Genomic DNA, 57671 nt, shown 5'->3' with positions numbered 1-57671 from the left:
CGGGACCGTGGTGTCCTCGTTCTGAAGGCCGTCGCGCGCGCCGACCTCGTGGATCCGCACCTGCGCGGGAAGACCCTGGGCCGGTACGACCATGGGGAGGCCGAGTTCGGGGGTGCTCATGCCGTCGCCTCCTCTGCCAAAGGCTCCGTCAAAGGTTCGGTCAAAGGCTCCGCCAAGGGCTCGGCCGGCGTGATGACCGCCAAGACCTGGTCCATGGCGACCGTCGTGCCCGGCGTGACGTCCAGCTCGCTCACGGTTCCGGCGTGCGGCGCGGAGATGACGTGCTCCATCTTCATCGCCTCGACTACCAACAGGCTCTGCCCGGCGACCACTTCATCGCCGACGGCGACCTTCACCACGGTCACCGTCCCGGGCATGGGAGCGGTGAGCGACTCGGCACCGGCGTGTGCGGCGCCGGTGAGGGACGCGGCCACGGGGTCGTGGTCGCGGACCTGCCAGGCGTCGCCGTCACGGCCCAGCCAGTCGCCGGCGCGGTGGAAGGTGTGGCGTACGCCGTCCAGGACCACCGACACCTGGTCGGGGGTGACGGTGTGCGTGCCGCGCGGAACGTACTCCACGGGGTCGAGCACGCGCAGATGGAATCCCACCGGCTTGGGTTCGCCCCCCAGCCGCCAGCCGCTCGGTACCGAGAAGGGGTCGGTCCAGCCGCTCGTGCGAGGCGTGAGGGCGTCGAGGCGTACGGCAGCCGCCGCCGCGTACACCTCCTCCGGCACCTCCGACGGGATCAGCGAATCCGCCTCCCGCTCCACCAGTCCCGTGTCCAGCTCACCGGCCACCACCGCGGGGTGGGCGAGCAGCCGCCGCAGGAACCCCGCGTTCGTCTGCACCCCCAGCGTCACCGTCTCCGCCAGCGCCGCCCGGAGCTTGCGGAGCGCGGTCGCGCGATCCGGCCCGTACGCGATGACCTTGGACAGCATCGGGTCGTAGAGGGAACCGACCTCGCTGCCCTCGCTCAGCCCCGAGTCGGTGCGTACGCCGTCGCCCTGAGGTTCGTGCAGCGCCAGCACCGTGCCGCCGGAGGGGAGGAATCCGCGCGCGGGGTCCTCGGCACACACCCGGGCCTCCACCGCGTGCCCCGTGAGCTTGATGTCCGCCTGCCCGTACGGCAGTTGCTCGCCCGCCGCCACCCGCAGCTGCCACTCCACCAGGTCGAGGCCCGTGACCAGTTCGGTGACCGGGTGTTCCACCTGGAGGCGGGTGTTCATCTCCATGAAGAAGTACGAGGACGGGTCGCTGCCCGGCACGATGAACTCCACCGTGCCCGCGCCCTCGTAGCCGCACGACCGGGCCGCCTGGACCGCGGCCTCGCCCATCGCGGCGCGGGTCCCTGCGTCGAGGAACACGCTCGGCGCCTCTTCGATGATCTTCTGGTGGCGGCGCTGGAGGGAGCACTCGCGCTCGCCGAGGTGGACCACGTGCCCGTGGGCGTCCGCCAGGACCTGGATCTCGATGTGCCGGGGGCGGTCGATCCACCGCTCGACGAGGAGGGTGTCGTCGCCGAAGGAGGCGCGGGCCTCGCGCCGGGCGGCGGCGATCTCGTCGGCCAGTGTCGAGGAGTCCCGCACCAGCCGCATGCCCTTGCCGCCCCCGCCCGCGCTGGGCTTCAGCAGTACCGGCATTCCGATCTCCCGGGCGGCGTCGGCCAGTTCCGCGTCCGTGAGCCCGCTGCCGGACGAGCCCGGGACCACCGGGACACCGGCCGCCTGCACGGTCTCCTTGGCGCGGATCTTGTCGCCCATCAGCGCGATCGCGTCCGAGGGCGGCCCGATGAAGACCAGCCCGGCATTCGCGCAGGCCTGCGCGAAGGAGGCGTTCTCCGCGAGGAACCCGTACCCGGGGTGCACCGCCTGCGCTCCCGTCCGCGCGGCGGCATCGAGGAGCCGGTCGGCCGACAGATAGCTCTCGGCGGCCGGCGCCGGACCGATCCGTACCGCCGTGTCCGCCTCGCGCACATGCCGGGCGTCGGCGTCGGCGTCGGAGAAGACAGCCACCGAGCGCACGCCGAGCGAGCGGAGCGTGCGGATGACCCGGACGGCGATCTCTCCCCGGTTGGCCACAAGTACCGTGTCGAACATCAGGTCCCTCACATCCGGAAAACGCCGAACTGGGGTTCACCCAGGGGCGCGTTGGCGCAAGCGGTCAAGGCAAGCCCCAGCACCTGCCGGGTCTCCATCGGGTCGATCACGCCGTCGTCCCAGAGGCGGGCCGTCGCGTAGTAGGCGCTGCCCTGGCGCTCGTACTGCTCGCGGATCGGGTCCTTGAAGGCCTCTTCGTCCTCGGCGGGCCAGGACTCCCCGCGCCCCTCCAACTGGTCGCGCTTGACGGTCGCGAGGACGGAGGCGGCCTGTTCGCCGCCCATCACGGAGATCTTGGCGTTGGGCCACATCCACAGGAAGCGCGGCGAGTACGCCCGGCCGCACATCGAGTAGTTCCCCGCTCCGTACGACCCGCCCACCACCACGGTCAGCTTCGGCACGCGGGTGCAGGCGACGGCCGTGACCATCTTGGCGCCGTGCTTGGCGATGCCCCCGGCCTCGTACTGCCGTCCCACCATGAACCCCGAGATGTTCTGCAGGAACACCAGGGGGATGCCCCGCTGGTCGCAGAGCTCGATGAAGTGGGCGCCCTTCTGGGCCGATTCGGAGAACAGGATGCCGTTGTTGGCGACGATCCCGACCGGGTGGCCGTGGATGTGTGCGAAGCCGGTGACCAGGGTCTGCCCGAACTCCGCCTTGAACTCGGCGAAACGCGAACCGTCGACCACGCGCGCGATGACCTCGCGTACGTCATAGGGAGTGCGGGAGTCGACCGGCACCGCGCCGTACAGCCCGTACGGGTCCACCTTCGGCTCGACCGACGCCGCGACCGCCCAGGGCAGGGGCCCGCGCGCGGGGAGGGTGGCGGCGATGTTCCGGACGATCCGCAGCGCGTGCGCGTCGTCCTCCGCGAGATGGTCGGTGACACCCGACACACGCGCGTGGACCTCGCCGCCGCCCAGTTCCTCGGCGGTGACGACCTCGCCGGTGGCGGCCTTCACCAGGGGAGGGCCGCCGAGGAAGATCGTGCCCTGATTGCGCACGATCACGGCCTCGTCGCTCATCGCGGGCACGTATGCGCCACCGGCCGTGCAGGAGCCGAGGACGGCGGCGATCTGCGGGATCCCGGCACCGCTCATCCGCGCCTGGTTGTAGAAGATCCGCCCGAAGTGCTCGCGGTCGGGGAAGACCTCGTCCTGCATGGGCAGGAAGGCTCCTCCGGAGTCGACGAGGTAGATGCAGGGGAGGCGGTTCTCGAGCGCCACCTCCTGGGCGCGCAGGTGCTTCTTGACCGTCATCGGGTAGTACGTGCCGCCCTTGACGGTCGCGTCATTGGCGACGACCACGCACTCGCGGCCGCTCACCCGGCCGATCCCGGCGATCACTCCGGCGGCCGGGGCCTGCCCGTCGTACAGCCCCTCCGCGGCCAGCGGGGCCAGCTCCAGGAAGGGTGATCCCGGGTCCAGGAGTGCGTCCACGCGGTCGCGCGGAAGCAGCTTTCCGCGCGCGGTGTGCCGGTTCCGCGCACGCTCGCCGCCACCCAGCCGGGCCGCGGCCAGCTTCTGCCGCAACTCCTCGCCCAGCGCGCGATGGGCCGCCTCATTGGCTCGCCAGGCCTCCGACGCGGGGTCCCCCGCGCTCGTCAGCTCCGGTGCCTCGTGGTGCATTGCGCGGACCCCTCAGCTTGTTAATGAGCGTTAACGCGTTTCCTCCAGGTTAACGACCGCTAACCTCTCTGTCTAGAATTACTTTCATGGCCACGAGAACCGACGCCCCCACCCGTCGCGAGCAGATCCTCAAGGAGGCCGCCCGGCTGTTCGCCGAGCGCGGCTTCCACGGTGTGGGAGTGGATGAGATAGGCGCCGCGGTCGGCATCAGCGGCCCCGGTCTGTACCGGCACTTCCCCGGCAAGGACGCGATGCTCGCCGAGCTGCTCGTAGGGATCAGTGGGCAGCTGCTGACCGGCGCCAAGGGGCGCCTCGCCGAGGCCGACGGGAACCCGTCGGAGCGGGTCCTCGACTCGCTCATCGAGGGGCACATCGACTTCGCCCTCGACGACCGCCCCCTGATCACCCTGCACGACCGCGAGCTGGACCGCCTCCGCGACAGTGACCGCAAGCTCGTACGACAGCTTCAGCGGCAGTACGTCGAGCTGTGGGTGGAGGTCGTACGCGCGGTCTATCCGTCCCTCTCGGAGCCCACCGCCCGCTCGGCCGTGCACTCGGTCTTCGGCCTGCTCAACTCCACCCCGCACCTGGGACGCCCGGGATCACTGCCGGGCCGTGCCGCCACCGCCGCGCTCCTGCACCGGATGGCGCGGGGTGCCTTCGAGGCGGCGGGGGCGTGACGAGCGTCTCGGGGCCGTTGGTCTGGACGACGGTCGCGACTGCCCGGTAACATGTGGCTGAGCAAGCGCTTAGCCATAGGGCCGCAACCATCAATTGAGCAACCCCTACGGCGAGCGCAACCACATACGCGAGAGCGGCGGCGGTTCAGCCGCGAAGAAGGGGTGTCGGCAGGTGCGCCGTACTGTGTTCAACGAGGACCACGAGGCGTTCCGGGAGACCCTTCGGGCCTTCATCGAGGCCGAGGTCGTCCCCGTCTATGACGAGTGGTTCGCCGCGGGCCAGGCGCCGCGCGACTTCTACTACAAGCTTGCCGAGCTCGGCGTCTTCGGCATCCGCGTGGACGAGGAGTACGGCGGCGCGGGCATCGACTCGTACAAGTTCGAGGCCGTGATGTCCGAGGAGACCGCGCGCGCGGGTGTCTCCTTCGGCGGCTCCGGTGTGCACGTGCTGCTGGGCCTGCCGTACATCAAGGCGCTCGCCACCGACGAGCAGAAGAAGCGCTTCCTGCCGAAGTTCGTCTCCGGCGAGGAGATGTGGGCCCTGGCGATGACCGAGCCGGGCACCGGTTCCGACCTCGCGGGCATGAAGACCACCGCGAAGCTCTCCGAGGACGGCACGCACTACGTCCTCAACGGCGCCAAGACCTTCATCACCGGTGGTGTGCACGCCGACAAGGTCATCGTCTGCGCCCGCACCTCCGCGCCCACGGCCGAGGACCGCCGCTTCGGCATCTCGCTCTTCGCCGTGGACACCAAGTCCGAGGGCTACTCGGTCGGCCGCAAGCTGGACAAGCTCGGCCTGAAGACCTCCGACACCGCCGAGCTGGCGTTCGTCGACGTGAAGGTGCCGCTGGAGGACCTGCTCGGCGAGGAGAACAAGGGCTTCTACTACCTCGGCGGCAACCTGCCCTCCGAGCGCTGGGGCATCGCGTTCGGCGCGTATGCGCAGGCCGCGGCGGCCGTCCGGTTCGCCAAGCAGTACGTCCAGGAGCGCGTCGTCTTCGGCAAGACGGTCGCCCACTTCCAGAACACCAAGTTCGAGCTGGCCGCCTGTCAGGCCGAGGTGGACGCCGCGCAGGCCGTCGCCGACCGCGCCCTGGAGGCCCTCGACGCGGGCGAGCTGTCCCCGGCCGAGGCCGCGAGCGCCAAGCTGTTCTGCACCGAGGTCGCACACCGTGTCATCGACCGCTGCCTTCAGCTGCACGGCGGCTACGGCTTCATGAACGAGTACCCGATCGCCCGCCTGTACGCGGACAACCGCGTGAACAGGATCTACGGCGGCACCAGCGAGATCATGAAGTCGATCATCGCCAAGGACATGGGCCTGTAGTCAAAGGCGTGGGCCTGTAGTCAAGGACACGGGCCTGTAGTCAAGGACACGGGCTTGTAAGGTTCCCGAAATTACTGGCCAGTAGAAATGGCTCCATGAGTCAGGCACTTCAGTCTCTCCTCGATCTGCTCGACCTCGAGCAGATCGAGGAGAACATCTTCCGCGGCCAGTCCCGGTCCTCCGTCGTCCCACGGGTCTTCGGCGGACAGGTCGCCGCACAGGCGCTCGTCGCCGCGGGACGGACGGTCCCCGACGACCGGTTCGCCCACTCGCTCCACTCGTACTTCCTGCGCATGGGCGACGCCGGCGCGCCCATCGTCTACACCGTGGACCGCATCGGCGACGGCCGGTCCTTCACCACCCGCCGGGTGGTCGCGATCCAGCACGGGCAGCCGATCTTCCACCTCTCCGCCTCCTTCCAGAAGCACGAGGAAGGCTTCGACCACCAGACGCCGATGCCGCCCGCGCCCGACCCCGCCACGCTGCCCACGGCCGAGGAACGGCTCACCTCGTACGAGAACCTCGACCCCGAGGTCGTGGCCAGGATCCTGGAAACGCGCGCCGAGGTCGATCTGCGCTACGTCGACGACCCGCCCTACGGCAGGTACGGGCAGCCGCGTGAACCGCGCTCGCAGGTGTGGTTCCGCGCCAACGGCAAGCTCGCCGACGACCCGCTGCTGCACGTCTGCCTCGCCACCTACGTCTCCGACATGACGCTCCTCGACTCCATCCTGCTCGCCCACGGACGCGGCGGCTGGGCCGTCGGCGACGTCGTCGGCGCCTCCCTCGACCACGCGATGTGGTTCCACCGGCCGTTCCGCGCCGACGAGTGGCTGCTGTACGACCAGGAGTCGCCGTCCGCGTCAGGCGGGCGGGGCCTCGGTCAGGCCCGCATTTACACGCAAGAAGGACAACTGGCGATAACGGTGATCCAGGAGGGCGTGGTCCGCGTCCCACGGTGAGCAACCCCCGGGTAAGACTGGGAGACATGGCTGAGGTTTCTGAGCAGGACAGCGGCGGCGGCGAGAGCACCTCCACGGTGCTCGTCGCCGCCGCCGCCAATCTGGGGATCGCGCTCGCCAAGGCCGTCGCCGGGGTGATCAGCGGGTCCAGCGCGATGCTGTCGGAGGCGGCGCACTCGGTGGCGGACACGGTCACCGAGGTGATGCTGCTGGTCGCGCTGAAGCGCAGCGAGAAACCGGCGGACGAGGAACACCCACTCGGCTACGGCCCCGAGCGCTACATCTGGGCGCTCCTCGCGGCCGTCGCGACCTTCGTCGGCGGTGCGGTGTTCTCGCTCTACGACGGTATCCACACCCTCGTCGCGGGCGAGGAACTCGGCGACCCGCTCATCTCGTACATCGTGCTCGCCGTCGCCTTCCTCCTGGAGGGCTACTCCCTGCGCACCGGTGTCCGCCAGACGCGCGGCGAGGCGAAGCGCGTCGGGACCTCCTTCAAGCTCTACCTCCGGCACACCCCCGACACCGCGGTGAAGGCCGTCGTCATGGAGGACACGGCCGCCCTGGCGGGCCTGCTGCTCGCAGCGGGCGGTCTGCTCGGCGGGCAGCTCACCGGCTCCGGGGTCTGGGACGGCCTCGCGTCCCTGTGCATCGGCGTACTCCTGCTGTACGTCGCCTGGGTGCTCGGCCGCTCCAACGCGGAGCTGCTCATCGGGCGTCCGCTGCCCAAGCAGATGCGGGAGCGGATCCGGGCCGAACTGCTCGCGATGGAACACGTGGAAGCCGTACTGGAGTTGACGACTCTCGTGCAGGGGCCGCACGAGGCGCTGGTCGCCGCGAAGGTCGACTTCCGGGACGCGTCGACCGCCGCCCAGATCGAGTGGGCCTGCGAGCAGGCGGAGCAGCGGCTGCGGGAGGTGTTCCCCGGGGTGAGCCGGCTGTACCTGGATCCGACGCCGGGGTACGCGCAGCGGCGCGAGGAGGGGCTCAACCCGTGGCCGTGACGGGCGGTACGCGTGGCCGTACCTGTTGCCGTGGCGGGCGGTACCCGTGGTCCGGTTCTCGCCAACGGGACCTGTGAGCGGGGCTCGGCGGGCGGCAGGATGGGACGCCGAGGCGCGAGGGGGAGGCATGACGGTGACCGGGCGCCGACATCCGCAGCTGGGCGAAGAAGAACAAGGTCGAGCCGTGCTTCACCCCGACCTACGCCCCGTGGGCGAATCCGATCGAGGCGCACTGCGGACCACAGAGGCCGTTCACCATCGCCAACTCCCACCACCCCAACCACGCCGTGCAGACCCGGGCACACCTTGGGAGAAAGCTACGGGCCGCTGTCGATCCGGCCACGTCCCGTTCGACGTCCTGATGTGGGGCACTTCGCCACACGAGGATGCGACAGGACCTGACGAGGAAAACACGTGGATCAGCTACTGAAAGGCATGAACTTCAACGTCTCAAGTGACGGAATCGGTGCCGGTGAGCACCAGAGCCTCGAGAGCCCGTTCGGCCACGCCAATCCCGAGAGGCTGTTCGCCTGGGCCGGCGCCACGGCAAGCTGGCCCATGCGCACCGAGCCCGGAGGCAGCCGCGGCCTCGACGACTACTTCACGCGGGACTTCGCACGCGACATCGGCGCCGAGATCATGGGCCGCAACAAGTTCGGCCCCCAGCGCGGGCCCTGGCACGACCATGACTGGCGCGGCTGGTGGGGTGACGAGCCCCCGTTTCACACCCCGGTGTTCGTCATGACCCACCACGAACGTCCCTCGCTCACGCTCTCCGACACCACATTCCACTTCGTCGACGGCGACCCGATGACAGTCCTCGAACGGGCGCGGGAGGCGGCACAGGGCAAGGACGTCCGACTCGGCGGCGGAGTCACCACCATCCGGCAGTTCCTCGACGCCGACCTCGTCGACACCATGCACGTGGCGGTCGCGCCGGTGAAGCTCGGGTCTGGCCTTCGCCTCTGGGAGTCACCCGATGACCTGCTCGACCGGTTCGATCTCGAGGTCGTGGCCAGCACGAGCGGCGTTGCGCACCACCTGTTCTGGCGGAGGTGACACGAGGCACAGACCCGGCGAACCTACGCGGTCACAGCACTAGCGGGACGGGCGCCGTCGTCGATCGCCGGGATCTGGCTGGACCGGGTCAGGCCAGGCCCGCCGCGTTCAGCAGGTACGCCGTCATCGGGTCGTAGTACCGGGGGCTGATGACGTGGTCGTCCAGCGGGATCGTCACCTGGAGGGTGCCTTCGGACTCGGCGAGGAACAGGGCGGGGTCGTTGCAGTCGGCGTACCCGATGGAGTCGATGCCCTGCTGGCCCGCGAAGCCGGCCCAGCCGTGGTCGGCGAAGACCAGGTCGGGCAGCGGCCGGCCCTCGCGCTCCAGACCGCCCAGGATCGAGCGCATCGGCTCACCCGAATGGGTGTGCCAGAGGGTGGCGCCGTGCTCAAGGACCGCGACGTCCGCGAACTGCATCACGTACCCCTCGTCCGTCTGCAGCCCGTCCGGGATGACCACGATCTCGCAGCCGGCGGCGCGCAGGGCGGCGGCGGTCGCGCGGTGCACGTCGAGCAGGCCGCCCGGGTGCCCGGTCGCGAAGAGCACGCTCTGGGTGCCGTCGGCCGCCTTGCGCAGTCGCGCCGCCGCACGGTCCAGCGCGTCGACCGTCAGCTCCGGGTCGATGGTGTCCTGGCCGTACCGGTACTCCGGGTCGTCGTTCACGCCGCAGCGTTCCGCCATCACCGCGAGCACGTCCTGCTCGTCGGTCCAGCGGTCGCCGAGCTCAAGGCCGAGCCACCAGTTGCGCTCGCCGTTCGCCAGCTTGCGGTAGTGAGAGAGGTTGTTCTCGCGGGGCGTGGCTACGTCGCCCGCGATGCGCGTCTTGACGAGGTGGTCGACGAGCTCTTGGCGGCTGGGGATCCCGGGTATCGGCATAGGTCCATTGTGCCGTCGCTCCCGGTGTGCGACCCGGATGTCCCGAACCCTGGGATACGGGTCACTTGGGCGTACGAGGGTGAGTGGACCCCGGATGCCCTGTTGCCGCCGGCCTGTGCGGGCCCGCGACGCCGCTCCGCGGCGTGCCTTCCCCGCCCGCTCCGCGGCAAGACACTCCCGTCCGCTCCGCGCCCGCCGCTCCGCCGCTCCGCGGCTCCGCGGCAATTTTCCCACCCACCACCCGACTCGGTCACCTGAAAGGCTTGCCTCCGCGCCCCTCACCCCGCCCGCAACGCGAACCACAACTCCATCCGGACATCCGGATCATCGAGGTCCGCCCCCAGCAACCCCGCACAACGCGCGATGCGTTGGCGGACCGTATTGCGGTGGACGGACAGAGCCACCGCCGTACGGTCCCAACTGCCGTGCAGGGAGAGCCAGGTGCGGAGGGTCTCGATGAGGGCGGAGTTCGCGGCGATGGGCGCGAGGAGAGCGCGGGCGTGGGCCTCGGCATCCGGCGGGGGGACGAGGTCGGCGAGCGCGGAACGCTCACCGTGGCGGACCAGCGCCGTACGGGTGGCCCGGGCGCGGGCCAGCGCGCGGGCGGCCTGCGCGTCGGCCGCCGCCCACTCGTGCGGGCCGGCGGGCGCGCTGACCCCGCAGGTCCAGCCCGCCTGCGGGGCGGGCTCACCGTCGCCGGGCACAAGGACGCGTACGACGTCACCGCCCGCGTCGACCAGCGCGGAGCCCAGCGCCGCCCCGAGCGCGGACGCGGCGACGGCGTCCGGAGCGGAACCGTCCCCGGCGGGCCGCGCGTGTACGACGACCCAGCGCTCCCCGCCGCCCAGCAACGGCGCGACCGCCTCCGGCGAGGCACCCAGCAGCAACCGCACGAGCGCCGCCGACCGCGCCGCCCCGCTCCCGCTCTGCTGCTCCCCGGTGAGGAGGGAGAGCAGCACGGCCGCCACGGAGGCAATGGTGTGATCCCCGGGCTCACGCCGCGACGCCCCGACCCCGACCCCAAGTACGAAGCCCTGCCCGGCCCCGAGGGCGTAGGCGGCGAGGTGCGTGCCACCTACGGTGTCGGTGGCGGAGGAGGGGGCGGGGCCGGTGGGCCCGCCCTGGGTCCCCCCGGGCCGCACGACCCGGGCCAACTCGGCGAGGGCGTGCTCGGCGGGGGTCTGTCCAGCCGACGTCTCTTGTCCAGCCGACGTCTCTTGGACGGCCGGCGCCGCTTGCGCGGCCGGGTTCCGGACGGCCAGGGTCTGCCCGGCTGACGTCCGTGCGACCGGAGCCTGCGCGCTCGGCGCTTGCCCGGCCGAGGCCTCTGCTGCGGGAGTCTGCCCGCCCGAGGCCTGCCCTTCCGGAGCTTGCCTGCTCGGCGCCTGGGTGCCCGGAGCTTGCCTGCCCGGTGCCTGCCCTTCCGGAGCTTGCCTGTTCGGCGCCTGGGTGCCCGGAGCTTGCCTGCCCGGTGCCTGCCTGGTCGGCGTCTGCCCGACCACACCCCGCCCAGCAGCCCCCTCCGCCCCCGCCACCCTGCCCGCCCGCGCCAGCTCCGCCCCCTCCGGCCCGTACAGCACGGCCCAGCCGCCCACTCGCTGGGCGAGCTGTCGTAGCACCGCCGGTACCGGATCCGGGCGGGCGGCGGCCGCGGCGAGGCTCTGCTGGGCCTCTGTGACGCGGCGCAACTCCGTGTGGCGGGCCTGGGCCATGAGTTGCCAGACCGCGCGGGCCACGCCCGAGAAGGTGGTGCGGGGCGGGACCTCGATGAGGGGGAGGCCGTAGGTGTCGCAGGCCGCGACCAGGGCGCGCGGGACCGTGTCGTGGACCGGGGCCACACCGAAGCCGAGGGCTGCGCCACCCGCGGCGACGATGCGGGCGACGTAGTCGTCGAAGTAGGTGCCGGAGCCCGCAGCCTCCGGGATGTGGACGCCGGCGGTGAGGAGCAGTTCGCCGCCCAGCAGATACGGGTACGGGTCCGCCATCTCCGACGTGTGCGCCCAGTGGATCACCGTGTCCGGGTCGGAAGGCCCGGCGATCTGGTGCAGGCCGAGGTCCTCCCTGGCCAGCAACGCGGAGAGCGGCACCGGCGGGGTCGGCGGTACGGGCGGGACAAGTGAGACAGGTGAGGTGGATGCGTCCGGCATGAGTGGACGTTCCCTCCATCCAGATCAGCGGCAATGGATGAAACGTACACTTCAGTGTCTCTTTCCGGCCACCTAGTGTCGTGACCGCCGGCAGCCGCGGGTACGGGCGGATGTCCCCGCGACCAGCACCGGCCAAAGCTCCCCACACATCACCTGCACGACACGCCACCGAGCGCGCGGAGGAGACCCCATGGCCGTCGACTACACAGTGATCGTCGTCTATCTGGCCGGCATGCTGGCGATGGGCTGGTGGGGCATGCGCCGCGCCAAGTCGAAGAGCGACTTCCTCGTCGCGGGGCGGCGCCTCGGTCCTGCCATGTACTCCGGGACCATGGCGGCGATCGTCCTCGGCGGCGCGTCCACCATCGGCGGGGTCGGCCTCGGCTACCAGTACGGGCTCTCCGGCGCCTGGATGGTCTTCACCATCGGGCTCGGACTCCTCGCGCTGTCCGTCTTCTTCTCCGCCCGCATCGCCCGCCTGAAGGTCTACACCGTCTCCGAGATGCTCGACCTCCGCTACGGCGGCCGCGCCGGAGTCATCTCCGGTGTCGTGATGTGGGCGTACACCCTCATGCTCGCCGTCACCTCGACCATCGCGTACGCCACGATCTTCGACGTCCTCTTCGACATGAACCGGACGCTCGCGATCGTCCTCGGCGGCTCGATCGTCGTGGCGTACTCGACGCTCGGCGGCATGTGGTCGATCACGCTCACCGACATGGTGCAGTTCGTGGTCAAGACCATCGGTGTGCTGCTCCTGCTGCTCCCCATCGCCGTCGTGAAAGCTGGTGGGTTCAGCGAGATGAAGGCGAAGCTGCCGACCGAGTACTTCGACCCGCTGGGCATCGGCGGCGAGACGATCTTCACGTACGTGCTGATCTACACGTTCGGCATGCTGATCGGGCAGGACATCTGGCAGCGCGTGTTCACCGCGCGCAGCGACACCACGGCGAAGTGGGGCGGCACGGTCGCCGGTACGTACTGCCTGGTCTACGCCGTCGCGGGCGCCGTCATCGGTACGGCGGCCAAGGTCATGTACCCGACGCTGCCCAGCGCCGACGCCGCCTTCGCGACCATCGTGAAGGACGAACTCCCGGTCGGGGTACGGGGTTTGGTGCTCGCGGCCGCCCTCGCCGCCGTGATGTCGACCTCCTCCGGCGCGCTCATCGCCTGCGCCACCGTCGCCAACAACGACATCTGGTCGCGACTGCGGAGAGCCGCCCCGGGCAAGGACGACAAGGACGGCAAGGACGGCGAAGAGCGCGACGAGGTCAGGGGCAACCGCGCCTTCATCCTGATCATGGGCATCGCGGTGATCGGTACGGCGATCGCGCTCAACAACGTCGTCGAGGCGCTGACCGTCGCGTACAACCTGCTGGTCGCTGGACTCCTCGTCCCGATCCTCGGCGGACTGCTGTGGAAGCGCGGCACCGCACAGGGCGCGCTCGCCGCCGTCGTGGTCGGCGGCGGCGCGGTCATCGGCCTGATGGCGACGTACGGCATCCTCGCGAACGAGCCCATCTACTACGGGCTGCTCTCCTCGCTCGCCGTGTACGTGATCGTCTCGCTGGCCACGCCCGCGACCGACGCCGCCGTACTGGCCGCTTGGCGGGAGCGCCTCGCGGGCCGGGCCGCCGAACCCTTGTCCGAGCCGGTTCCGGCTCACCAGTAGAGTCGTACTGGAGGTACTTAGCCGTACTTAGCCGTACTTAGCAGTAGTTGGTTTTACTTAGTTGTACATACGCGACGTTGCGTAGGAAAGAAGGCATGTCATCATGAGCGGCAACGAGACGCCCCGCGGCCCCGTCGACTCGTCCCGCGTTCCGCGGTACGCGGGCCCCGCGACCTTCGCCCGGCTGCCGCGCCTCGACGAGGTCGGCACCGCCGATGTCGCCGTGGTCGGGGTGCCGTTCGACTCGGGCGTCTCGTACCGGCCGGGCGCCCGCTTCGGCGGCAACGCGATCCGCGAGGCGTCCCGGCTGCTGCGCCCCTACAACCCCGCCCAGGACGCCTCCCCCTTCGCCCTCGCGCAGGTCGCGGACGCCGGTGACATCGCGGCGAACCCGTTCAACATCAACGAGGCCGTGGAGAGTGTCGAGGCGGCGGCCGACGAACTGCTCGGCACCGGCGCCCGGTTGATGACGCTGGGCGGCGACCACACCATCGCGCTGCCGCTGCTCCGCTCCGTCGCCAAGAAGCACGGCCCCGTCGCGCTGCTCCACTTCGACGCGCATCTCGATACCTGGGACACGTACTTCGGCGCTGAGTACACGCACGGCACGCCGTTCCGCCGGGCGGTGGAGGAGGGCATCCTCGACACCGAGGCGCTCTCGCACGTCGGCACCCGCGGCCCGCTGTACGGCAAGCAGGACCTCACCGACGACGAGAAGATGGGCTTCGGCATCGTCACCTCCGCGGACATCTACCGGCGCGGCGCCGACGAGGTCGCCGACCAGCTGCGCCAGCGCATCGGCGACCGCCCCCTCTACATCTCCATCGACATCGACTGCCTCGACCCGGCGCACGCGCCCGGCACCGGGACGCCGGAGGCGGGCGGCATGACCTCCCGCGAACTCCTGGAGATCCTGCGCGGGCTGTCGTCCTGCAACCTGGTCTCGGCGGACGTGGTGGAGGTGGCGCCCGCGTACGATCACGCCGAGATCACCGCGGTGGCCGCGTCCCACACGGCGTACGAACTCACCACGATCATGTCCCGCCAGATCGCGCAGGCTCGTAAGGACGGTGACCGGACCGTGCAGGCTCGTAAGGACGGCGACCGGATCGCCCAGGCTCGTAAGGACGGCGAAGCGAAGTGACCCACGACCACGACCTGGTGCTCCGGCCCACGGCCGCCCAGACCTCGGCCGCGCTGAACCCGCCCCCCGGGCGCAACGGCGGGGACCTGGTCGTGGAGACCCTCACCGGTCTCGGCGCGACAACCGTCTTCGGCCTGCCCGGCCAGCACGCGCTGGGCATGTTCGACGCCCTGCGCCGCTCGTCCCTCCAGTACGTGGGCCTGCGCGTCGAGAACAACGCGGGGTTCGCGGCGGACGCGTACGGCCGTATCACCGGCGAGGCGGCCCCGCTGCTGCTGTCGACCGGTCCGGGCGCGCTGACCTCGCTGGCCGCGCTCCAGGAAGCGGCCGCGGCTTCCTCTCCCGTCCTCGCCATCAGCAGCCAGATCCCAACCGCCGGGCTCGGTGGCGGACGCCACGGCTATCTGCACGAACTCCCGGACCAGCAGGCGTCGTTCAGGGGAGTGGTGAAGTCCGTCCACACGGTCCGCAGCCAGTCCCAGATCCCGTCGGCGATCGCGGCGGCGTGGGAGTCGGCCCTGACGGTTCCGCACGGCCCGGTGTGGGTGGAGATCCCGCAGGACGTCCTCCTCGCCGAGACGGCCCTGCCGGTGGTGACGGCGATGGACGCGACCCCCGAGGACGTCGTCCCGCGCCCCGAACTCACCGCACTGGCGGCCCACTTGCTGTCGCACGCCGCCCGCCCCGCGATCATCGCGGGCGGCGGCGTCGTACGAGCGGACGCGTCCGGCAAGCTCCGCCGGCTCGCCGAGAAGTTGAACGCCCCCGTCGTCACCACCTTCGGCGGCAAGGGCGCCTTCCCCTGGGAACACCCGCTCTCCCTCCAGTCCTGGCTGGAGGACCGCCACACGACGGACTTCCTTGAGGACGCGGACGTCCTGCTGGTGGTGGGCTCGGGCCTGGGTGAACTGTCGTCGAACTACCACACGTTCAAGCCCCGGGGCCGGGTCATCCAGATCGAGGCGGACCTCGGCAAACTGGAGTCCAACCACCCGGCGCTGGGCATCCACGCGGACGCACGGCTCGCGTTGTCGGCGCTGTTGGAGACGGTGTCCGACCGGGAGGACGACACGGCGGCGGAGCGGGTGCGTACGGTGCTCGCCCGTGTCGGGGAGCGCATCGCGGCCCAGGAACTCACTCTGGAACAGGACGTGTTGGCGGCCGTCCGCCGGGCGCTTCCGGCCGGCTCCCCGTCCTTCTGGGACATGACGATCCTCGCCTACTGGGCCTGGTCCGCCTTCGACCCGCGCGGCGCGAACGCCATGCACTCCGCCCAGGGCGCGGGCGGCCTCGGCTACGGATTCCCCGCGGCACTGGGTGCGGCGACCGCCGACCCGACCCGCCCGGTCCTCGCGGTCTCGGGCGACGGCGGCGCGTTGTATTCGATCGCCGAACTGGCCACGGCCAAGCAGTACGACCTGAACGTCACCTGGCTGATCGTCGACGACGGCGGCTACGGCATCCTCCGCGAGTACATGGCGGATGCCTTCGGCCAGTCCACGGCGACGGAGCTGACCCGCCCGGACTACGTGGCCCTCGCCGAGTCCTTCGGGGTGCCGGGCGTGCGCACGACCCCCGAGACGCTGGAGACGGACCTGTCGAAGGCCCTGGCGACGCCCGGCCCTTCGGTGGTGCTGCTCCCGGCGGTACTGCGGATGTTCGCGCCGACGCACCTGGACTGACCGCCACGACACCCCGGGGTCACCTGGCTCATCTGTCTCACCGGGGCAGCGCCAGCTCCGCCCAGGTCGCCTTTCCGGTGCCGTGCTGCCGGGGGCAGAAGCCCCAGCGTTCGGCCAAGGCCTGGATCAGGGTGAGCCCTCGGCCGCCTTCGTCTCCGGGGGTCGCATGCCGGGGAAGGGGCCGGCGGTCGTCCGCGTCGGCGACCTCCACGCGCAGGAGTCCGTCGTACGTCGCCAGGCGCAGGCCGAGCTCGCGGCCGGGCGGGGTGCACGCGTGCTTGAGGGAGTTGGTGATCAGCTCCGAGAGCAACAGCTCGGCCGTTTCGGCCACTTCGCCGACGATCTGCCAGTCGGTGAGCTGGGTGCGGAGCAGCTGCCGGGCGTGCGGAGCGCTGCGCGGGGTGCTGGGGAGCTGCCAGGTGGTGTCGGTGACAGCGGTGTCGGTGACAGTGGTGTTGGTGGCGGCGGCTTCGGGCATGGGGTCCCCTCCTGGCCGAGCAGGTTACGGAGGTTGAACTCCCCGCCGGATACGGGGAGTTCAACCGGTCAGTCCGTGGCTACCAGATCGCCTCGACCCACTCGGGGTGGTCGATGAACGGGTTGCGGTTGTGCTGGTAGTTGTCGTAGATGAGCTGGTTGCGCTTCTCCTCGAAGGCGCTGGGCGGGTCCGCCTCGTTCCACGCCTTGAGGACGGAGAGCTTGCCCATGTAGGGGTTGCTGCCGTTGTTCACCAGCTGGTTGGGCTCGAGGTTGGCCCAGCCGTCGTCACCTTCGTAGCGGACGGTCATGTAGAGGATCATGCGGGCCACATCGCCCTTGTCCGCGGCGCGCGGCTCGAACGAGTCGGAGTCGGTGAGGCTGCCGCCCCCGCCGGTGACCGAGCTGCCACCGTTGTCGAAGTCCTTGTTGCCGCGGATGCTGTTGACCTGGACGTCCGCGGGACGCAGGTGGTGCAGGTCCGTGCCGGGGCCGGTCGCCTCGCCGAAGTCACCGTGGGACTTGGCCCAGGTGTGCTCGCGGTTCCAGTCGCCCACGTCGCCGCCGTTGAGGGACTTGGCGCGGGAGACGCCGCTGTACAGCAGGATCACGTTGTTGCTGTTGTTCGGGTCCTGGTCGGTGACCTTGAGCGCGTTCCAGACCGCGTCGTACGAGATCTTGGTCTGGGGGGCGATGATCGTGTGCAGCGAGGACTTCAGGCTCGTGCCGGTCTTGCCGATCGCGTTCTTGTAGTACGTGGTGTCGTACGCGTTGGTTGTGGCGGCGGCGGGGGTCGCGGCCACGGTCGGGAGGGTGAGGCCGACGAGCACGGCGGACGTGGCCACCGCAAGCGCCTTCCATCTGCCTATCTGCGCAACGGACATGGGGGGTGCCCTTTCCCGTAATCGGCACGCTTCCGATCGCGATGCTCGGCTGAACGAGGCTGCGATCTACGCGTGTTGACTTTTTCGGTAAACGGGAGCGTGGCATGTCTTGGGGGTCGACCGTGTAACCAGTGAGAGGCGTTTGTGTGACGTTCCGGAATAGAGAGCAACCCCTGACCGTGGGAACGGTCAGGGGTTGCTTCAGTCGAGGGTTTACCCCAACTGGCCGAGGGTTTCCCCTAGTTGACGTCTGACGGGTCGAGCCGGTACAGCGACTGGGTGTTCTGGGTTCCGGTCGCTGTCTCGGAAGCGGAGGACGAGGCGGTGCTGCTGTACTCGCTCGCCTTCACCGCCGTACCGTTCTTCTCCACCCAGGCCGTCACCTCCGCGCTGAGGCTGTCGGTTCCGCCCTGTCCGCCGCCCAGGCCGCCGCCGAGCTGGACGTAGTGCAACTCGCCCTTCTTCACCAGCTCCTTGAGCTTGGCGAGCGTCATCGCCTGGTCGGTGCCGGTGAAGCCCCACATGGAGATCACGGGCTGCTCGGTGCTCACGATGAGCTGTGAGGCGGCCTGCGAACCGGACACCGCGAGCAGCCACTTGGCGCCGTCACGGTTCTTCTCCAGGTAGCTGATCAGTGCGGTGTCCGAGCCTTGGCTCTCGCGACCGCCCATGGCGCCGCCCATGCCGCCACCCATGGCGCCGCGCTGGCCACCGGCCGCACCGCCACCCGCGGCACCGGCCGCGCCGGTCCCGCCCGCGCCGTTCGGAGGCGTACCAGTACCGCCGCCCGGTCGCGCACCGCCCTGCTGGCCCCCGGGCATCCCGCCGCCCGGTGCGCCGCTGGGCATGCCGCTCGGCGGCGTACCGGTGCCACCGGCCTGACCGCCGCGGCCCCCGGCCTGACCTCCGGCCTGGCCTCCGGCCACGGCGGCACCGCCGCCCGGACGGCCGCCCCCGCCACCGAAACCGCCGCCGCCCGTCGAAGGCCCGGCCGTCGGGTTGGTACCGCCCATGCCGCCGCCCGTGCCCGAAGGCACCGACGCGGCGTACGCGGCGGGGCCGGCGATCGACGCCACGATCGCCGCGACCACGGAGGCCGTGAGCAGCCGTGCCCGGTGGCCGGAGCGGAAGACGAGCAGACCCACGATCGCCAGCACCATGACCACCGTGATCGCCGGCCACAGCCAGGTGTTCCAGTCGGTGGTCCGGCGCAGCAGTACGACGGCCCAGATCGCGGTGACCGCGAGGCCGGCGGGCAGCACCCACGCCCACTTCTTGTCGGTGCGGAAGGCGCGCAGCAGTAGCGCTCCGCCGCCTCCGCACAGTGCCGCGATGCCGGGCGCGAGCGCGGTCGTGTAGTACGGGTGCATGGTGCCCTCGGCCATGCTGAAGGTGAGGAAGTGGAGCGCGGTCCAGCCGCCCCACAGCACCAGCGCGGCGCGCGTCAGGTCCGTGCGCGGTGCGCGGCCGCACAGCACCAGGCCGCCGACCAGCGCGATGCCCGCGAAGGGCAGCAGCCAGGAGATCTGGCCGCCCAGGACGTCGTTGAACATCCGGCCGATGCCGGCGGTCCCGGCGAAGGTACCGCCGCCACCTCCGCCGCCACCCGCGCCGTTGCCGTCGCCGCCGAATACGCGGCCGAAGCCGTTGTAGCCCATGATCAGGTTCCAGGCGCTGCCGTCCGTCGAGCCGCCGATGTACGGCCGGTCGGAGGCGGGCACCAGGGAGACGGCTGCCGCCCACCAGAGGCTGGAGACGGCCAGCGCCACGGCGGCCAGCGCCAGGTTCACGGCCTTCTTCTTCCAGCCGAGCTTCGACGCGTACAGGTACACGGCGAAGACGGCCGGCAGGGCGATGTACCCCTGCAGCATCTTCGTGTTGAAGGCGAGTCCGAAGCAGACCGCCGAGCCGAGCAGCGGCAGCAGCCTGTCGTCCCGCGTCGCGCGCAGCGCCAGCGCCGCGCCCGCCACCATGAGGAAGACGAGCAGTGTGTCGGGGTTGTTGTCGCGGTTGATGGCCACCGTGATCGGGGTCAGCGCGAGGACCAGTGCGGCCACGAGGGCCGCTCCGTGCCCGAAGACGCGCTTCACGGAGGAGTGCAGGATCCAGATGGTGCCGAGCGCGGACGCGATCAGGGGCGCCATCATCTGCCATGTGCCGAAGCCGAAGACGCGGCAGGACAGGCCCATGACCATCAGTACGACGGGCGGCTTGTCGACGGTGAGGAAGTTGCCCGCGTCCAGCGAGCCGAAGAACCAGGCCTTCCAGCTCTGCGTGCCGCTGAACACGGCGGCACTGTAGAAGCTGTTCAGGCCGGACGAGGACAGACTCCAGGAGTACAGGATCCCTGCCAGCAGCAGGACCGCGATCAGTGCGGGGAGTGACCAGCGCGGCGCCTTGTCCGGTGGCCCGGGGGGTACGGGCGGCGTCGGAGTGGGCGAGTCGGGGGCGGCCACAGGGGCGTGGGGGTGTGGGTCGGTGGCAGATGTCACGGGTGGATCCTCCGCGACCGGGGTGGGCGACAGCTGTGCTGAACCTGGGGCTTCGCTGTGGGTGGGTGAAGGAGGGCCCATGAATGCGTATGAATGTGCAAAGGCACCGGTGGACACGGTGGCCCCGCCGTGGGGATCAAGACACCCGGGGCTGAGTTCGAGGAGCACTTGAGGCAACGCGTCGGTGTGGCCGTCCGCCGACCGATGTCGCCGGCCTCACACCTCCAAATCAACGGTGACCGGCGCGATGTCGCCGACCTCACACCCCCAAATCAACGGCGACCGGCGCGATGTCGTCGACCTCACACCTTCGAGGCAACTGTCGTACAACCATTCGCCCCATCCTGTGAGTCAAGAGATGTGAGCGTGCCGGGGGCGCGCTCATATCGCTTCTAGGGGATGGGAAGCCTTCATGACTCACCGAATATCGCGGCGTACCCGTGTGCTCGGCGCGGGCATCGGCGCCGGGATGCTCATACCGTTCGTGGCCGCCGCCACGCCCGCCGCCGCGGCGACGGCACCGCAGGTCAGCTGTACCTCTGCGAAGGCGGCCCTGGCCACCAAGCTGAAGAAGGACATCACCGCGGCGCTCGTGAACCGTACGGGGACCATCGCGGTCGGGCTGTACGACCGTACGACGAAGACGACCTGCACCCTGCGGAACAGCACCGCGTACGACTCGGCCAGCGTCGTCAAGGTCACCGTCCTGGCCACGCTGCTCTGGGACGCCAAGAAGCACAACCGCTATCTCACGCAGCGCGAGTCCGACCTCGCCAAGGCGATGATCACCAAGTCGGACAACACCGCGACCAGCACCCTGTGGAAGCAGCTCGGCCTGACGAAGATCAAGGGCTTCCTCACCGCCGCCGGGATGACCCAGACCAAGCCGGGCGCGAACGGCTACTGGGGCCTGACCCAGATCACCGTGCGCGACGAGCAGAAGCTGCTCGCGCTCAGCACCGCGAAGAACTCGGTGCTGAGCGACAACGCCCGCGCGTACATCCTCAAGCTGATGGGCCAGGTCATCTCGTCACAGCGCTGGGGTACGCCGGCGGGGGCGCCCGCCGGTGTCGCCGTGCACGTCAAGAACGGCTGGCTGTCGCGGGCCACGCACGGCTGGCGGGTGCACAGCGTCGGCACCTTCAAGGGCGGCGGCCACGACTACACGATCACGGTCCTGACGCACGGCAACAGCACCATGCAGTACGGCATCAACACCATCCAGGCCGTGGCCAAGGTCATCCACAAGGATCTGGCGGCGAGCTGAAGCCCAAGCCCCTGACGCCTAAGACGCCGACCCCTAGGACGCAGGCACCACCTGCGGATACAGCACGCCGGGGTCGGCGGACAGCGCTGCCTTGAGGGCGGCCGTCGCGTCGTCCGCGATGACCTCGATGCGGCCCGCCTCGATGCCGTCAAGAGCGGCGCGTACGACATCGGCGGGATCGTTCTTCTCGATGTCGAAGTCGGCCATCATGTCGGTGTCCGTGCTGGCCAGGTGCAGGCCAGTGACGAGGGTTCCCTGGGCGGCGAGTTCGAGGCGGACGCCGTTGGTGAGGCTCCACTCGGCCGCCTTCGCCGCTCCATAGGCGTTGGCACCGTCGTATGCCAGCCACGACATCGCCGACAGGACGTTCAGGATCGCGCCGCCCTCGTTCGCGGCCAGGACCGGAGCGAACGCCCGGACCACATCGAGCGTGCCGAAGAAGTGGGTGTCCATCTCCAGCCGGATCTTGTCCAGGTCTCCGGCGATGAGGTTCTGGGAGGTGAAGACGCCGGCGTTGTTGATCAGGAAGGTGACGTCGGGGGCGGCGGCTGCCGCGGCGGCGACCGACTTCGGGTCGGTGATGTCGAGCCTCAGCACCTCCACACCGGGGATGTCGACGAGCTCGGGCCGGCGTGCGGTCGCGTACACCTTGGCCGCGCCCCGCTCCAGCAGCTGCTGGGCGAAGTGCCGGCCGATGCCGCGGTTGGCGCCGGTGACGAGGGCGACGGAGCCTGCGATCTTCATGGGTGTCCTCCTGGATGGACCCGGGTGGGTCCCTGCGCCGCTACGCTAAAACCTGACGTTGACGTCAGAGGCAAGGGCTGTGATCCGGAACACCAAGGAAGAAACGGTCCGGGACTCAGAGACGACGGGGCTCAGAGACGACGGGACTCAGAGACGACGGGACTCAGAGACGACGGGACTCAGGGAAGAGGGAATACGGCATGCGCATCGGCGAAGTGGCCACCAGGGCGGGTGTGAGCGTGCGAGCCCTGCGCTACTACGAGGAGCAGCACCTGCTCACCTCCGAGCGCAGCCCCAGCGGGCAGCGCCACTACTCGGAGGACGCCGTCGAGCGCATACAGCTGATCCAGCAGTTGTACGCCGCCGGGCTTGCGAGCCGGACGATCGCGGACCTGATGCCGTGTGTGTTCACCCGTGAGGTGACGCCGGAGCTGCTCGACCGGCTCGTGGCCGAACGCGGCCGCATCGACGAGCAGGTCAGGGGTCTGACGAAGACCCGGAACCGGCTCGACGAGATCATCGGCATGGCCACCACGGCGCATAGCCAGGGCCGACTGTGCCCCAAGGAAGCCCGCGGCTGAAAGCCTCCTCCGGCTCCCAACTCCCCGGAATTCACGGCCAGTACGCCTGCCCTGAACTGGCCGCCGCCTACCGTGGCGCCATGCGCCTGCGAACCGTACTCGCCACCGTCACCGCCGGCCTGGCGGCGGCCACCACTCTGACCGCGGCCGGGCCCGTCACCGCGGCCCAGGTCACCGTCGCCCCAGTCGGCGCGACCAACGCCTGCTCGCCCTCCGTCTCCATCGCCGGCTTCTCCGACGCGCTCGACAAGACGACGTACGAGGGCACCTTCGTCGGCAACTTCTCCGCGCTCGCCGTTGACCGAAACGGTCAGATCGCCGCCGTCTCCGACCGGTCCTCGCTCTTCACCCTCGACGCGAAGACCCTGGCGCCCACCAGCGTCGTCCCGCTCGCCGACGAGAACGGCGCCGCGCTCGACTCCGAGGGCCTGGTCGTCGACCTCCCCCACTCTCGGCTTCGCTCGACCGGGGGGACCCCCATCGGCACGCGGCTGATCTCCTCCGAGACCGAGCCCTCCGTACGCCGTTACTCCCGCGACGGTCAGATCCTGGGCCGCCTCCCCGTACCGGACTCGCTCAAGGTCGCCCCCGCGGGCCGCGCCACCAGCAACCAGACCTTCGAGGGCCTGACCCTGCTGCCCGGCGGGCGCACGCTGCTCGCCGCGATGGAGGGCTCGCTGTCCGGCGACACCACGGGCATCGTCCGCTTCCAGACCTGGGACCGGAAGGCTGCCGGCAAGACCTTCCAGCTCGCCGCCCAGTACGGCTACCGCACCGACACCGGTCTCGGCGTCTCTGAGGTCACCGCCACTCCCGACGGCCGCCTTCTCGTCCTGGAGCGTGGCTTCACCGCGGGAGTCGGCAACACCGTCCGTCTCTATCTGGCGGACCCGCGGCACGCCACGGACACCGGCGACGAGGCGACGCTCACCGGGCAGGACGGCGTACGACTGGTCAGGAAGACCCTCCTCGCCGACCTGGTGAACTGTCCTTCACTGGGCGCCACGGCCAAGCAGCCGCAGCCCAACCCGCTCCTCGACAACATCGAGGGGCTGACGACCACCGGCTCCACCAAAGGCCGCCTGAACCTCCTCCTGGTCAGCGACGACAACCAGAACGCGGCGCAGATCACCCGCTTCTACTTCCTCCGGGTCCGCCTGCCCTAGAAGCGGCCGTAGCGCTCCCGCAGAGGCCGTCGTAGAGCTCTGATTGTTACGGAGGGATGAAATCCGCTTCGTCGAGCGTTGGTGCCTCCGGCGGACTGAGATCTACGGAAGGCACCCGCGTGGCAACGCAAGGGGGATGGGCACGGCGACTCGCCGGGTACGCATGGCGGCACCCGAGGGAAGTCGTGCTCGCGCTCGGTTCCTCCTTGGCGGGTATGGCCGTACTGGCGCTCGTCCCGCTGATCACCAAGGTGATCATCGACGACGTGGTCGGGAACCACACCCGGGACATGGCCCCCTGGGCGGGCGCGCTGATCGGCGCCGCCTCCCTCGTGTACGTCCTCACCTACATCCGCCGCTACTACGGCGGTCGCCTCGCCCTCGACGTCCAGCACGACCTCCGTACCGCGATGTACGCGACGATCACCCGGCTCGACGGGCGCCGCCAGGACGAGCTGTCCACCGGGCAGATCGTCGGGCGCGCCACCAGCGACCTTCAGCTCATCCAGGGTCTTCTCTTCATGTTGCCGATGACCATCGGCAACGTACTTCTCTTCCTGATCTCACTCGGGATCATGGCCTGGCTGTCCTTCCCGCTCACCCTCGTCGCGCTCGCCGTCGCGCCCGCCCTGTGGGTCGTCGCCAAGCGGAGCCGCTCCAGGCTGCATCCGGCCACCTGGTACTCGCAGGCCCAGGCGGCCGCCGTCGCGGGTGTGGTCGACGGCGCCGTCAGCGGCGTACGGGTGGTGAAGGGCTTCGGGCAGGAGGAGCAGGAGACCGGGAAGCTCCGCGAGGTCGGGCGCAGGCTCTTCGCGGGGCGGCTGCGGACGATCCGGCTGAACTCCAAGTACACCCCGGCCCTCCAGGCCGTCCCCGCCCTCGGTCAGGTCGCGATGCTCGCGCTTGGCGGCTGGCTCGCGGTGCGCGGGCAGGTCACGCTCGGCACGTTCGTCGCGTTCTCCTCGTACCTCTCGCAGCTGGTCGGACCCGTGCGGATGCTCGCCGTGGTGCTGACCGTCGGGCAGCAGGCCCGTGCCGGCGCCGAGCGCGTGCTCGAACTCATCGACACCGAGCCGTCGATCAAGGACGGGACGAAGTCCCTTCCCGCCGACGCGCCCGCGACCGTCGAGTTCGACGACGTGTCGTTCGGATACGAGGAGGGGCGGCCGGTTCTCGACGGGCTGAGCTTCGAGATCCGCCCGGGCGAGACCCTCGCCGTCGTCGGCTCCTCCGGCTCCGGCAAGTCGACCGTCTCGCTGCTGCTGCCGCGTTTCTACGACGTGACGCACGGCGCCGTTCTCGTCGGCGGCCACGATGTGCGTGAGCTGACCACCCAGTCGCTGCGGGCCGCGATCGGGCTCGTGCCCGAGGACTCCTTCCTCTTCTCCGACACCGTCCGCGCCAACATCGCGTACGGCCGCCCGGACGCGAGCGACGAGGAGATCGAGTCGGCCTCCCGTGCCGCCCAGGCGGACCGCTTCATCGCCGAGCTGCCGAACGGCTACGACACCAAGGTCGGCGAACACGGCCTCACCCTCTCCGGCGGCCAGCGCCAGCGCGTCGCGCTCGCCCGCGCCATCCTCACCGACCCACGTCTGCTCGTCCTCGACGACGCCACCTCCGCCGTGGACGCCCGGGTGGAGCACGAGATCCATGAGGCGCTCAGCCAGGTGATGGAGGGCCGCACCACCCTCCTCATCGCGCACCGCCGCTCCACCCTCAACCTTGCCGACCGCATCGCCGTACTCGCCGACGGCCGGCTGGCCGACATCGGCACGCACGACGAACTCCAGCGGCGCTCCCCGCTGTACCGGCGGCTGTTGACGGACCCGGACGAGCTGGGCGGCGTCTCCCCGGGACACGCCCTGCCCGTGGAGCCACGGGAGGACACCTCCGTACGCGACGAACTGGACGCCGAGTTCGATGCCGAGCGCGGGGTCACCCCCCGCCTGTGGACCGGCGACCGCGAGCCCAAGGACAACGCGCTCACCGGGATGCCGGCCACCCCCGAACTCCTCACCCAGGTCGAGGCGTTGCCCCCGGCCACCGACACCCCCGGCATCGACGAGGCACGGGCGGTCGCGCCCGAGGAGTCGTACGGACTGCGCAGACTGCTGCGCGGATTCGGACGTCCCCTCCTGCTGAGCCTCGGGCTCGTCGCCGTCGACGCCGGCATGAGCCTGCTGCTGCCCGTGCTGATCCGGCACGGTATCGACCAGGGTGTCTCCGAGGTCGCGCTCGGCGCGGTGTGGGCGGCGTCCGGTCTCGCGCTGGTCACGGTGCTCGTCCAGTGGACGGCGCAGATCGGCGAGACGCGGTTGACCGGGCGGACCGGGGAGCGGGTCCTGTACTCGCTCCGCCTGAAGATCTTCGCGCAGCTGCAACGCCTCGGACTCGATTACTACGAACGGGAGTTGACCGGGCGGATCATGACCCGGATGACGACGGACGTGGACGCGCTGTCCACGTTCCTCCAGACCGGACTTGTCACCGCCTTCGTCTCCGTTGTCACCTTCTTCGGCATCCTGGTCGCGCTCCTCGTGATCGACGTACAGCTGGCGCTGGTCGTCTTCGTGGCGCTGCCACCGCTGATCGTCGGCACGTTCTTCTTCCGCCGGGCGAGTGTGAAGGCGTACGAACTCGCCCGCGAGCGGGTGTCGTTGGTCAACGCCGACCTTCAGGAGTCGGTCTCCGGGCTGCGGATCCTCCAGGCGTTCCGGCGCGAGGGATCGGGCGTGCGGCGGTTCACGGAGGGCAGTGACAGCTACCGCCAGGCGCGCAGGCGCGGGCAGTGGCTGATCTCCGTGTACTTCCCCTTCGTACAGCTGCTGTCGTCGGTGGCCGGGGCGGCGGTGCTCGTCGTGGGCGCGCAGCGCGTCGACGCCGGGACGCTCACGACCGGCGCGCTGGTGGCTTACCTCCTCTACATCGACCTGTTCTTCGCGCCTGTGCAGCAGCTCTCGCAGGTCTTCGACGGCTACCAGCAGGCGACCGTGTCGCTGGGCAGGATCCAGGAGTTGCTCCGGGAGCCGACCTCGACGAAGGCCGCGGACAAGCCTCAGCAGGTGCTCTCCCTGCGGGGTGAAATCGCCTTCGAGGACGTCGACTTCGCGTACGGGGACGACGAAGAGGCCCTCAGCGACGTGTCGTTGACCATCCCCGCCGGGCAGACCGTCGCCTTCGTCGGCGAGACCGGCGCGGGCAAGTCGACGCTCGTGAAACTGGTCGCGCGCTTCTACGACCCGACCGGCGGGCGAGTGATCGTCGACGGCACGGATCTGAGATCACTGGACCTGACCTCCTACCGGCACCGGCTCGGCGTCGTCCCTCAGGAGGCGTACCTCTTCCAGGGGACGGTCCGTGACGCCATCGCGTACGGGCGTTCCGACGCGACCGACGCCCAGGTGGAGGCCGCCGCCCGCGCGGTCGGCGCGCACGACATGATCGCCACGCTCGACGGCGGCTACCTCCACGAGGTCGCCGAGCGCGGCCGCAACCTGTCCGCCGGCCAGCGCCAGCTGATCGCGCTGGCCCGCGCCGAACTCGTCGACCCGGACATCCTGCTCCTCGACGAGGCCACCGCCGCCCTTGACCTGGCGTCGGAGGCACTGGTCAACCAGGCCACCGACCGGATCGCCGGCCGCCGTACGACCCTCGTCGTCGCCCACCGCCTGACCACGGCCGCGCGCGCGGACCGGGTCGTGCTCATGGATCATGGGCGGGTCTCCGAGGACGGCACCCACGAGGAGCTGCTCGCGCTGGGCGGCCAGTACGCCGAGTTGTGGCGGACCTTCGTCGGGGCGCCCGAGCCGGGGGCGCCTGAGCCGGGGGCGCCCGTCGGTCGCCCGGCCTGACCACCTCGCGCAACCATTCGATACGCGCTGTGCGTCCGTACCCCAGTACGCACATGGGCTTGCGGTACGGGAGGGACGACAGTGGTGGACAGTGCCGCGGTACGCCGACGGATGGCGCTCGGTGTGGCCGTGCTGACCGCGGCCGGGCTGCTCGCACTGGTGAGCCCCGGCAGCGCGGCGGCCGCGGCCTCGTCCTGCGCGGGACGCAAGGTCCGTACGCTGCCCTTCTCGACCGGATCCGTGCACGTCTACCAGCGCAGCGGCTACGTCTGTGCCATGACTTTCCCCAAGACGCCGGGGTCCCGCAAGAAGATGTCCGTCAGCGTGCAGGCGCGCGGTGGCCGGCCGGTGGTCGACGACGGGCACTTCTCGCACCGCGCGGGTCCGGTGACGGTCCACGCGGGGCGGCGCTGCGTGTGGATCAAGGGCGCTGTCGGCGGGGGTTCGGTGAGTTCGGGCTGGATCCTCTGCTGAACGATCCGGATGTTCTGCTCAGCGCTCCGTTTGCTCCACTCGGCGCTCCGGATCGCTCAGCGGAATGATCTCGATTCTCGGCTGATTCACCGCATACCCACAGGGTTTGCGCAATTGCCCCTGGTGTCACGCGAGTTGCTCCGCTAGGTTCCGGCGGACATCTGCGTTACTCCAGGGGAGGGTGCATGCGCAAGGCGCTCAGATGGCTGCTGGCGCTCACGGTGCTCATAGGCACGTTGAGCACGGCCGGAGCGGCCACCGCCGCTCAGCCGGAGGCCACCACCGGCACCACAAGTACGGCAAGTGCCGCTAGTGCGGACATACTGGACCGGCTTCTCGCGATACCCGGGATGAGCCTCATCCAGGAGAAGCCGTACACCGGCTACCGCTTCTTCGTACTCAACTACACCCAGCCGATCGACCACCGGCACCCGTCCAAGGGCACGTTCCAGCAGCGCATCACCGTGCTGCACAAGGACACCGCGCGCCCGACGGTCTTCTACACCGGCGGCTACTCCGTCTCCACGAACCCCAGCCGCCGCGAGCCCACCCAGATCGTGGACGGCAACCAGGTCTCGATGGAGTACCGCTTCTTCACTCCGTCCCGGCCCGACCCGGCCGACTGGTCCAAGCTCGACATCTGGCAGGCGGCCAGCGACCAGCACCGCATCTTCCAGGCCCTCAAGCCCATCTACAACAAGAAGTGGGTCTCCACGGGCGGCTCGAAGGGCGGCATGACCGCCACGTACTACGAGCGCTTCTACCCGCGCGACATGGACGGCGTCGTCGCGTACGTCGCGCCCAACGACGTGGTGAACAAAGAGGACTCGGCGTACGACACCTTCTTCGCCAACGTCGGCACCAAGGAGTGCCGCGACAGGCTGAACGCCGTGCAGCGCGAGGCGCTCGTACGCCGTGAGCCGCTGGAGAAGACGTACGCGGCCTACGCCGCCGAGAACGGGTACACCTTCACCACGGTCGGCAGCCTCGACAAGGCGTACGAGGCGGTCGTCCTCGACTACGTGTGGGGCTTTTGGCAGTACAGCCTGCTGGCCGACTGCGACACGATCCCGGCCGACGCGGTGAACGCCACGGACGAGGAGATCTGGACCTCCATCGACACGATCTCCGGGTTCTCCTTCTACACGGACCAGGGCCTGGAGCCGTACACGCCGTACTACTACCAGGCGGGTACGCAGCTGGGTGCTCCCACCATCACGTTCCCGTACATCGAGAAGAGCCTGATCCGCTACGGCTACCAGCCGCCGCGGAACTTCGTGCCGCGGGACATCTCGATGAAGTTCCAGCCGTCGGCGATGCGTGACGTGGACACCTGGGTCAAGAACAACGCCAACCACATGCTGTACGTCTACGGTCAGAACGACCCGTGGGGCGCCGAGCGCTTCCGCCTCGGCAAGGGCGCGCACGACAGTTACGTCTTCACGGCGCCCGGCCTGAACCACGGCGCCAACGTCGCCGGCCTCGTCGCCGACGAGAAGGCCCTCGCCACGGCCCGCATCCTGCAGTGGGCGGGCGTCGCCTCGGCCACGGTCCAGGCGGACCCGTCGGCGGCCAAGCCGCTGGCCAAGTTCGATACGAAGCTGGATGTTCGCGACGTCGAGCGCGAGCCCACGCTGCGGCCATAACTCTCCTGCTGCGCCCGCCCGTTCACTGCACCGGGCGGGCGCAGCCCACCGACTTGGTGCCGCCGAGCTGGACGTACAGCTCGGTGGAGGCCGGGCACTGGGAGCGGTCCTCGACCGCCGACATCACCTTGTACTCCGGGGGTTTCTTGCCCTTGCCGTCGCACGCGGTCTCGCGTACCTGGCCGCTGCCGGAGCTGTAGACGCAGTCGCCGACGACGGTGCGGGGGCCTCCGCCACCGCCCGGGTCACCGGGGTGTGGGGGTTCGAGCTTGCGCATGCAGGCGTAGCCCTGCGGGATCGCGCCGTCGCCGTCCTCGTCGGAGGCGGGCCGCATCTCGCTGATGTGCAGGACGAAGTCCGTGTTCGCGGGGCAGGAGGGGCCGTCCGCCACCTTGCCGTCGTAGCGGGCGACGACCCGCGCCGCCGCCCGTTCGCTGGTGCAGAGCACCTCGGTGAAACTGGTCGTCCCGAAGGAGCTGCACTCGTCGACGGCGAGGAACACGGCGCCGTAGCCCGCGGGCGTTGTCGACGCCGTACCCCCCAAGGGTCCGGACGCGGACGGCTCGGACGGCCCGGACGAGGTCGACAGCGCGTCACAGCCGGTGAGTCCCGACACCGCCAGCACGCACGCCAGCGCACACGTCAGCACCCTGGCCCGCAATGTGCCCAGCACGGCACTCGCAGTCCGCATGGTTCGCATGGCAATCCCCCCGATACCTTCGCCCAGCGTGACCCGCGACAGCGGGCCACGCCAGGCGTACGGGGTGCTTTGCGTCACTTGGGGGTGGTGCGCCGGGTGTGCGGCGTACGCGGCATACGTCGGATGACCCGCTCGTACGACGTCCGCTGTCCGACCGATACCCCGACTAGTACCTCAACCCGTACCCGATGGGATACAGCTCCCGCGCCGGATCGTCCACCCGCTGCACCGGCACCGGCAGCTCGCCCCGCGGTTCCGCGCGGCCCGCGATCACCCTTGCCGCCGCGCGCAGTTCGACGTCGGTCCAGGAGTACGCCGCCAAGTAGGCCGGAACATCGGGGAGTTGGGCCACGTCGTACGGGTTGCGGATGGCGACCGCGATCACCGGGACGCCCGTGGCGAGGAGTTGGCTGACCAGGGTCTTCTGGGAGCTGGCCGCCGTCACGTTGTACGTCCCGACGACCACCGCGTCCGCGTCGCCGGCCGCCGCGACGGCGCGGGCGATCGTCGCGGCCGAGGGCGCTGTGCCGGTGGACAGTGCCGTCGCCGAGAAGCCGAGTTCGGTGAGGGCGGTGGCGAGGACGGTGGTGGGCGGTCCGTCGCTGAGGGACGGGGAGGCCGGGTCGGCGCCCACGACCAGCACCTTGGGGGAGCGCCGCCGGGAGAGCGGAAGCAGGTCCTCCTTGTTGACGAGCAGGGTGGTCGTTCGCTCGGCGATCCGGTCGGCGGACCTGAGGTGCGCCGTCGTGCCGACGGACCGGTCTACGCCGGCGTCGGTGACGTACGGGTCCTTGAGCAGGCCCAGCTTCGACTTGAGACGCAGGACGCGCAGGATCGACTCGTCGAGGCGCGCCTCGGTCAGCTCGCCGCCCCGTACGGCCGTGAGGACGGCGTTCCAGGCGATGTCGAGGGAGGGCGGGTTGAGGAGCTGGTCGACACCGGCCTTGAGGGCCAGTACGGGGACGCGGTCGTCGCCGTACTTCGTGCGGACGCCCTCCATGCCGAGCGAGTCGGTCACCACGAGCCCGTCGTAGCCGAGTTCCCCGCGCAGGATGCCGGTGAGGATGGTCGGCGAGAGGGTGGCCGGGTCACCGGAGTCGTCCAGTGCCGGGACCATGATGTGCGCGGTCATGATCGAGTCGATGCCGGCGCGGATGGCCGCCCGGAAAGGCGTGGCGTCGAGGGTCTCCCACAGCTCCCGGCTGTGCGTGATGACCGGGAAGCCGTAGTGGCTGTCGACCGCGGTGTCCCCGTGCCCCGGGAAGTGCTTGGCCGTGGCCGCGACACCGGCGCCCTGATACCCCTTCACCTGCGCGGTGACCAGCTCCGCCACGGCGTCCGGGTCGGCGCCGAAGGAACGTACGCCGATGACCGGGTTGGCCGGGTTGACGTTCACGTCGGCGACCGGGGCGTAGTCCTGGCGGATGCCGAGCGCGTGCAGTTCGACGCCGGCGATACGGCCGGCCGTGCGGGCGTCGTCCCGCGACCCGCCCGCGCCCAGGGCCATCGCGCCCGGGAGCAGCGTCGCGGGCTTGCCCACCCGTGCCACTATCCCGTGCTCCTGGTCGGTGGAGATGAGGACGGGCAGCCCGCGGGGCTGTGCCAGGGAAGCCCGCTGGATCCCGTTCGACAGGCCCGCGATCTGGTGCGGATCACGCGTGTTGTGCGCCCACGCGAAGTAGATGATCCCGCCGACGCGGTACTTGGCGATCAGCGCGGCCGCCGTCCTGACGCCGATCTCCTTGAGGTTGGCATCGATGTCGGCCTGGTCGGGCGCGGTCGCCGAGTGCCCGTACACCCGCATCACGAAGAGCTGGCCGACCTTCTCCTCCAGCGTCATACGGGAGATGAGGGCGCGCAGTTCGGTGTCGTCGTGTGGGCCGGCGTACGCGCTGGTGCCGCCGGCGAGGGCGGCGGTGACGCCCGCCGTGGCGGCCAGAACCGTACGTCTGGACGGTCGTGCCGTGCTTCCCGTGCTGGAGTCGCGCACGTGGCGCTCCTTCCCTCATGAAGGAAACTTCCGAGGAGTCACGAATATCCGGGAAGTTTCTTCCAGTCAAGGGTGCGCGCACTGACGCGCGGCGGGTCGCGGCGGGGTCGCGGTGGGGCCGCCACCGGCGCTGTTGGAGGGGGGCGCGCCGGTGACGGCATGCTGCCGGCCGCAGGCGGCGGAGAGGGAAAGTCAGCTTTCGCAGCCAGCAGCGAGGCCGACACCGCTCTACGGAGACTCATCCGGCAGCTTGCCGATTGGACGAAGGGGAGGGGGTCCGGGTTCCCGGAATGCGGGGATGGCCGGAAGTTGGGGAAGGGGGTTCGGGTGGGGGAGAGGGGGCGCTGTAACCGTCGTCTTGGCTGTGGGCGTGCGTGCCGCTGTAACCGTCGTCTTGGCTGTGGGCGTGCGTGCCGCTGTAACCGTCGTCTTGGCTGTGGGCCGCGTCCCGCTCTAGCCGTCCTAGCTGTGGGCATGCGTGCCGCTGAGGGCGGCGCCCGTCCCAAAGGAGCGGCACCCCGTACAGCGCCGGGCTGCGCACCCACCCCGACCCCAGCCCCCACACCGGGCACCCGGCAAGCACCCCCGACCTCAGCCCCCGACGCCGGGCACCCGGCCCCGGTAAACAGACCCTCAGCGAGACGCGTGCTCCGACGCAGACGGCCAGTGTGCCTGCAACGTCCGCACCATCTCCGCGATAGCGGGTCGCCGAGCCGCCCCCGTACGCCACAGCGCGTACAGCCGCCGTACGGGCACGGGATCGAGCGAGACTTGGACGACCCCGTCGGGAAGCGGCCCCCGCCCGAGCCGGGGGATGAGCGTGACCCCCAGCCCCGCCGCGACCAGCGCGACCAGCGTCGGGTTCTCTTCCGCCTGATGGGCGATGTCCGGCTCGCACCCCGCCGCCCGCAGCGTCCGTACGAGCCAGTCGTGGCACACCCGCCCCGGCGGTTGACAGATCCACCGCTCACCCTTGAGATCCTCCCGCCGCACGGTCGCCCGCCCGGCGAACGGATGCCCGGCAGGCACCAGCAGATCGCAGGGGTCGTCCCCGATCACCGCCTGCTCCACCCCTTCGGGGGCGGGCAACCGGGCGATGTCCCAGTCGTGGGCCACGGCCACGTCCACCGCACCCTTGGCGACCAGATCGACGGACAGATGCGGATCCATCTCGGTCAGTCGGGTATCCAGCGCGGGATGCCGCCGCGCGAGATCCGCGAGTACGCCGGGCATCAGCCCCCGCGCCGCCGACGCGAACGCCGCCACGCCGAGCCGTCCGGCCGGCAGCCCCCGCCGCTCCTCCAGCTCGATCTCCGCCCGCTCCACAATCGCCAGCAACTCCCTTGCGGTGGCGGCAAGTTGCTCGGCCTGCTCGGTGAGCCGTACGCCACGCCCCTGACGTTCGAGGAGTACGGTCCTGGTCTCCCGCTCCAGTTTCGCGATCTGCTGGGACACGGCCGAGGGCGTGTACCCGAGCGCGGCAGCGGCGGCGCCGACGGTGCCGTGGACGGAGACGGCGTGCAGGGCGCGCAGCCGTTGGAGATCGAGCACGGGGCCTCCCGGGTGGCGGTGACGTAGCCGCATCACAGACGACGTACCCACATCACATAAGCATCGCTACATCCAACCATGCAGAAATCGGTGCTGGTGCTACATGGTGTGGAGGTCCGATGCTCGACCCATGCGACCCACCCACATTTCCCTCGCCGTCCTTGTCGCCGCCGTCTGGGGCCTGAACTTCACGGTCATCGAGGTCGGCCTCGACCACTTCCCGCCCCTGCTCTTCTCGGCACTGCGCTTCCTGGTGGCCGCACTGCCCGCGGTCTTCTTCGTGGGCCGCCCGAAGGTGGCGTGGAAGTGGATCGTGGCGGTGGGTCTGGTGCTGGGGGTCGCGAAGTTCGGGCTTCTCTTCATCGGCATGGACGCGGGCATGCCGGCCGGCCTGTCCTCCCTCGTAATCCAGATCCAGGCGGTGTTCACGGCCCTGTTCGCCATCGCGTTCCTCGGTGAACGCCTCACCCGAGTAAGGCTGTTGGGCATGGCGGTGGCCCTGTGCGGGGTGGGCCTGGCGGCCGTGGACGAGGGCGCGGCCGGCCCCGTCGGCGCCTTCGCCCTGGTCATCGTGGCCGCGGCCTGCTGGGGCGTGTCCAACGTCCTCACCCGCAAGGCGTCCCCGCCGGATCCGCTGAACTTCATGGTGTGGGTCAGCACCGTTCCCGTACTGCCGCTGCTCGGCCTCTCCCTCCTCACCGAGGGCCCCTCCCGCGACCTCGACGCGCTGCGCGCCCTGGACTGGCAGGGCGCGGGTGTCGTGGTCTACGTCGCCTGGATCACGACGGTCTTCGGCTTCGGCGCGTGGGGCTGGCTGCTGCACCGCCACCCGGCCTCCACGGTGGCGCCGTTCTCCCTCCTGGTCCCGGTCTTCGGGATGTCCTCCGCGGCGCTCTTCCTGGGCGAGTCGATCAGCCCGCTGCGGTGGGGAGCGGCGGCGCTGCTGGTGGGCGGGGTGGGGCTGACGTCGGTGGTGAGGCGGCCAGAGGCAGGTGGAGAGTCCGGGGCGGGTGGACCGTCCGGGGCGGGGGGAGCGACGACGCAGGCGACAGGGGCTTCCCCTTCTCGTGCGCGAATCGACGTGCCGTCGTGACCACGCTTATGGGGTGCTCCCACCTGTTCCCACTGGTCCGGGTTACTTCAGCCGGAACGGCGCCGACATCGCCGTCAGCATGCTGTGTTCGGCGTCGTCGTCGGACAGTTCCCACATGAAGGTGCCCAGCAACCCGCTCTGCTTGGCGTAACGGGCCCTGATGCCGATCGACGTGGGATCCTCGTAGCTCACGAACCTCCGCTCGGCGGCGTTGTACAGCCACGGGGACTGCGCCTGCGGACTCCAGTACCGCTGCCAGGCCGGGTCGTCGAGCAGCGGCTCGACCGAGTGCCAGCCGCTGACCCAGAACGTGGACTCGTACGCCTGGTACAGACCGTGATTCTCGCCCTCCTCGTTCACCACGAAGCCGCGGCCGTAGAACGGAGTGCCCAGCACCAGACGGTTGGCGGGGACGCCGTGCAGCCGGTAGTAGGCCACCGCGGCGGTCACGTTGTTCCAGGTCTTGTCCGGCTGTGCCATCGGGTCGGCGGACACCGGCCGCATCGGGGCGTTGAAGGTGGAGACGGGTGAGAATCCGGTGCCCATGTCGTAGGTCATGAGATTGATGAAGTCCAGGATCCGGGCCAGCTTGCCGAGTTCGAAGCTCTTCGCCGGGTCGTACGCTCCGTCGGTCTGCAGCCGTCCAGTAGGAAGCGCGGCCGTCACCTCGTACCGCTTGCCGTGCTCCTGGCCCAACTTGTCGATCTGGGTGCGGAACTCCTGCGTCAGCAGGGTCATGTTCCTGCGGTCCTCGGGCCGGTCGGTGATCTCCGTCGGGCCGCCGTAGACCGGGAACTCCCAGTCGAGGTCGACTCCGTCGAAGCTGCCCCGGTAGGTGGAGAAGAACAGATCCAGACAGGAACTCACGAACGTCTGCCGGGAAGCGGCGGTGAGCGCGGCGTCGGAGAACCCGGCCGCACCCCAGCCGCCGATGGAGATCAGCGTGCGGAGCTGGGGGTGTTCACGCTTCAGCTGTGCCAGCTCCGCGAAATCCTGCGCGGCTGACGGTTGAATTGTGCACTTTCCCTGGTCGATCGTCGAGAATGCGTAGAATAGATGGGTTATTCGGTCGGCGGGGATCTGCGATACGGGATACGACTCGCTGTTCCATCCCGCGTAGTACGCGCCGATTACCGGACGTTGTTTCGCGGGCGCTGCGGTGGGTGCTGGCGCCGGTGCTGTGGCGGCGGCTGCATCGGCTCCCACCAGGCACGCCGCCAACGCCACGCATGCCAGCAATAAGGCCCGCATTCGGCGGAATCGCAACATTCGTTACCTCCGTGAGGAGTTGATGGTTGATAGCGATCACGGTAGCGGGCCGAGCGGACGGGCAGGTCTTTTCACGCCGGGAAGGCTGATAAACCGGGAGCGTGCGAGTGTCTGTCGCATTGAGTTCGCCTCCCGATTCAGGTATTCACATACCTGTCGGTGCGGAAATGAGCCTTTTCAGGCCGCTCCTGAAACCGGCCTTGAGCCGGCCGTCGCGGAGGGGGCGACGCGTCAGTGCGGGATGCCGTCGATGAGTTCGCGGGCGCCCTGGCGCAGCAGGGCTACGGCGACGGAGGTGCCCAGGGTCGCGGGATCGAGGCGGCCCGCCCACTCGTGGGCGTTGAGCACGGTCTTGCCGTCCGGGGTGAACACGCAGGCCCGCAGGGACAGTTCGCCGCCGCGCTCGGACTTCGCGTAGCCGGCGATCGGTGAGTTGCAGTGGCCCTGGAGGACGTGCAGGAACATGCGCTCGGCGGTGGCCTCGCGGTGGGTGGCCGGATCGCCGAGGCCGCTGACTGTGTCGATCACGGCCGTGTCGCCCTCGCGGCACTGGAGGGCCAGAATGCCCGCGCCGATCGGCGGCATCAGCGTCTCCGGCGACAGGATCTCGGTGATCACATCCACCCGCCCGATGCGCTCCAGGCCGGACACCGCGAGCAGCAGCGCGTCGGCCTCGCCGGCCGCCAGCTTCTCCAGGCGCCGGTTGGCGTTCCCCCGGAACGGTACGCAGTCCAGGTGCGGATGGGAGGCGGCGAGCTGTGCGACGCGGCGCACGGAGGAGGTGCCGATCCGGGTACCCGGCGGCAGCTCGTCGAGGGTGAGCCCGACCGGGTGGATCAGGGCGTCACGGATGTCGTCCCGAGCGAGGAAGGCGGCGAACATCGTCCCGGCCGGCAGCGGCCGGTCCGCCGGGATGTCCTTGACGCAGTGCACCGCGAGATCCGCCTCGCCCGCCAGCAGCGCGGCGTCGACCTCCTTGGTGAACGCCCCCTTGCCCTCGACCTGCGCGAGATCACCCATCCACTTGTCCCCGGTCGTCTTCACAGGGACGACCTCGGTACGGATACCGGGGTGCAGCACGGCCAACTCGGCGCGGACACGCTCCACTTGGGCCAGCGCCATGGGCGAGTCGCGGGAGACGATACGGAGGGTTTCCGGAGCGGACATGACGTTCACGATAGCGGCCCGACGAGGGGACCGACGCCCGCGTAGGGTCGTACGCCATGATCCTCTGGCTGAACGGCACCTTCGGCGCGGGCAAGACCACCACCGCGAAGGAACTCACCTCCCGCCTACCGGAGTCCAGGCTTTTCGACCCCGAACAGGTGGGCTACATGCTCTGGCACGTCCTGGGGAAGCCGCGGGACTTCCAGGACTTCCCGCCGTGGCGCGGGCTGGTGGTGGAGACGGCGCGGCAGGTCCTGGACCACGTGGGCGGAACGCTCGTCGTCCCGCAGACGGTCCTCAACGAGCGGTACTGGCACGAGATCCGCACGGGCCTCGCCAAGGCGGGCATCCCGGTACGCCACTACCTCCTCCACACCGACCACGACACCCTCGTCCACCGCATCGAGACCGACACCGATCCCGAGAGCGTCGGCGCCCGACAGTGGCGCCTCGACCACCTCGCCGACTACCGACGCGCCCTGCCGTGGCTCCGCGAGGAGGCGGAGACCGTCGACACGACCGGCATCCCGCCCTCGAAGGTGGCGGAGCTCGTCATGGCCGGCCTGGGGAACGAGTGAGCCGGTGCCGCTGAGCCCGGGTGACCGAGTATTTCGTTCGACGGCTTCCGGCGCCTGCGGAATACTTCGCCGGGCTTCCATGGGCTGTCGCGCAGTTGAGAAGGGGTGTCGGGCGTTGGGTTTCACGCTGGAGGGGCCGGTTCTTGAAGGCGCGCTCGTACGACTGGAGCCGCTGGACCGACGTCACGCCGCCGACCTCGCGGTGGCGGCGGAGGAGAACCGTGGCTCGTACGCGTTCACTTGGGTGCCGAGGGCCGACGAGGTCGGCGCGTACATCGACGCGCAGCTCGGCCGCGCCGCGACAGGGAAGCTCGCGCCGTACGCGCAGGTCGACCGTGCCTCCGGGCGGGCGGTCGGCGCGACATCGTTCTGGGAGCCGCGGTGCTGGCGGACGGACGATCAACTCGACGCCGTCGAGGTCGGGTTCACCTGGCTGGCGTCCGCCGCGCAGGGGACAGGGCTGAACACCGAGGCCAAGTTCCTTCTCTTTCGGCATGCCTTCGAGGAGTGGGGCGTGGCGCGGGTCGACCTGAAGACGGACGCGCGCAACAGCCGTTCCCGCGCGGCGATCGAGCGTACGGGCGCGCGCTTCGAGGGCGTGCTGCGGAACTGGTCCCGCTCCTGGGCGCCGGGCGAGGACGGCCTGTTGCGCGACTCCGCGATCTACTCGATTACGGCGGCGGAGTGGCCCGAGTGCAGGAAGCGGTTGGAGGAGCGGCTGGCGGGGATCCCGGGGGCGCGCGGTACGCAACGCGGCTGACGCGGAAGCCACTTCGGGTTGTTCAGGGCCTCTCCCCTTGTAAGGCCTTGTCGGCCCGTGTACTCATCCGACCAACTCCGCAGCCGTAGCGCGCAGTTGTTCCTGTACGGCGGTCAGTACAGGGTCGGACTCCGAGCCCGTGCGTACGGCCATGAAGACATTGCGGGTCGGTGGGGTGCCGTCGGTGGTCAGCAGGGTGAGGCGGCGGTGGGCGTACAGGGGCTGGACCATGCGGGGGATCAGGGCTACTCCCTGGCCCGCCTCGACGAGGGCGGCGAGTGCGCCCCAGTCGTTGACGGCGTGCCGGATGTCGGGAGTGAAACCGGCCGCCGCGCAGACCGTGCGGGCGACCGCTCCGCAGCAGCTGTCGGCGTCGCCGACGATCCAGGGGTCGGTGGCGAGGTCGCGGAGGGCGACCCGCTCGCGGTCGGCGAGGCGGTGGCCGGACGGTACGGCGAGGTCCAGGACGTCGGTCAGCAGGTCGGTGCGGGCGTAGCGGCGGTCGGTGTGCGGGGGCGTCGCCGGGAAGTCCACGGCGATGGCGACGTCGACCTGGCCGGCGTCGAGGGCGGTGAACAGGTCGGGTGGCTGGGCCTCGACGACGTCGATCCGGACGTGGGGCAGCCGCTCGGCGAGGCCGGCGAGCGCGCCGGGCAGGAGGCCGAGGATGCCGCTGGAGAGGGCGCCGACGGTGACGGACGCCCGCCCGCCGCCCTCGCCGTACGCGGCCAAGTCAGCGCGCGCCCGCTCCAGTTGGGCGGCGATGAGATCGGCGTGCGCCAGCAGTACCCGGGCCTGCCCGGTCAGCCGTACGCCCCGGCCGTCGCGCTCGGTCAGCGGGGCGCCCACCTCGCGGGCGAGGGCGGCGATCTGCTGGGAGACCGCCGACGGCGTGAGGTGCAGGGCTTCCGCGGCCCGGGCGAGGCTGCCGCGCCGCTGGAGTTCGCGCAGGACGGTCAGCCGACGGAGGTCAACAGTGAAGGTCTCGCTTACCTGTTCCACCCCGAAAGATTAACTGGACCGTGGGGCGGGTGATCGGAAACCATCACCCCATGACCTCCCGGAGCTTCCTCATCCTGCACGGCTGGCAGAACCATCGGCCGTCCGACCACTGGCAGCACTGGCTGGCCGACCAACTGACCGACCTGGGGCACCTCGTCGTGTACCCCCAGCTGCCCGACCCCGATGACCCGGACCTGGACGTGTGGCTGGCGGAGTTGTCCCGGCACCTCGAAGGTCTGCCGCGCGGCGTCGAGCGCGTGGTGATCGCCCACAGCCTGTCCGTTCTGCTGTGGCTGCACGCGGTCGCCCGCGATGCCAAGGGGCTCGACGTCGACCGAGTCCTGTTCGTGGGGCCGCCGTCGGCGTCCACACTCCTGGGGATCCCGGAGGTCGCGGCGTTCGCCCCGCCCGCCTTCCCGCTCACCCTGCCGGGGCCGACCCGACTGGTCGCGGGCGACGACGACCCGTACTGCGCCGGGGGCGCCCTCGCTGCCTACGGCGACCCCCTGGGCATCCCCACCGAACTCATCCCGGGTGCGGGCCACCTCGACCTGGACGCCGGGTACGGCTCCTGGCCGGCGGTACTGGACTGGTGCCTCGACGAGTCCGGCTCCGGCTCCAGCTCTGTGAAGTTCATTGCCCGTCCGGCGTAGGGCCGCGTCCTCGGGCGGCGCATTGCGGTCGCATCGGGTCGAGATCCTCCCCCCATGCGTCCAGCACCGGGCCGTGCCCTGCGCTCCTGGCCGCTGCCTCGACGCGGGCGAAGAGGCTTCGCTGTAGGGGAACGTCGCCTGTTCTTGAGATGCGGTCCGCGGCGTCGAGCAGCAGGTCGGTGTCCCAGCCGGGCAGCGGGTATCGGGCGAGCTCCCACTCCAGGTACCGGCAACCCGCCGAGCGCCGGGCCCGTGGGCCCCGGCCGCGGCCGGCGAAATCACCCTGGATTGCGCCCGGCTACGCCGACCCGTTCAGCAGTCGTGCGAGGTGTTCCCGGCCCGGGCCGAGCAAGCCCGGGAACGGCGCCGCCTTCTCGTACCACCGCTTCTCGTACTCCCAGCACAGCCAGCCGTCCCAGCCCTCGCGGGAGAGCAGTTCCACGCACTCGGTGAGCGGGAGTACCCCCGCTCCGAGTGGCAGCGGGGTCGTGTCCTCGGCGGACGCGATGTCCTTGACCTGGACGTAGCCGAGGTGCGGGGCCAGCGCCGCGTACGTCGACGACGGCTGCTCGCCGCCCAGCCAGGTGTGCATGACGTCCCACAGTGAGCCCACCTGCCGGTGGCCGACCGGGCCGAGGACACGGATCGCGGCCGCGCCGGTGCGGTGCGAGTCGTGCGTCTCCAGCAGGATGCGTACGCCCACCTCGGCGGCGTACTCCGCCGCCGTGCCCAGGCGTCGAGCCGCCGTCGCGTCCGCCTCCTCGGGGCTCTGGTCGGCGCCCCCCGGGAAGACGCGGACGAAGGGTGCGCCCAAGTCCCTTGCCAGGTCCAGGAGTTCTCGGATCTCCGCGAGTACGGCGGTGTCGTCGCCCGGCGCGGCGACGCGTGCGTATCCCGCCAGGCCGAGGATCTCGATGCCGGACGCCTTGAACTCCGCGGCCACGTCCGCCCGTTCCGCCGGTCCGATACCGGGGTGTACGGGCTCCTCCGGATGCGCGCGCAGTTCGACGCCGTGGTAGCCGTGCTCGACGGCCAGGCGTACGACTTCGGGGACCGGGAGTGCGGGGACGCCGAGGGTGGAAAAGGCCAGCTTCATGAGGTGGACTTTACTCGTCACTCAGCGTTGCCGCGCAGGTCCAGACGCCAGTCCTGGCCGACCAGATCCGCGCCGAAGGAGCGGTGCGGTTTCTCGGAGACGAGGACGAAACCGTGGCGCTGGTAGACGCGGCGGGCCGAGGCCAGGACGTCGTTGGTCCAAAGGACGAGATCGTGGTAGCCGACGCCGCGTGCGAAGTCGGCGACGGCCGTGACCAGTTGGTCGCCGATGCCCAGGCCGCGCGCGTCCGGTTCGACGAGGAGGAGGCGGAGGCGGGCCGTCGCGGGGGCGTCGTCCCGTACGCACATCACGCAGCCCACCGGCCGGCCGTCGAGCTCGGCGATCCACACCCGCTCCAGGTGCGGATCGTGGTCCTCGGCGAAGTCGGCGACGATCCTTGCCACCAGGCCCTCGTAGTCGGTGTTCCAGCCGAGCTCGGCCGTGTACAGCGCGGCGTTGCGCTGCACGATCCAGCCGAGGTCGCCGGGGGCGGGCTCGCGCAGCACGACGTCCTCGTGACGGGGAGCCCGGCCCTGTCCCGGGACCTGTCCCCGGTCCTGTGCCGGGCCCCGTTCCCGGCCTTGCCCCCGGTCCCGTCCGTCGCCCAGGAGCGTCCGCACCGTGCGCATCGCCTCCGCGAGCCGTGGCCGGTCGGCGGGGGCCACCGTGGCGAGCAGCGCACCGACGCTCTCCCGTGCCCGCTCGTCCAGCAGGCCGGCCACCTCCCGGCCACGCGCGGTGAGCGTGACGCGACGGCGCCGCGGGTCCTTCTCGGACGGCGCGCGCTCGACCAGTCCGTCCTGCTCGAACTTGTTCAGGATGCGGCTCAAGTACCCCGCGTCCAGGGAGAGTTCGCGGCGTAGGTCGGCGGCGTCCGTACGAGGGGAGTGGGCGAGTTCGTACAGGACGCGGGACTCGGTGAGCGTGTAGGGGGCGTAGAGGTGGCGGCCGTAGTCGAGGGCGCCGATGACGTTCGTATAGAAGCGGTTGAAGGAGCGGATGTCCTGGACGGTCATGGTCGGTCCCGGGTGGTCGGCTCTTTTGTTGACTCAGTCAGAGGTTCTGTGAGTACGAGGGTAAGCCGCGTCCGGGCGTGTGTTCCGGACGGCCTCGTGCAGGGGCTGCCGGTCGTCGTCAGCCGTGCGTCCAGCGTCTGCGGTCCGTCGTCCGTCGGTGCGGTGCGGTGCGGTGCGGTGCGGTGCGGTGCGATGCGGTGCGGTGCGCGGTGGGTGGGTCGGGGGCGTGCCGGTACGTCCCGCCCGTCGCCGCCGGATCAGACGTTGGGCAGGAAGCGAGGGGTCCGGTGACGCGAACGTACGCGACGGGCATGTGGACGTACCGGCACGGCCCCTTCCGTGCGTATGCGGCTGCCGGCGCGTGGGGGCTCGTGCAGCTCCTGGGTTCGGGGCCCGTGCAGCTCCCGAGTTCGGGGCTCGTGCAGGTTCTACGCCCGAGCCCCGTGAGCCTCTACGGCCGCGGCGCTCCCGTCGAGCCCCGCACCATCAACTCCCCCCGCACCGTGGCGATCCCCCCGGGCGGCGGCTCCTCCCGGCCCATCGCGATCCGGCCGGCGCGTGCCCCCGCCTCGGTCAGTGGCAGTCGTACCGTCGTCAGCGCGGGTACCGCGTCGATGCTGAACGGCAGGTCGTCGAAGCCCGCGACGGACACGTCGTCCGGAATCCGTAGTCCCGAGTCCCGCAGTGCGGCGCACGCACCGAGTGCCACGGTGTCGTTCGCGGCGACGATGGCGGTCAACGAGGGTTCGTGGCGCAGGAGTTCGAGTGTCGCCTCGTAGCCGGAGCGGCGGTCGTACCGGCCGTGCACGATGCGCAGTGGGTCGTCTTTGATCCCGCGTGCGGCGAGCGCGTCCCGGTGGCCTTCGAGGCGGTGCCGGGTCGTCGTCCGCTCCTCGGGGCCGGCGATGTAGCCGAGCTTCCGGTGCCCGAGGCCGATCAGATGCTCGGTGAGTTCCTGGCCGCCGCCGCGGTTGTCGAAGGTGAGGGCGATCGCCTCGGCGGCTTCCGGTGAGGGCGGCCGTCCGCAGAGGACGACCTTGGTTCCGGCCTCCGTCAGCCTGCGCAGCTTCGCGGCGACGGCGCCGGCGTGTGCGGCGTCCTCGATCGCGCCGCCGGTGAGGACGACGGCGGCGGCGCGTTGGCGCTGAAGGAGCGTGAGGTAGGTCAGTTCACGCTCCGGGGAGCCGCCCGTGTTGCACACGACCCCCAGCCGTTCCCCGCCCGCGCGCCCCCCGGGCCCCCCGATCTCCGACTGGATCGCGGCCGCCATGATTCCGAAGAAGGGGTCGGCGATGTCGTTGACGAGGATCCCCACGAGGTCGGACGTCGCCGCGGCCAGCGAACTCGCGGGGCCGTTCAGTACGTAGTCCAGCTCGTTCACCGCACGCAGTACCCGCTCGCGCGTGGTCGCCGCGACGGGATAGTTCCCGTTCAGCACCCGGGACACGGTCGCGGGCGAGACCTGCGCACGTGCCGCCACGTCCGCCAGGGTCACGGTCATCTCGTCGTCCTCCGGTCGCGCCACTTGTTGTGGTTCTTGTTGTGGTTGTTGTTGTGGTTCTCGTCGTGGTTGTCGTTACGGGGTGCGGCCACGCGGTTCCCAGGGGGCGGTCCACGGCTCCTGGGAACCGCGTGTTCGGACGGCCCCTATATGCGGGTACATCCGACCCTGACCACACCCCCCGCGTCCACCCGTCCGACCGATCGAACATCCCGTCCCTCTGTTGGTCTTGTCCAATGGGCTCGACAGAGGCTAGCTTCTCCCTTAGTAGAAAGCGCTTGCTGATGCGCTCACCAGTTCCTCAGTGGGGCGTACGGGGCGCGGAACCCGCGTACGAAGGGAATGACGTGACACGCAAGACGGTGCGTATCGCCATGAACGGCGTGACGGGGCGTATGGGCTACCGCCAGCACCTTGTCCGCTCCATCCTCGCCCTGCGTGAACAGGGCGGCCTCGACCTGGGCGACGGCACCGTGCTGTGGCCCGAACCCGTCCTCGTCGGCCGTCGCGAGCACGCCCTGAAAGCGCTTGCCGAGCGGCACGGCCTTGAGGAGTGGTCCACGGACCTGGACGCCGTCCTGGCCGACCCCACCATCGACCTCTACTTCGACGCACAGGTCACCTCCGCCCGCGAGGAGGCGCTCAAGGCGGCGATCGTGGCGGGCAAGCACATCTACACCGAGAAGCCGACCGCGACCGGCCTCGGCGGCGCTCTGGAACTGGCCCGTCTCGCTCGTGACAAGGGCATCAAGCACGGCGTCGTCCAGGACAAGCTCTTCCTCCCCGGCCTGCTCAAGCTCAAGCGCCTCATCGACGGCGGCTTCTTCGGCCGGATCCTGTCCATCCGCGGGGAGTTCGGCTACTGGGTCTTCGAGGGCGACTGGCAGTCCGCCCAGCGGCCCTCCTGGAACTACCGCGCGGAGGACGGCGGCGGCATCGTCGTCGACATGTTCCCGCACTGGGAGTACGTGCTGCACGAGCTCTTCGGGCGGGTCACCTCCGTCCAGGCCATCGCCACCACCCACATCCCGCAGCGCTGGGACGAGCAGAACAAGCCGTACGACGCCACGGCCGACGACTCCGCGTACGGCATCTTCGAGCTGGCGGGCGGTGCGATCGCGCAGATCAACTCGTCGTGGGCCGTGCGGGTCAACCGCGACGAGCTGGTCGAGTTCCAGGTCGACGGGACGGAGGGATCGGCTGTGGCCGGCTTGCGCAACTGCCGCGTCCAGCACCGGAGTTCGACGCCCAAGCCGGTCTGGAACCCTGACATCCCGGCCACCTACTCCTTCCGCGACCAGTGGCAGGAGGTCCCCGACAACGCCGAGTTCGACAACGGCTTCAAGGCCCAGTGGGAACTGTTCCTCCGGCACGTGTACGCGGACGCGCCCTACCACTGGGACCTCCTCGCCGGCGCCCGCGGTGTCCAGCTCGCCGAACTCGGCCTGAAGTCCTCGGCCGAGGGCCGCCGTCTCGACGTACCGGAGATTTCGCTGTGAGGGCCATTCAACTGCCGGGGGTGGGTGGCGAGTTGCGTACGTATACACCGCGCTCCGAATCCCTCGTCCACGCCTCCGGTGCGCCCTTCGCCTCCCGTACGGTCTTCTCGGCGGCGCATGTCGTCGCCGATCCGTACGCGGATGTGTCCCCCGACTCGCCCGCGGCCGTCGACTGGGACGCGACCCTCGCCTTCCGCCGCCATCTGTGGGCCCACGGGCTCGGTGTCGCCGAGGCGATGGACACCGCACAGCGGGGGATGGGGCTCGACTGGGCCGGCGCGGCGGAACTCATCCGCCGGTCGGCCGCCGAGGCCAAGGCGGTCGGCGGACGGATCGCCTGCGGCGTCGGCACGGACCAGCTCACGAGGGGCTCGCTGGAGGAGATCCGGAAGGCTTACGAGGAGCAGCTGGCCCTCGTCGAGGAGTCGGGCGCCCAGGCGATCCTGATGGCCTCGCGTGCGCTGGCGGCGGCCGCCGCCGGACCCGAGGACTACCTGGAGGTGTACGGGCATCTGCTCCGGCAGTCGTCCGAACCCGTGGTCCTGCACTGGCTGGGGCCGATGTTCGACCCGGCGCTGGAGGGCTACTGGGGGTCGAGCGACCTGGACGCCGCCACGGATGTGTTCTTGCAGGTCATCGCGGCCCACCCGGACAAGGTGGACGGCATCAAGGTCTCGTTGCTGGACGCCGGGCGCGAGATCGACATCCGACGCCGTCTCCCGCAGGGCGTGCGCTGCTACACCGGCGACGATTTCAACTATCCCGAACTGATCGCGGGCGACGAACAGGGCTTCAGCCACGCGCTGTTGGGCATCTTCGACCCGTTGGGGCCCCTGGCGGCGGACGCCGTACGGGTCCTGGACACGGGCGATGTGAAGGGCTTCCGGGAGCTTCTCGACCCGACCGTCGAGTTGTCCCGCCATCTCTTCCAGACCCCGACCCGCTTCTACAAGACGGGAGTTGTCTTCCTGGCGTGGCTCGCCGGCCACCAGTCCCACTTCACGATGGTCGGCGGTCTGCAGTCGGCGCGCTCGCTCCCGCACTTCGCCCGCGCCTACGAACTGGCCGACGGCCTCGGCCTGTTCCCGAATCCGGAGCTGGCCGAGACGAGAATGAGGACGATGCTTTCCCTGTACGGAGTGGCTCAGTGAAAGTGAACCTGTCGCGATTCTCCATCAACCAGATGACGGTGAAGCAGCTGTCGATGCCCGAACTGGTCGATGCCTGTTTGGCGTTGGGCGTCCCCGGTGTCGGCCTCTGGCGTGAGCCGGTTCATGCCTACGGGCTCGACGCGACCGCCAAGCTGGTCCGAGGCGCGGGTCTGGCGGTGACGACCCTGTGCCGGGGTGGCTTCTTCACGGCGATCGATCCGGCCGAGCGGGCCGCCGCCCTGGCGGACAACCGTTCGGCGATCGACGAGGCGGCCACGCTCGGCACGGACACACTGGTCCTGGTCTCCGGCGGGCTGCCGACCGGAGACAAGGACCTGCACGGCGCCCGGGAGCGCATCGCGGAGGCGCTGGGGGAGTTGGGCCCGTACGCGGCGCAGCGGGGCGTACGCCTGGCCATCGAGCCGCTGCACCCCATGTACGCCTCGGACCGTTGCGTGGTGTCGACCCTGGCCCAGGCCCTGGACCTCGCGGAACGCTTCCCCGCGGACCAGGTCGGCGTCACGGTGGACACGTATCACATCTGGTGGGACGACACGGCTCCCGCCCAGATCGCCCGCGCGGGCGCCGCCGGCCGCATCCACACCTTCCAACTCGCCGACTGGACCACCCCGTTGCCCGAGGGCGTCCTCAACGGCCGCGGCCAGATCGGCGACGGCTCGATCGACATGCGTCAGTGGCGCTCGTACGTCGAGGCGGCGGGCTACACCGGTCCCATCGAAGTCGAGCTGTTCAACGACGGGTTGTGGGCACGCGACGGGCGTGAGGTGCTGGCTGAGACGGCGGCGCGGTTCGTGGAGCACGCGGCGTAGCGGCCCGAGGCGCGGAAAGTCGCGGAGACGCCTTGGTGTTCCATCCCTCCCCGGTAGGGATGGAACACCAAGGTCCAGAATGCGGGTGACTCCCGTGGCTGTCGTTGGCCCTGAGTCCACAGATAGTTGCCATTGCGTCTACTCCTGTACGGCCAGGGCCTGGAGTCGGCACTCCCTGGGGGAGAGTCCGTACGCGCTGCGGAAGACGCGGGTGAATCCGGAGCCGCGCGGGAGGCCCCAGCGAGAGGCGATGGCGTGGATCGGGGTGGCGTCCAGCGTGGGGTCCGCCAAGTCGCGGCGGGCGCCCTCCAGCCGCCGGCTGCGGATCCAGGCCGCTACCGTCTCGCCCCGTACCTCGTCCTGGAAGAGGCGGTGCAGGTAGCTGACGGAGATGTGGTGCGCGGCGGCGATCGTGGCCGGTGTCAGCTCGGGGTCGTGCAGGTTCTGGCGGATGAACGCGCGTATGCGCTCGGTCATGGCCCGGTGCCGGGTCTCCGGCGGCAGGGTGCCCTCCACCTCCAGTAACTGGGCGAACCAGGCGGTCAGCAGGTCGACCAGGACCGTACCGAGGCGTGGCGCGTCGGACGGCTGGAGGGAGTTGGCCTCCCTGTCCAGGCCGGTGAGGAAGTCCGCCAGCAGGGCGCCCGTTCCCTCCCGCCCCGGCAGCCGTCTGCCCAGCAGCTCCCGGACGCGGTCCGGGGGCAGCGGCAGCAGCGCCTTGGGAAAGTCCACGCCCACCCCGGTGATCACGCGGAGGTTCCCGTCGTCCGGCGGGCGCACGTCGTAGGGCTGCGAGCTGTCGGTCACCCACAGGTCGCGCGGGCCGCACAGTTCGCTCCGCCCGGCATGGTCGAGGCCAAGCCCGCCATCGAGAATCAGGGACAGGTGGAACAACTCGGGGTCGACCTGTCGGATGAGTTTCTCGGTGCGCCGGAACCGTGTCGGCAGGAACGACGCAGGCCACACCATTACGGGCCCCAGCTCCAGCAGCCGCTGCTCGGCCCAGAAGTCGATGGTGTGCTCGCTGCTGATGTCAGTGGGCGCGATCGCCCTGTGGACCAACTCCCGCCAGTATTCGAACCTGTCCTCCGTGGGCACATCCGCGCTCCGGAACACCGTCCCGATCATCCCAAGTCCCCCCGCTGTACGCCTCTTTCGAGGCGGGGACATCTTATCTTCGCGAGGAAACCCGCAGGTCGGCGCTCGCGGTGAGGTTGCCGGCGACGGTCAGCGAGGTTTCGCTGTCCTTGGTGGGGAGTGTGCGGCCGGCTCCAGATATTTTTCGCGGCTCAATTCCACAGGCCTTTCAAATACGTGCAGATCAGGGTTGATGCATCTGACACGTTTCCTGTGATTTAGCTGTTGACCTGGCCTTTTTCGAGAATAGAGGGAACCGCAATTGCTCAGGACGTGTCTGTATGGTCAAGTTCGCCGCAAGCCGAAAGGGGTGTGTGGCGGATTTCCAAAGAAATGGCAATTGACCAAGGAGTTCGCTGTGAACATTCGAATCGCCGCTGTTTCCCTCGCCACCGCCGCCCTCGTTGCCGGAGGCGCCACGGCCGCCAACGCGGCCGTACCGACCGCGAAGGCGAAGGCTCCCGCCATCACCGTCTCGGCCAGCACCACCAAGGCGAAGACCGGCCAGTCGATCACCTTCACCGGCTCCGCCGCCGGTCTGAAGGACGGCAGCAAAGTGACGCTGCAGGAGAAGGTCAACGGCAAGTGGGTCTCGCTGCCCGCGAGCACCACCGTCAAGAAGGGCACCTACAAGCTCTCCGACAAGGTCAAGACCAAGGGCACCGAGACCCTGCGCGTCGTCGACGGCAAGACCGTCTCCAAGACGGTGACCGTCAGCGTCCGCTGACACCGCGCTCGCAGACTGCCTCACCACTCGTACGCCACCTCACCTCGGCGTCCGCCCCGTCCCACCCGTACGCCAGAAAAATCTCAGAACTCCGTACAACCCTGCCCCCACCTTGCGGGTCGTACTTGGCATCAGGACTTCTGGAGGGGGATCTGGGGGGATCGCGGGGGTCTTGATGTGGAGGGGAACCCGAGGGGGGCCCGGTCGACGGACCGGACCCCCCTCGAAGCTGTTCCCGGCCATGAGCGAAGCTGTTCCCTGCCATGAGGATCACGGCTCCCGCCCACCGCAGGCGGCGTCAACCCCGTATTTCAGCCCAAGTGGCGTCAGGGAGCGGCTGGATAAGGCGTTCCCTCCCGTGGCAACTGTCGCCCACTCTGCTCCGTGCACAGAGCTGAGCATGGCTGAGCAGAGGTGAGCCGGCGGCGGACAACCGCGGGGGGCGAGATTTGTGTTGCGTATCCACTTCGGGCCCAAGGACTTCGGACGTGTCCGGCTGGCCAGGGAGCCCGATCCGCTCTGGGAGATCGTCTGCAGCCTGCACAGGCTGCAGACCTCGCAGGGGCGCTGGGCCTACGCCGACTGGTACCGCACCGCCCGGGACACCCTGGTGGGCACGCCGCTCGGTGGCGCGGTGCGCCAGCTGCTCGTCCCGGTCGTGCCCCGCGCACGCTACTTCCCGGACTTCCTGACCCCGCAGGAGTCGGCCGACGGGCTGGACCGGGGGCTCATGGCGATCGTCGACACCGCGCCCACGCGGGTCGCCTGCGAGCTGGACACACTGGGCCGGGTCAGTGGTGCTCCCCCCTGGGCCCAGACCCTGGTCGAACGCGCGAACCGCGAGGAGTTCGTCAAGGTCCTCCGCGCCTACCACAACGCCGTGATCGCGCCGCACCACGACCGCATCGGCGCGAGCATCACCGGTGAGTGCGCCCTGCGGGCCCGCGAGACCCTCGACACGGGCATCGACGGCCTGCTCGCCGGCCTCACCCCCACCATGCGCTGGCATACGCCCGTTCTCCGGGTCGACTACGTCGAGGACCGGGACCTCCATCTCGGCGGGCGCGGGCTGCGCCTCGTACCCTCGTACTTCTGCTGGCGGACCCCGATCGCGCTGGCCGACGACACCTTGCAGCCGGTGCTGATCTATCCCCTGCACCGCTCCCGGCTGCCCGCGCCCGCGCTTCCGTCCGACGCCTCCCTCGGCGCGCTCCTCGGCAAGACCCGCGCGGCCGCGCTGCGGACGCTCGCCGAGGGCGCGACCACATCGGAACTGGCGAGGTTCCTGGGCGTCTCGCCCGCCACCGCCACGCATCACACCACCGTGCTGCGCGACGCGGGCCTGATCATCAGTCAGCGCTCGAACAACACCGTGCTGCACACACTCACCCCGCTCGGCGCGGCGATGCTCCGCCCCGTCGGTCCCTCACGCATCACGGACCCTTCAGGCACCACCGGAGTGCCGGCGTCCGCCGCCGGGTCTCGGTCTTTCGACTCCGGTCGAAGGTCGTAGTACGGGCCTGTCCCGGTCTGCGAGCGTCAGCGGCGAAGCGCAATCGAGGCACAGAAGCGCAATCGAGGCACACACGAGTCACATGTGAGTCATGTGTGCGGCAGACACGAGTCACATACGAGGCGCGCTCGATGCCGGCACGGGTGGGATGCGATGCCCGCCCGCACTGCCAAGCATTCGCACCGCAAGGCATTCGCACCGCAAAGCAAGGTCCGCACCGTCCAGCAACTGCACCGCCCAGCAAGGCCCGCACTGCCAACCAAGGGGGAACACCCATGAACAGAACCGTCATGGCCGGCGCACTCGCCCTGGTCTCCGCCGCGACCTGCGTGGTGACACTCGCTCCGGCGGCGTCGGCCGCGCCGCAGGCCTGCGTGGCCTCCTCGCTCACCACCGGTGCCTACGGAGGCGTGGGCACCATCCGCTACAAGTCCTCCACCAGCACTTGTGGCGACCTCAACCTCACCTACTCCAACGACTCGACGAGCACGCTCGGCGACCGGTACGCCGGCCGCCTCCGTAACTCCAGCGGTGTCTGGAGCACCTGTAACAAGGGTTACGTCTGGGCCTCCGACGGCAGCCACAGCATCAACGACTCCACGTACTGGCTGTGCACAAGCGTCAATGACGGCACCGCGTTCACGGTCGCGAGCTACTACGACGGCGGAGACGCCGTCACCATCACGCACTGACCCGGATTCCGCGTCGCCGGGTGGTGTCGTCGCGGTCCGACGGCACCACCCGGTCTCCGAAGGAGATGGAGTGGTCCGCGTGATCCGTCCGGTGTCCTGGTCGATCCGCCCCGCGATCCCGCGCCGGTTCGTGCCCCGGGGCGCGGCCGGTACCGCGGCCGGTGTCGCGGGTCCTACGGCAGCGCGTGTCGTGGCCGGTGTCGCGGGTCGTACCGCAGCCCGTGTCGTAGCCGCGGCGTCCGCCGCCGCACTGCTCGCCGCCTGCTCGGCCGGTCCCGTCCCGTCCGGCGAGCCCGGCCCGTCGGAAGGCCCGTCGAACGGCACGTCGTCCGCGCGCGTGGCCCCCGCCCGCCTCGACTACGCCCTGCCGGACGACGCCGTAACCATGGTCTTCCCCGCGACCGGTGCCGAAACCCGCTGGACCCAGGGCCTGGACACCTTCGGGCAGCAGGTGGCCCGCGCAGCCGCGGCCTCCTGCGCACACGACCGCGGGATCGGGCTCCCCGAGCAGGTACCGCTCGCCTTCATCCGGTTGTTCGAACTCCCCGACCTGGACTTCATCGCCCGGCACGGAATGAGCGAGAGCGCCACGGTCCCCGCCCCGGCGGCGAGTTCCGCCGCGACCGGCGGCGGCAGTCCGGCCGCGATCCGCGAGTGCCAGGCCGAAGGAGCGGCTGCCGCCGAAGAGCTGCGCGACACCTACGCCCCGCTCCAGCAACGTTGGTTCGGTGAACTCGTCTCGCTGCGCGGTGATCCCGCCACGGTCCGGGCCCTGCGCACCCTTCCCGGCTGCCTTGCCGAACAGGGCATCCAGGCCCGTGACGAGCAGGCCTTCATGGCCCTTGCCGACGCCCACATGCAAACCGTCGCCCCCGCCGACCTCCCCCGCGCCGCACACGAACTCGGCCGCGCCTACGCCACCTGCATGCGCCCCGTCGAAGCCGTCCGCGAACCGGCCAGGCAACGGCTGCGCGCCCGCTTCCTCACCGAACACGCCGACGAGGTGAGCGAGTTGCGCGCGACTCTGGTCCCGTCACTGCGCCGGACCGAGAAACAGCTCGGCGTACGGCTCGCCTTCCCGGCGCCCTGACGGAGCGGCGCGCTCACGGGTCGGCGCCCTGACGGAGCGGACCAGACGGACCAGACGGACCGGACCGGCCGGACCCTAAAAGAACACCCCGCACCGCAGCAGCACATTCGCGTACGGCCGGGCCTCCCCGGTCCGTACGACCAGCCGAGCCCCCGACGACAGCGACTTCAGCTCCTCGTGCGAGACCGTCCACAACCCCGGGAAACGCCCTTCCAACAACGCCGTGACCTCCGGGTTGGCCTCCCGGACCTCGCGCGCGGCGGTGGCGCCCTCCACCACCAGCTCGTCCAGCAGCCCGTCGAGCACCTCGGCGAAGGACGGCACCCCGGCCCGGAAGGCCAGGTCCACGACCCGCGGCCCCGCCGGTATCGGCATCCCCGCATCGCAGACCAGAACCCCGTCCCCGTGGCCCAACTCGGCCAGCGCGCCCGCGAGATGACGGTTCAGAATTCCCGCCTTCTTCACAGGGCGGCGACCTCCTCCGCCGTCGGGAAGGACTCCTGCGCACCCGGCCGCGTGACCGCGGCGGCCCCGACCCGAGCGGCGTACGCGGCGGCCTCGGCCAGCGACTCCCCGAGCCCCAGCCGCCAGGCCAGCGCCGCGGTGAACGCGTCGCCCGCCCCGGTCGTGTCCACGGCCTCGACCCGCACGGACGGCACCCGGACCCGCGCCCCGGCTCGCTGGGCGACCAGCGCGCCCTGCTCGCCCAGCGTGATGACCACGGAGCTCGGGCCGAGAGCGAGCAGGTGCCGCGCCCAGTCCTCGGGCTCCGGACCGGCGTCCGCGCCGATCAGTACGCGCGCCTCGTGCTCGTTCACGATCAGCGGGTCACAGGCCGCCAGTACCTCCCGGGGCAGCGGCCGGGGCGGCGAGGGATTCAGTACGAAGCGGCTGTCGTCGGCGAGATTCCGTACGACCTCCACGACCGTCTCCAACGGGATCTCCAGCTGCGCCGAGACCACCCGGGAGGCCTGGAAGAGGCTCCCGGCCGCGCGGACGTCGCCGGGCGTCAGCCGCCCGTTCGCACCGGGCGAGACCACGATGCTGTTGTCCCCGGACGGATCGACCGTGATCAGCGCGACCCCGGTGGGCGCCCCGCCGACCAGGACGCCCACGGTGTCGACACCGGCCGCCCGCTGTGAGTCCAGCAGCAGCCGCCCGTGCGCGTCGTTGCCGACGCGGGCCAACAGGGCCGTACTCGCGCCGAGTCGGGCGGCGGCGACCGCCTGGTTCGCGCCCTTGCCGCCGGGGTGGACGGTCAGGTCGGAGCCGAGCACCGTCTCCCCGGCCGCGGGCCGGCGCTCGACACCGATCACCAGGTCGGCGTTGGCCGAACCCACGACCAGCAGGTCGTAGTCGTACATGAAGTGTCTCCCCACAATGGTGACTTGACCGCTGTCAGCCGGTGAACCCGGCAACGTTCCCCTTCGTGACCACCTTCACCGGCACCTTCACCGTCGTCTGCACCTTCTTGCCCTGGGCGGCGCGCAGCGCGTTGTCCACGGCGATCTTGCCGAGCTGACTCGGCTGCTGGGCCACGGACGCGTACAACGTGCCCTGCTTGACCGCCGTCAGGCCGTCGGGTGTGCCGTCGAAGCCGACGACCGAGACCGACTTGCCGGCCTTGGAGCCCAGCGCCTTGATCGCGCCGAGGGCCATCTCGTCGTTGGCGGCGATGACACCCTGGACGTCGGGGTGGGCCTGGAGCAGGTTCGACATCACGTCGAGACCCTTGGTGCGGTCGAAGTCGGCGGGCTGCTGGGCGAGGACCTGGATGCCGGGGTAGGCCTTGAGTCCGTCGGCGAAGCCCTGGGCGCGCTCGCGGGCGGCCGACGTGCCCGCCTGGCCCTGGAGGATCACGATCTTGCCGGTGCCGCCGAGCTTCTCGGCGATCGTCTTGGCGGCGAGTTCACCGCCGGCGATGTTGTCGGAGGCGACCAGCGTGTCCACAGTCGCCTTGTTGACGCCTCGGTCTACGGCGATCACGGGGATCTTCGCTTTGTCGGCGGCCTTCACGGAGTTGCTCGCCGCGTCCGAGTCCACCGGGTTGACGATGATCGCGCCGTAGTTCGAACTGGTGAAGTTCTGCAGCTGGTTGGCCTGCTGGGAGGCGTCGTTCTGGGCGTCCGTGACCGTCAGGTCCAGGCCCAGCTTCTTCGCCTCGGCCTGGGCACCCGACCGGATCTGCACGAAGAACGGGTTGTTGAGCGTGGAGAGGGACAGGCCGACCTTCGGCTTCGCGCTCGTAGAAGAGTCGTTGTGCAGGAAGGAGGTCGCGCCCACGATCGCCACTGTGACCACGGCAGCGAGCGCGTATGTCGTCGCCTGCTTGCCCTTGCCGCCACCGGAGGCGCCGGAGACCGGCGTGGCACCCGCCTTGCGGCGCACGGTGTCGAGCAGGACGGCCAGCGCGATGACGACACCGATGACGACCTGCTGCCAGAACGCCGAGACGGACAGCAGATTCAGTCCATTGCGCAGCACCGCCAGGATCAGCGCGCCGATCAGGGTGCCGGACGCCTTGCCGGTGCCGCCCGCGAGGGAGGCGCCGCCGATGACGACCGCGGCGATCGCGTCCAGCTCGTAGCCGTCGGCGGCCTGCGGCTGCGCGGAGGAGAGCCGGGAGGCGAGGACGATGCCCGCGGCGGCGGCGAAGACGCCGGACAGGGCGTAGATGGCGAGCTTCTGCTTGGACACGCGCAGCCCCGACAGGCGCGCGGCCTCCTCGTTGCCGCCGATCGCGTACATGGACCGGCCGATGTAGGTCCGGCCGAGGATGAAGGCCGCGATGAGCCCCATCACGATCATGACGAGGACCGGCACCGGCAACCAGCCGCCGAGGGTGTCGCCGAGGTGCGAGACCGAGTCGGGGAAGGCGATCGGGGAGCCCTGCGAGATCACCAGGGACAGACCGCGGGCCACCGACAGCATGGCGAGCGTCGCGATGAACGGCGGCAGCTTGCCGTAGGCGATCAGGAAGCCGTTGATCAGGCCGGCCGCGATGCCGGTGGCGATGGCGAGCAGAACGGCCAGGACGACCGGCACACCATGTGAAGTGGCGCTCCAGGCAAGGACCGTGGCCGACAGGGCCGCCACCGAGCCGACCGACAGGTCGATGCCCGCCGAGACGATCACGAAGGTGACGCCGAAGGCGAGGATGGCGGTCACGGCCGCCTGGACGCCGACGTTGAGGAGGTTGTCGGTGGTCAGGAAGTCGCCGGACAGCGCCGACATGGCGATGACCAGGACGATGAGCGCGGTGAGCGCCCCGTTGTCGAGCAGGAGCCGGCGGATCCCCGAGGCGCCACTCGCGCCCGGCGTGCTCTTCAGCGTGTCAGTGGCCACGGTGGCCCTCCACAGCGGTAGTTGCTTGGGTTGGTGTGCTGACGGCGAGTGCCATCACGGAGTCCTGGGTCGCTTCGTCGGCGGACAGTTCGCCCGCGATCCGGCCCTGGGCCATCACCAGCACCCGGTCACTCATGCCGAGGACTTCGGGCAGATCGCTGGAGATCATCAGTACGGCGGCACCGGCGGCCGTCAGTTCGTTGATCAGCTGGTAGATCTCGACCTTGGCGCCGACGTCGATACCGCGCGTCGGCTCGTCGAGGATCAGCACCTTGGTGTCGGCGAGAAGCCACTTGCCGATGACGACCTTCTGCTGGTTGCCGCCGGACAACGTCCGTACGTGCTGGCCGAGTCCGGCCATCCGCACGCCCAACTGCTTCGCGATCCGCGCGGCGGCCTCGCGCTGCCCCTTGAGGTCCACAAGGCCGCCCTTGGTGGCGGCCCGCATGGTGACGAGCCCGAGGTTCTCCTCCACCGACTGGTCGAGCAGCAGCCCCTGGCCCTTGCGGTCCTCGGGCACCAGCCCGATGCCCGCGGTCATCGCCGCGCTGACGTCGTGCCTGGGGACCGAGGCACCGGAGACCTTGACAGCCCCCTTGTCGTACGGATCGGCTCCGAAGACCGCCCGTACGACCTCCGTACGACCGGCCCCGACGAGCCCGGCGATGCCGACGACCTCACCGGCCCGTACCTCGAAGCTCACGTCGTGGAAGACGCCGTCCCGGGTCAGCCCCTCGACGGTGAGCAACGCGGCCCCGGCGTCGGCCCGTTCACGCGGGTACTGCTGCTCGATGGAACGGCCCACCATGAGCCGTACGAGTTCGTCCTCGGGCGTGGAGGCGGGCACCTGGCCGACGCTCCCGCCGTCCCGGATGACCGTGACCCGGTCGCCGATGGCGGCGATCTCCTCCAGGTGATGGGTGATGAAGACGATCCCGACGCCGTCCTCGCGCAGTTGGCGCACGATCACGAAGAGCTTCTCGACCTCCTCGGAGGTGAGCACGGCGGTCGGCTCGTCCATGATCAGCACGCGCGCGTCGAGGCTGAGCGCCTTCGCGATCTCGACCATCTGGAGGCGCGCGATACCGAGCTCACGCACACGCGCGCGTGGAGACACATTTACGCCGACGCGCTCCAGGAGGACGGCGGCGTCGGCCTCCATCTTCTTCCGGTCGATCATCCCCAGGCGGCGTGGCTGCCTCCCCAGGAAGATGTTCTCGGCGACCGTCAGATCGGGGACGAGGTTGAACTCCTGGTAGATGGTCGCGATCCCGAGACGCTCGGAGTCCTGCGCCCCCTGGATACGGACCTCCTCGCCGTCGACGAGGACGCGCCCCGCGTCGGGGTGGTAGGCGCCGGAGAGCATCTTGATGAGGGTGCTCTTGCCCGCGCCGTTCTCGCCGAGCAGGACGTGCACCTCACCGCGGCGCAGATCGAAGTCCACGCTG

48 protein-coding genes and 2 pseudogenes (2 of these 50 running past the window's edge) are annotated in these 57671 nt (G+C 70.2%); 26 read left to right on the top strand and 24 right to left on the bottom strand.

Going from position 1 to position 57671, the window contains the following annotated elements:
* The 3 genes in view from AB0N66_RS20370 to AB0N66_RS20360 are tightly spaced (at most 8 nt apart) and all read right to left on the bottom strand, a layout consistent with a single transcriptional unit that may run on beyond the window.
* Positions 1-120 carry the 5' end (the start) of a hydroxymethylglutaryl-CoA lyase gene (locus tag AB0N66_RS20370; protein ID WP_365436645.1) on the bottom strand. 828 nt of this gene lie to the left of the window's left edge, so 120 of the gene's 948 nt are visible here — the first part of the coding sequence; its start codon is at positions 118-120; its stop codon lies beyond the left edge, outside the window.
* A complete protein-coding gene (locus AB0N66_RS20365) occupies positions 117-2096 on the bottom strand; it encodes an acetyl/propionyl/methylcrotonyl-CoA carboxylase subunit alpha (protein ID WP_365436642.1) in 1980 nt (659 codons plus the stop codon). The genes AB0N66_RS20370 and AB0N66_RS20365 overlap by 4 nt, the downstream gene beginning before the upstream one ends.
* An 8-nt stretch (positions 2097-2104) precedes the next feature.
* Entirely contained in the window at positions 2105-3724 is a 1620-nt protein-coding gene (locus AB0N66_RS20360; RefSeq protein WP_365436639.1) for a carboxyl transferase domain-containing protein, read from the bottom strand.
* A gap of 86 nt (positions 3725-3810) precedes the next feature.
* Here AB0N66_RS20360 and AB0N66_RS20355 point away from each other — a divergent pair, with 86 nt between their 5' ends.
* The 6 genes and pseudogenes from AB0N66_RS20355 (at position 3811) to AB0N66_RS20330 (ending at position 8756) form a co-directional block, all read left to right on the top strand.
* Positions 3811-4404, top strand: coding sequence for a TetR/AcrR family transcriptional regulator (locus AB0N66_RS20355; protein ID WP_365436636.1), 594 nt, complete (start codon positions 3811-3813; stop codon positions 4402-4404).
* Positions 4405-4576: 172 nt separating this feature from the next.
* Positions 4577-5734: an acyl-CoA dehydrogenase family protein gene (locus tag AB0N66_RS20350; RefSeq protein WP_365436633.1), complete on the top strand. Its 1158-nt coding sequence runs from the start codon at positions 4577-4579 to the stop codon at positions 5732-5734.
* A 95-nt stretch (positions 5735-5829) separates the two neighbouring features.
* Positions 5830-6696: an acyl-CoA thioesterase II gene (locus AB0N66_RS20345; protein WP_365436630.1), complete on the top strand. Its 867-nt coding sequence runs from the start codon at positions 5830-5832 to the stop codon at positions 6694-6696.
* Between the two features lie 26 nt (positions 6697-6722).
* Entirely contained in the window at positions 6723-7697 is a 975-nt protein-coding gene (locus AB0N66_RS20340; protein ID WP_365436628.1) for a cation diffusion facilitator family transporter, read from the top strand.
* A gap of 140 nt (positions 7698-7837) precedes the next feature.
* A pseudogene (locus AB0N66_RS20335) lies at positions 7838-8059 on the top strand (hypothetical protein); the annotation flags it as partial.
* A gap of 52 nt (positions 8060-8111) precedes the next feature.
* Entirely contained in the window at positions 8112-8756 is a 645-nt protein-coding gene (locus tag AB0N66_RS20330) for a dihydrofolate reductase family protein (protein ID WP_365436626.1), read from the top strand.
* An 88-nt stretch (positions 8757-8844) separates the two neighbouring features.
* On the opposite strand, the gene AB0N66_RS20325 is transcribed toward AB0N66_RS20330, so the two are convergent.
* Complete coding sequence (locus AB0N66_RS20325; protein ID WP_365436624.1) at positions 8845-9633, bottom strand: phosphatase; 789 nt, start codon at positions 9631-9633, stop codon at positions 8845-8847.
* A gap of 278 nt (positions 9634-9911) precedes the next feature.
* Positions 9912-11780 carry a helix-turn-helix domain-containing protein gene (locus AB0N66_RS20320; RefSeq protein WP_365436621.1) on the bottom strand — a complete coding sequence of 623 codons (1869 nt, stop codon included), beginning with the start codon at positions 11778-11780 and terminating at the stop codon, positions 9912-9914.
* 190 nt (positions 11781-11970) lie between these two features.
* On the opposite strand from AB0N66_RS20320, the gene AB0N66_RS20315 reads away from it, so the two are divergent.
* The 3 genes from AB0N66_RS20315 (at position 11971) to AB0N66_RS20305 (ending at position 16278) form a co-directional block, all read left to right on the top strand.
* Positions 11971-13452 carry a sodium:solute symporter gene (locus AB0N66_RS20315; protein ID WP_365436618.1) on the top strand — a complete coding sequence of 494 codons (1482 nt, stop codon included), beginning with the start codon at positions 11971-11973 and terminating at the stop codon, positions 13450-13452.
* Between the two features lie 103 nt (positions 13453-13555).
* On the top strand, positions 13556-14596 hold the full coding sequence (gene speB, locus AB0N66_RS20310; RefSeq protein WP_365436616.1) for an agmatinase: 1041 nt from the start codon (positions 13556-13558) through the stop codon (positions 14594-14596).
* A complete protein-coding gene (locus tag AB0N66_RS20305; protein WP_365436613.1) occupies positions 14593-16278 on the top strand; it encodes a thiamine pyrophosphate-binding protein in 1686 nt (561 codons plus the stop codon). Before speB ends, AB0N66_RS20305 begins: the two co-directional genes overlap by 4 nt.
* Positions 16279-16315: 37 nt before the next feature.
* Here AB0N66_RS20305 and AB0N66_RS20300 read toward each other — a convergent pair whose 3' ends face one another.
* The 3 genes from AB0N66_RS20300 to AB0N66_RS20290 all read right to left on the bottom strand — a co-directional run bounded on the left by AB0N66_RS20300 (position 16316) and on the right by AB0N66_RS20290 (position 20131).
* On the bottom strand, positions 16316-16756 hold the full coding sequence (locus AB0N66_RS20300; RefSeq protein WP_365436610.1) for an ATP-binding protein: 441 nt from the start codon (positions 16754-16756) through the stop codon (positions 16316-16318).
* A gap of 79 nt (positions 16757-16835) precedes the next feature.
* Entirely contained in the window at positions 16836-17639 is an 804-nt protein-coding gene (locus AB0N66_RS20295) for an endonuclease (RefSeq protein ID WP_365436607.1), read from the bottom strand.
* Between the two features lie 239 nt (positions 17640-17878).
* A complete protein-coding gene (locus AB0N66_RS20290; RefSeq protein WP_365436604.1) occupies positions 17879-20131 on the bottom strand; it encodes a glycosyltransferase family 39 protein in 2253 nt (750 codons plus the stop codon).
* 412 nt (positions 20132-20543) lie between these two features.
* Here AB0N66_RS20290 and AB0N66_RS20285 point away from each other — a divergent pair, with 412 nt between their 5' ends.
* Complete coding sequence (locus AB0N66_RS20285; protein ID WP_365436601.1) at positions 20544-21398, top strand: serine hydrolase; 855 nt, start codon at positions 20544-20546, stop codon at positions 21396-21398.
* A 33-nt stretch (positions 21399-21431) separates the two neighbouring features.
* Here AB0N66_RS20285 and AB0N66_RS20280 read toward each other — a convergent pair whose 3' ends face one another.
* Positions 21432-22142 carry an SDR family oxidoreductase gene (locus AB0N66_RS20280; RefSeq protein WP_365436598.1) on the bottom strand — a complete coding sequence of 237 codons (711 nt, stop codon included), beginning with the start codon at positions 22140-22142 and terminating at the stop codon, positions 21432-21434.
* 200 nt (positions 22143-22342) lie between these two features.
* Here AB0N66_RS20280 and AB0N66_RS20275 point away from each other — a divergent pair, with 200 nt between their 5' ends.
* The 5 genes from AB0N66_RS20275 (at position 22343) to AB0N66_RS20255 (ending at position 29863) form a co-directional block, all read left to right on the top strand.
* The gene (locus tag AB0N66_RS20275; protein WP_365436596.1) at positions 22343-22723 is read left to right on the top strand and encodes a MerR family transcriptional regulator; all 381 of its coding nucleotides are present in this window, start codon (positions 22343-22345) and stop codon (positions 22721-22723) included.
* Between the two features lie 80 nt (positions 22724-22803).
* Complete coding sequence (locus AB0N66_RS20270; RefSeq protein ID WP_365436593.1) at positions 22804-23889, top strand: esterase-like activity of phytase family protein; 1086 nt, start codon at positions 22804-22806, stop codon at positions 23887-23889.
* 119 nt (positions 23890-24008) lie between these two features.
* Positions 24009-27743 carry an ABC transporter ATP-binding protein gene (locus AB0N66_RS20265; RefSeq protein ID WP_365436590.1) on the top strand — a complete coding sequence of 1245 codons (3735 nt, stop codon included), beginning with the start codon at positions 24009-24011 and terminating at the stop codon, positions 27741-27743.
* An 84-nt stretch (positions 27744-27827) separates the two neighbouring features.
* The gene (locus AB0N66_RS20260) at positions 27828-28217 is read left to right on the top strand and encodes a hypothetical protein (protein ID WP_365436587.1); all 390 of its coding nucleotides are present in this window, start codon (positions 27828-27830) and stop codon (positions 28215-28217) included.
* A 185-nt stretch (positions 28218-28402) separates the two neighbouring features.
* On the top strand, positions 28403-29863 hold the full coding sequence (locus AB0N66_RS20255) for a S28 family serine protease (protein WP_365436584.1): 1461 nt from the start codon (positions 28403-28405) through the stop codon (positions 29861-29863).
* A gap of 22 nt (positions 29864-29885) precedes the next feature.
* Here AB0N66_RS20255 and AB0N66_RS20250 read toward each other — a convergent pair whose 3' ends face one another.
* The 3 genes from AB0N66_RS20250 to AB0N66_RS20240 form a co-directional block, all read right to left on the bottom strand.
* The gene (locus AB0N66_RS20250) at positions 29886-30554 is read right to left on the bottom strand and encodes a hypothetical protein (RefSeq protein WP_365436581.1); all 669 of its coding nucleotides are present in this window, start codon (positions 30552-30554) and stop codon (positions 29886-29888) included.
* A 175-nt stretch (positions 30555-30729) separates the two neighbouring features.
* A complete protein-coding gene (locus tag AB0N66_RS20245) occupies positions 30730-32553 on the bottom strand; it encodes a glycoside hydrolase family 3 N-terminal domain-containing protein (RefSeq protein WP_365436578.1) in 1824 nt (607 codons plus the stop codon).
* 633 nt (positions 32554-33186) lie between these two features.
* Positions 33187-34104: a LysR family transcriptional regulator gene (locus AB0N66_RS20240; protein ID WP_365436575.1), complete on the bottom strand. Its 918-nt coding sequence runs from the start codon at positions 34102-34104 to the stop codon at positions 33187-33189.
* Positions 34105-34234: 130 nt separating this feature from the next.
* Between AB0N66_RS20240 and AB0N66_RS20235 the strand changes: the two genes are divergently transcribed.
* The gene (locus AB0N66_RS20235; RefSeq protein ID WP_365436572.1) at positions 34235-35197 is read left to right on the top strand and encodes an EamA family transporter; all 963 of its coding nucleotides are present in this window, start codon (positions 34235-34237) and stop codon (positions 35195-35197) included.
* A gap of 42 nt (positions 35198-35239) precedes the next feature.
* On the opposite strand, the gene AB0N66_RS20230 is transcribed toward AB0N66_RS20235, so the two are convergent.
* Positions 35240-36403 (bottom strand): glycoside hydrolase family 18 protein, encoded by a 1164-nt coding sequence (locus AB0N66_RS20230; RefSeq protein ID WP_365436569.1) that lies wholly within the window; start codon positions 36401-36403, stop codon positions 35240-35242.
* A gap of 294 nt (positions 36404-36697) precedes the next feature.
* Positions 36698-37633 (bottom strand): hydroxymethylbilane synthase, encoded by a 936-nt coding sequence (gene hemC / locus AB0N66_RS20225; protein ID WP_365436566.1) that lies wholly within the window; start codon positions 37631-37633, stop codon positions 36698-36700.
* Between the two features lie 56 nt (positions 37634-37689).
* On the opposite strand from hemC, the gene AB0N66_RS20220 reads away from it, so the two are divergent.
* Entirely contained in the window at positions 37690-38211 is a 522-nt protein-coding gene (locus AB0N66_RS20220) for an AAA family ATPase (protein ID WP_365436563.1), read from the top strand.
* A gap of 115 nt (positions 38212-38326) precedes the next feature.
* Positions 38327-38971 (top strand): GNAT family protein, encoded by a 645-nt coding sequence (locus AB0N66_RS20215; protein ID WP_365436560.1) that lies wholly within the window; start codon positions 38327-38329, stop codon positions 38969-38971.
* Between the two features lie 63 nt (positions 38972-39034).
* Here the strand turns inward: AB0N66_RS20215 and AB0N66_RS20210 are convergent, their stop codons facing one another.
* Positions 39035-39973 carry a LysR family transcriptional regulator gene (locus tag AB0N66_RS20210; protein WP_365436557.1) on the bottom strand — a complete coding sequence of 313 codons (939 nt, stop codon included), beginning with the start codon at positions 39971-39973 and terminating at the stop codon, positions 39035-39037.
* Positions 39974-40023: 50 nt separating this feature from the next.
* Between AB0N66_RS20210 and AB0N66_RS20205 the strand changes: the two genes are divergently transcribed.
* Positions 40024-40626 (top strand): alpha/beta hydrolase, encoded by a 603-nt coding sequence (locus AB0N66_RS20205; protein WP_365436554.1) that lies wholly within the window; start codon positions 40024-40026, stop codon positions 40624-40626.
* Here the strand turns inward: AB0N66_RS20205 and AB0N66_RS20200 are convergent.
* The 4 genes and pseudogenes from AB0N66_RS20200 to AB0N66_RS20185 form a co-directional block, all read right to left on the bottom strand.
* A pseudogene (locus AB0N66_RS20200) lies at positions 40607-40855 on the bottom strand (hypothetical protein); the annotation flags it as partial. The gene AB0N66_RS20205 and the pseudogene AB0N66_RS20200 sit on opposite strands and share 20 nt — an antisense overlap.
* A gap of 69 nt (positions 40856-40924) precedes the next feature.
* Complete coding sequence (locus tag AB0N66_RS20195) at positions 40925-41722, bottom strand: sugar phosphate isomerase/epimerase family protein (RefSeq protein WP_365436551.1); 798 nt, start codon at positions 41720-41722, stop codon at positions 40925-40927.
* A gap of 17 nt (positions 41723-41739) precedes the next feature.
* Positions 41740-42738: a bifunctional helix-turn-helix transcriptional regulator/GNAT family N-acetyltransferase gene (locus AB0N66_RS20190; protein WP_365436548.1), complete on the bottom strand. Its 999-nt coding sequence runs from the start codon at positions 42736-42738 to the stop codon at positions 41740-41742.
* Between the two features lie 451 nt (positions 42739-43189).
* Positions 43190-44239: a LacI family DNA-binding transcriptional regulator gene (locus AB0N66_RS20185; protein ID WP_365436545.1), complete on the bottom strand. Its 1050-nt coding sequence runs from the start codon at positions 44237-44239 to the stop codon at positions 43190-43192.
* A gap of 347 nt (positions 44240-44586) precedes the next feature.
* Here AB0N66_RS20185 and AB0N66_RS20180 point away from each other — a divergent pair, with 347 nt between their 5' ends.
* The 3 genes from AB0N66_RS20180 to AB0N66_RS20170 are packed head-to-tail and all read left to right on the top strand — an operon-like array spanning position 44587 to position 47719.
* Positions 44587-45738, top strand: a complete 1152-nt coding sequence (locus tag AB0N66_RS20180; RefSeq protein WP_365436542.1) for a Gfo/Idh/MocA family oxidoreductase — start codon at positions 44587-44589, stop codon at positions 45736-45738.
* Complete coding sequence (locus AB0N66_RS20175) at positions 45735-46889, top strand: dihydrodipicolinate synthase family protein (RefSeq protein WP_365436539.1); 1155 nt, start codon at positions 45735-45737, stop codon at positions 46887-46889. The genes AB0N66_RS20180 and AB0N66_RS20175 overlap by 4 nt, the downstream gene beginning before the upstream one ends.
* Before the next feature lie 32 nt (positions 46890-46921).
* Positions 46922-47719 (top strand): sugar phosphate isomerase/epimerase family protein, encoded by a 798-nt coding sequence (locus AB0N66_RS20170; RefSeq protein ID WP_365436825.1) that lies wholly within the window; start codon positions 46922-46924, stop codon positions 47717-47719.
* A 138-nt stretch (positions 47720-47857) separates the two neighbouring features.
* On the opposite strand, the gene AB0N66_RS20165 is transcribed toward AB0N66_RS20170, so the two are convergent.
* The gene (locus AB0N66_RS20165) at positions 47858-48847 is read right to left on the bottom strand and encodes a helix-turn-helix domain-containing protein (RefSeq protein ID WP_365436537.1); all 990 of its coding nucleotides are present in this window, start codon (positions 48845-48847) and stop codon (positions 47858-47860) included.
* 367 nt (positions 48848-49214) lie between these two features.
* Here AB0N66_RS20165 and AB0N66_RS20160 point away from each other — a divergent pair, with 367 nt between their 5' ends.
* The 4 genes from AB0N66_RS20160 to AB0N66_RS20145 all read left to right on the top strand — a co-directional run bounded on the left by AB0N66_RS20160 (position 49215) and on the right by AB0N66_RS20145 (position 52878).
* Positions 49215-49583, top strand: a complete 369-nt coding sequence (locus AB0N66_RS20160; RefSeq protein ID WP_365436534.1) for a hypothetical protein — start codon at positions 49215-49217, stop codon at positions 49581-49583.
* Between the two features lie 451 nt (positions 49584-50034).
* Positions 50035-51096, top strand: coding sequence for a winged helix-turn-helix domain-containing protein (locus tag AB0N66_RS20155; protein ID WP_365436531.1), 1062 nt, complete (start codon positions 50035-50037; stop codon positions 51094-51096).
* A gap of 275 nt (positions 51097-51371) precedes the next feature.
* Positions 51372-51788, top strand: a complete 417-nt coding sequence (locus tag AB0N66_RS20150) for a hypothetical protein (RefSeq protein ID WP_365436528.1) — start codon at positions 51372-51374, stop codon at positions 51786-51788.
* Positions 51789-51858: 70 nt separating this feature from the next.
* A complete protein-coding gene (locus AB0N66_RS20145) occupies positions 51859-52878 on the top strand; it encodes a hypothetical protein (RefSeq protein WP_365436525.1) in 1020 nt (339 codons plus the stop codon).
* A gap of 75 nt (positions 52879-52953) precedes the next feature.
* Here the strand turns inward: AB0N66_RS20145 and rbsD are convergent, their stop codons facing one another.
* The 4 genes in view from rbsD to AB0N66_RS20125 are tightly spaced (at most 34 nt apart) and all read right to left on the bottom strand, a layout consistent with a single transcriptional unit that may run on beyond the window.
* Entirely contained in the window at positions 52954-53343 is a 390-nt protein-coding gene (gene rbsD / locus AB0N66_RS20140; RefSeq protein WP_365436522.1) for a D-ribose pyranase, read from the bottom strand.
* Positions 53340-54242, bottom strand: a complete 903-nt coding sequence (locus AB0N66_RS20135; protein ID WP_365436519.1) for a ribokinase — start codon at positions 54240-54242, stop codon at positions 53340-53342. The genes rbsD and AB0N66_RS20135 overlap by 4 nt, the downstream gene beginning before the upstream one ends.
* 34 nt (positions 54243-54276) lie before the next feature.
* Positions 54277-56223 carry a substrate-binding domain-containing protein gene (locus AB0N66_RS20130; protein ID WP_365436516.1) on the bottom strand — a complete coding sequence of 649 codons (1947 nt, stop codon included), beginning with the start codon at positions 56221-56223 and terminating at the stop codon, positions 54277-54279.
* On the bottom strand, positions 56213-57671 hold the 3' portion of the coding sequence (locus AB0N66_RS20125; protein ID WP_365436513.1) for a sugar ABC transporter ATP-binding protein. 71 nt of this gene lie beyond the right edge of the window; only the last 1459 of its 1530 coding nucleotides appear in the window; its start codon lies off the right edge, out of view; it ends in the stop codon at positions 56213-56215. Before AB0N66_RS20125 ends, AB0N66_RS20130 begins: the two co-directional genes overlap by 11 nt.

Source organism: Streptomyces sp. NPDC093544, assembly GCF_040683495.1.
Classification (GTDB): Bacteria; Actinomycetota; Actinomycetes; order Streptomycetales; family Streptomycetaceae; genus Streptomyces.
This window is presented reverse-complemented; position numbering and strand designations above follow the sequence as displayed.

What these genes read in the sequence shown, in the direction of transcription:
- AB0N66_RS20365 (WP_365436642.1), bottom strand. Translation starts at nt 2,096, where the DNA reads ATGTTCGACACGGTACTTGTGGCCAACCGGGGAGAGATCGCCGTCCGG.
- AB0N66_RS20360 (WP_365436639.1), bottom strand. Translation starts at nt 3,724, where the DNA reads ATGCACCACGAGGCACCGGAGCTGACGAGCGCGGGGGACCCCGCGTCG.
- AB0N66_RS20355 (WP_365436636.1), top strand. Translation starts at nt 3,811, where the DNA reads ATGGCCACGAGAACCGACGCCCCCACCCGTCGCGAGCAGATCCTCAAG.
- AB0N66_RS20345 (WP_365436630.1), top strand. Translation starts at nt 5,830, where the DNA reads ATGAGTCAGGCACTTCAGTCTCTCCTCGATCTGCTCGACCTCGAGCAG.
- AB0N66_RS20340 (WP_365436628.1), top strand. Translation starts at nt 6,723, where the DNA reads ATGGCTGAGGTTTCTGAGCAGGACAGCGGCGGCGGCGAGAGCACCTCC.
- AB0N66_RS20325 (WP_365436624.1), bottom strand. Translation starts at nt 9,633, where the DNA reads ATGCCGATACCCGGGATCCCCAGCCGCCAAGAGCTCGTCGACCACCTC.
- AB0N66_RS20320 (WP_365436621.1), bottom strand. Translation starts at nt 11,780, where the DNA reads ATGCCGGACGCATCCACCTCACCTGTCTCACTTGTCCCGCCCGTACCG.
- AB0N66_RS20315 (WP_365436618.1), top strand. Translation starts at nt 11,971, where the DNA reads ATGGCCGTCGACTACACAGTGATCGTCGTCTATCTGGCCGGCATGCTG.
- speB (WP_365436616.1), top strand. Translation starts at nt 13,556, where the DNA reads ATGAGCGGCAACGAGACGCCCCGCGGCCCCGTCGACTCGTCCCGCGTT.
- AB0N66_RS20300 (WP_365436610.1), bottom strand. Translation starts at nt 16,756, where the DNA reads ATGCCCGAAGCCGCCGCCACCAACACCACTGTCACCGACACCGCTGTC.
- AB0N66_RS20295 (WP_365436607.1), bottom strand. Translation starts at nt 17,639, where the DNA reads ATGTCCGTTGCGCAGATAGGCAGATGGAAGGCGCTTGCGGTGGCCACG.
- AB0N66_RS20285 (WP_365436601.1), top strand. Translation starts at nt 20,544, where the DNA reads ATGACTCACCGAATATCGCGGCGTACCCGTGTGCTCGGCGCGGGCATC.
- AB0N66_RS20280 (WP_365436598.1), bottom strand. Translation starts at nt 22,142, where the DNA reads ATGAAGATCGCAGGCTCCGTCGCCCTCGTCACCGGCGCCAACCGCGGC.
- AB0N66_RS20275 (WP_365436596.1), top strand. Translation starts at nt 22,343, where the DNA reads ATGCGCATCGGCGAAGTGGCCACCAGGGCGGGTGTGAGCGTGCGAGCC.
- AB0N66_RS20270 (WP_365436593.1), top strand. Translation starts at nt 22,804, where the DNA reads ATGCGCCTGCGAACCGTACTCGCCACCGTCACCGCCGGCCTGGCGGCG.
- AB0N66_RS20255 (WP_365436584.1), top strand. Translation starts at nt 28,403, where the DNA reads ATGCGCAAGGCGCTCAGATGGCTGCTGGCGCTCACGGTGCTCATAGGC.
- AB0N66_RS20250 (WP_365436581.1), bottom strand. Translation starts at nt 30,554, where the DNA reads ATGCGGACTGCGAGTGCCGTGCTGGGCACATTGCGGGCCAGGGTGCTG.
- AB0N66_RS20235 (WP_365436572.1), top strand. Translation starts at nt 34,235, where the DNA reads ATGCGACCCACCCACATTTCCCTCGCCGTCCTTGTCGCCGCCGTCTGG.
- hemC (WP_365436566.1), bottom strand. Translation starts at nt 37,633, where the DNA reads ATGTCCGCTCCGGAAACCCTCCGTATCGTCTCCCGCGACTCGCCCATG.
- AB0N66_RS20220 (WP_365436563.1), top strand. Translation starts at nt 37,690, where the DNA reads ATGATCCTCTGGCTGAACGGCACCTTCGGCGCGGGCAAGACCACCACC.
- AB0N66_RS20205 (WP_365436554.1), top strand. Translation starts at nt 40,024, where the DNA reads ATGACCTCCCGGAGCTTCCTCATCCTGCACGGCTGGCAGAACCATCGG.
- AB0N66_RS20195 (WP_365436551.1), bottom strand. Translation starts at nt 41,722, where the DNA reads ATGAAGCTGGCCTTTTCCACCCTCGGCGTCCCCGCACTCCCGGTCCCC.
- AB0N66_RS20190 (WP_365436548.1), bottom strand. Translation starts at nt 42,738, where the DNA reads ATGACCGTCCAGGACATCCGCTCCTTCAACCGCTTCTATACGAACGTC.
- AB0N66_RS20185 (WP_365436545.1), bottom strand. Translation starts at nt 44,239, where the DNA reads ATGACCGTGACCCTGGCGGACGTGGCGGCACGTGCGCAGGTCTCGCCC.
- AB0N66_RS20170 (WP_365436825.1), top strand. Translation starts at nt 46,922, where the DNA reads ATGACGGTGAAGCAGCTGTCGATGCCCGAACTGGTCGATGCCTGTTTG.
- AB0N66_RS20165 (WP_365436537.1), bottom strand. Translation starts at nt 48,847, where the DNA reads ATGATCGGGACGGTGTTCCGGAGCGCGGATGTGCCCACGGAGGACAGG.
- AB0N66_RS20150 (WP_365436528.1), top strand. Translation starts at nt 51,372, where the DNA reads ATGAACAGAACCGTCATGGCCGGCGCACTCGCCCTGGTCTCCGCCGCG.
- AB0N66_RS20135 (WP_365436519.1), bottom strand. Translation starts at nt 54,242, where the DNA reads ATGTACGACTACGACCTGCTGGTCGTGGGTTCGGCCAACGCCGACCTG.